The following is a 57,671-nucleotide window of genomic DNA, read 5'->3' on the forward strand; positions in this document are numbered from 1 at the left end:
CGTCACTGGCGCGTCGGTGTCGAAGGCGCTCGGCGCGCCAGGCTTGCGCACGGGTTGGCTCACGGTGGCGAACTCGGATCTGCGGGAGCGTCTGGCCGTCGCCAAAATGAACACCGTGATCTCGGGATCGGTTCTTGACGAGACGCTCGCCGCAGCGCTTCTGCGCAACAGGGAAGGCGTGCTCGCACCGCGGCGCCGCTTGCTCGCCGCGGCGCTTCAGGAACTGGCGCTTTGGTGCGAGAGCGAGCGCGAGCGCATCGAGTGGGTGCGTCCTGACGCCGGCGCGTTGTGCTGCCTGCGCCTGCGTGCCGACGCATTCGACGACATTGCTGTCGCGCGTTTCTGGGATCTGCTGCCGGGTCATGATTTGCAACTCGCATCCGGCGCGTGGTTTGGCGAAAGCAGCCGTGTATTCCGGCTGGGTTTTGGCTACCTGCCGCCCGCGCGTCTCGGACCCGCACTGTCGGCGCTTTCAACGGTCATGGACGCCGCTACGGCGTGACTTGTCGGCATAGGCTGGAGTGAATCGCCACGCCCAAGGGCGGGCGACCGGAATCTTAACTACTGGACTTGTGGAGCACAGCTATGAAAGTAAGAATCGCATATCTCGAGGAACCGCCGTTCTACTGGACGGGTGAAGATCATTCGGCGACGGGCGCCGACATCGAACTGGCCGAGGTGGTGCTTCGGGCGATCGGTGTGACCTCCATCGAACATCAGTTGACCTCGTTCGAAGAACTTCTGCCTGGTGTGCAGGAAGGCCGGTGGGACATGAACGTACCCATTTTTGTGACCGCTGAGCGCGCCGAGCGCGTTGCGTTCAGCGTGCCGGTCTGGGCGCTGGGCGACGGCTTCCTGCTTCGTCAGGGCAATCCGAAAGCGCTGACGAGCTATGCGGCCGTTGCAGCGCGCAACGACGCGCGGCTTGGAATCGTCGCCGGGACGGTTCAGCTCGACTCTGCAAAGTCGGTCGGCGTGAGGGATAGCCAGATAGTGGCGTTCAAGGGCCAAACCGAAGCGATCGACGCGCTGCTCGCGGGAAAGATCGACGCCTACGCGAGCACGGCGGTTGGCAGCCGTGTCCTAGCCAGCGCCAATCAGGAACTGGAAGTGGTGGCGCACGAAACGAGCAAGGATGGCAGAGCGCCTGTCGGCGCGTTCTCGTTCAGCAAGAACAATCCTGACCTTCTGCGGGCGGTGAATGAGCAACTTCGCAAGTACCTCGGTTCGGCTGATCACCGCGCCCGCATGGCGAAGTATGGTCTTACACAGACGGAGCTCGACAGCGTCAGCGCAACCTGAACGCAACGTCAGCGCAGCCTGTGCGGAATGATCCAGCCCCAGTCACTCAGGTATTTCGCCGAAGTCGCGCGCACGGGTTCGCTAAGACATGCTTCGGAGACGTTCTTCGTTGCACCCAGCGCGATCAGCAAACAGATTAGCAATCTGGAAAAGGAACTCGGCGCCGCGTTGTTCGACCGCTCACCGCGCGGCGCGACGCTAACCGCAGCCGGCCAGCTATTGCTCAACTACGTGAACGCCAACTCGCGCCACGTCGAGCAGTTGCACGCCGCAATGGACGACCTGAGCTCATTGCGCCATGGCGTGGTCCGGATCGCGCTGGTCGAAGCTGCCGTCCATAGCTTCATGCCCGACCTGATCACGGAATTCTCGCGTGACCACCCGGGTATCGCTGTCCATCTCGAGGTTTGCGGAACCGCTCAGATTGTCGACGCACTCGTCGATCATCGTGCCGAGATCGGCATGGCCTTCAATGTCCTCAATCGCGACGACATCAATCTTCATGGCCGCTCGATCCAGCCGCTGCAGATGATATGCCGGCCGGCGCATCCACTCGCCGGCCGGAAAACAGTGGCCATGTCCGAACTGGGTAACGTGAGGGTTGCGTTGCCGGCGCGGACATTCGGCATTCGCTATCTGATCGAAAAATCTGCCGAGCGGGCAAACGTCGCGCTTCAGGTTGCGATCGAAGCCAACTCACTGCAGGTTATCAAGAACCTCGTCAGGCAATCGGATCTTGTCAGCTTCATGCCACCGCTCACCCTTGAGCAGGAGACGGCTCACGGATGGTTACGGGCAGTACCGCTGGACGAGCGCGATTCCGGGTCGGCGACCATCGATGTGATCAGTTTTCGCGGGCGGCAACTGTCGGTCGCGGCACAGCGTTTCCTCGACCTTCTGATCCGGCGTCTCAGGACAAGCCACCAGTCTCCCTGACCAATCACCCCCGAGTGTTCTGTTTTTGTGACGATAGACGTCACTTCGAACGCCTTCCCCGGGAAATTTGTATCCCATCTAATGCATTCATCACGTGGGGCCGAGCCCGGGCACCACGAACCGAGTGAGGGACATGATGAATGTTGGATTGATAGGATGCGGCGCCATCGGTAGCCTGCTGTACGACTTGTTGAGCCGGTACGTGCCCGCCGTCCGTGTCGTGGCTATCTATGAACGGGACACAAATCGCGAGGGCGCGCGCAAGGCGCTCGACGCCGGCGCCCGGATTGTCGATAGCGTTGGCGACTTCCTTGAGAGTGATCTCGACCTCGTCGTCGAATGTGCAGGCCACGAAGCGCTGCGCAACCTGGGGCCGTCCGTCCTGGCGGCAGGGCACGACATGCTCGTCGCCTCGGTCGGTGCGTTGGCGGATCCGACGCTCGAGATGCTATTGATCGATAGCGCGACCGCTGCAGGGGCGCGTTTGCGCATTCCCTCCGGCGCACTGGGCGGCCTCGACGCGCTTGGCGCGGCGAAGTTCGCCGGCCTGCGCGAGGTGCGCTATGAATCGCACAAGGCGCCGGGCGCCTGGCGGGGCACGCACGCCGAAGCGCTGGTTGTGCTCGACGACATCGAGCGGCCGACCGCCTTCTATGAAGGCACGGCGCGAGATGCGGCGCGCCTCTTTCCACAGAACGCCAACGTGGCCGCTGCGGTCGCGCTGGCCGGCGTCGGCTTCGATCGCACCAGGGTGGTGCTGTATGTCGATCCGCTTGCCACCGGCAACACGCACCGGATCAAGGCCGAAGGCGATTTTGGCCACATCGACATTGCGGTCACGGGCAAGACCCTGCCGAGCAATCCCAAAACCTCGATGCTGGCGCCGTGCAGTCTCGTACGTGCGATCGCAGACCTCAACCAGACCCTGGTCGTCGCATAGCCGGCGAGAGCGCTTCTCGTCGGATCCCCACGCGGATTCGCAGTGAGCGGCCAAAAATAAGAACACCGATCCTAGATAAGGATGCCAAATGAAATATGACATTGAGACGCAAACCCAACCCACCGACGCCGTGCGCAGCCCCTATGACGGCGCTGTGGTCGGTTATATGCCGATTGCCGATGCGGACGCTGTCGAACGGTCGATCGAACGCGCACAAGCCGCGTTCGAGATCATGCGCCAACTGCCTCGATTCACCCGCGCGGATATTCTGCAACGCGCGGCGGACCTGATCGAATCACGGCGCGACGAGTTCGTGCGCACGATCGCGGCGGAGTCGGGCAAGCCCTTGTACGATGCGCGCGGCGAGGTTTCGCGTGGCATCTTCAACTTGCGTAACGCGGCTGCCGAAGCACGGCGCAGTCATGGTGAAGAAGTACCGCTCGATGTCGACGCGGGCGTTTTCGAATACCAGACCACCGATGCCAGCGGCAGCGCTACGGAATTGTCCCGTCTCGATCTCGACAAACTGGCGGACATGCGGCGTCGCGTGGGTATTGCAAGGCGTTTTCCGATTGGTCTCATCCTGGCGATCTCGCCGTTCAATTTTCCGCTCAATCTTGTCCTGCACAAAGTCGCGCCGGCGATTGCGGTAGGCAATGCCGTCGTGCTGAAGCCCGCGCCGCAAACACCCCTTACCAGCCTTCTGCTGCAGGAGGTCATGCGCGATGCGGGTCTGCCCGAGGGGGCGCTGGAGGTGTGTCACTGCAGTATTCCCCTTGCGGAGTCGATGGTCCGTGACGACCGCTTCGCCATGGTGACCTTCACCGGCAGTGCCAAGGTCGGCTGGCATATCAAATCGATCGCAGGCCACAAGAAAGTCGCGCTTGAGCTTGGTGGCAATGGCACGGTGATCGTGGCGGAAGACGCGGACCTTGATCTTGCAGCGGCGCGGTGTGTTCGCGGCGGCGTGGTGTTCGGTGGACAGTATTGCATTGGCGTACAGCGCATTCTCGTACACGAGAATGTACGCGCCCAGTTCGAGGCCAGGCTGCTCGACAAGGTGCGTGCGTGCAAGGTCGGCGATCCGATGGAAGAGGGCATCGACGTGGGTCCGGTGATCGACGAGAAGTCGGCTATCCGCATTCAGGGCTGGATAGACGCAGCGCTGACCGGCGGCGCGCGTCTGCTGGCCGGTGGCCCGCGTGTCGGCGCAGTCGTGCAGCCGACCGTGCTGGCGGATACCCAACGCGGAATGCTGGTCGAGGACGAGGAAATCTTCGGACCCGTACTCACGCTCAATAGCTATCGCACATTCGATGAAGCTGTAGAGCGTGCCAACGATTCACGCTATGGCTTGCAGGGCGGCCTGTTCACACGGGACCTGCAGCGCGCGTTCCGGGCGCTGGAGAAATGGGATGTGGGCGGCCTGATGATCAATGACGTGCCGATCTATCGCATTGACAACATGCCTTTCGGCGGCTGGAAGGAATCCGGCACCGGCCGCGAGGGCACACGTTACGCGATGGACGAGATGTCGGAAATCAAGCTGCTCGTGATCAACTATTCGTGAAGCCAGGTCGCGCGTTTCGCTGAACGCCGCGAAACGCGTCTTCCATGTCCTCTTCCAGGATCCAACATGTCGACGTCTCCCCTGAACATCCCCTCCTGTGACCTCGAAGATGACGCCCCGACCGGGCGCAGTCTCTATCGCAAGCTCACATGGCGGCTCGCCCCATTCCTGGGTCTATGCTTCTTTGCCGCGTTTCTGGACCGCGTGAATGTAGGCATTGCCAAGCTGCAGATGCTCGATTCACTTGGATTTAGCGAAACGGTGTACGGGCTCGGCGCCGGACTGTTTTTCGTCGGCTATATCCTGTTTGAAGTGCCCAGCAATCTGATACTCGAGAAAGTCGGCGCCCGCTTCTGGATCGCGCGCATCATGGTTACATGGGGCGTGCTTTCAGGGCTGACGATGTTCGTGAAGACGCCCGGGCAGTTCTATCTCGTGCGTTTCCTGCTGGGCGTGGCGGAAGCCGGGTTCCTGCCCGGCGCACTGCTTTACCTCACCTACTGGTTTCCCGACGCGCGGCGCGGCAGGATTGTCGCACTTTTCATGGTGGGCTTGCCGCTGTCGAGTCTGATCGGCGCGCCGCTCTCAGGCTGGATACTGTCAGTCTTTGACGGCGTGCATGGCTTGCGAGGCTGGCAGTGGCTGTTCGCGCTGGAAGCAATGCCTTCCGTGCTGCTTGGTGTGCTCGTTTATATCTTCCTGCCGAAAACGCACCAGGGTGCGCGTTTTCTCAGCGCTGCCGAACTCGTGAGGCTAAAGCGGGACATCGGAATCGATCGGGAGGAGAAGAAGGAGCATCGGCTGGCTCAGGCGTTTGCCAATCCGAAAGTATGGGTGGTGGGTTATCTCGACCTCTGCGTACTGCTCTGCTTCTATTCGATCAGTTTCTGGATGCCCACGATGCTGCGCGATGCCGGCGCAAGAAGTGCGATCGAGATTGGCGCGCTGATGGCAATCCCCAATGGCCTGGCGGTTGTCATGGTTCTGCTAACCGGGATCAGTTCCGACCGGTTCCGGGAACGTCGCTGGCATGTTGCCGTGCCCTTGCTGTGCTCAGCGTTTGGCCTGATCGCAAGCGCCTTTTTCCCGGGCAGCGTGCCGGCCATCGTCATCCTTCTTTCGGTGGCTAACGCAGGGGCCGCGGCGGCGATGCCGGTGATCTGGGCGCTTCCGTCAACGTTTCTTCGCGGCACGGCAGCAGCAGCCGGTATTGCATTCGCGTGTTCGATAGCCAATCTTGGAGGCTTCGCGAGTACCTATTTCCTTGGCTGGCTGAAAGACCGGACACATAGCGTGGGCACGGGTGTCATCACGTTCGGTATCTGCCTGCTGCTGGGTTGCGTGCTGGCGCTGGCAATGCCGAAGCGGGTCGTCAACCGGTGAGCGTTTGCCATTCTGGTCGGGCGAAATTGTAATGGTCGCATAGGCGAAAAACTGTGACTGTTACGGTTGGGCGGCACGCGCTACGATGCAGGTGTTGCACTTGCATCTAAAGAATGCCCAGATGTCCACTGGAGTCAGACGAGGCGAACATGAAACGATCTTACAAAGTGGTTGACGTCTTCACCGCGAGGCCGCTTCTGGGCAATCCGGTGGCCGTGGTATTGGACGCTGAGGGCCTGACCACTGACGCGATGCAAGCTGTCGCGCGCTGGACCAACCTGTCAGAAACGACTTTTGTCCTTCCGCCCACAACAGCCGGGGCCGACTATCTCTTGAGGATCTTCACGCCGCGTAGCGAGCTTCCCTTCGCAGGACATCCGACTCTGGGTAGTGCTCACGCAATCGTGGAAGCGGGGCGTGTCACACCGCGCGAAGGCGGTCGATTGATTCAACAATGCGGCATCGGCCTCGTTGAATTGACGCTCGAGGAGCGAGGCGAAGATCGCCTGCTCACGTTCAATCTGCCACCTGCGAAGCTGGACCCGGTGCATGCAGCGGATGTGGCGGAGCTGGAGCTGATCCTCGGGTGCAAAGTGGACCTCAAGACTGCGCCAGGCATCGTGAATGTCGGCGCCATCTGGATCGTGGCGCATCTGAACGATGCCGCTGCCGTACTTAATCTTCAGCCGGATTTCGCGAGGTTGGCGGAGCTCGAGCGCCGCTTAGGCGTCACGGGCCTGACCGTATTCGGCACGCGCGAGCATGGAGACGATGCGGCAATCGAAGTGCGTACCTTCGCGCCATCCTGTGGGGTGGAGGAGGATCCTGTCTGCGGAAGCGGCAACGGCAGCGTGGCGGCCTTCCAGTGGCAACGCGGCCTGTTGCCGCGAGGCGGAACAGACTACGTGGCTGCTCAGGGACGGTGTGTCGGTCGAGACGGGCGAATCAAGGTAAGCGTGGATGCGAACGGGAATGTGCGCGTGGGCGGTTCCTGCGTCACATCTGTGGAGGGCTCGCTTACGCTTTAGACAGGGACCGGACGCGAGACGCGCTGAAACAGCTTGCGCGTTGGCTTCTGAAATTTTCCGCATTCGCAAGAAAGGACGCAGGCGCTTCGAAATGAATTCCGCATTCCCCATTGACTCATCGCCCGGCTTCATCTCGGTCACCAATCCCTTCGACGGCGTCGAAGTCGGCACGGTTGTGAACATTCCGCCGGAAGGCGCGCAAGTGCTGATCCAGACCGCGAAGGAGGGCGCGCGCGTTTGCCGTAGCCTGTCCCGGCACGAACGCTCTCGCGTGCTCGAAACCTGCGCATCGCTCGTGGAACGTGATAGCGACGCCTTTGCGAATCTCATCGTCGCGGAAGCGGGTAAGACGATCAAGCAGGCCCGGAAAGAAGTGCTACGTTGCGTGAACACGCTCAAGCTATCCGCCGATGAGGCACGTCGAAACGCAGGTGAGGTCGTGCCGTTCGACGCGTACGGCGGATCGGAAAACCGCCAGGGGTGGTTCACTCGGGAACCGCTCGGCATTATCGTTGCGATCACGCCGTACAACGATCCACTCAACCTGGTTGCGCATAAGCTCGGGCCGGCAATCGCCGGCGGCAATGCCGTCGTTCTCAAGCCCTCCGAACTCACGCCGCTGTCGGCGATCAAGCTTGTTGGATATCTGGTGGCGGCCGGCATGCCGCCGAACGTCGTGTCGGTTGCGACAGGTGGCGCAGCGCTCGGCGAAGCGCTCGTCTCGTCCCGGGACGTCAGAATGATTTCGTTTACCGGTGGATTCGCAACCGGAGAGAGAATAGCCAGCTCCGCAGGCCTCAAAAAGCTTGCGATGGATCTGGGCGGTAATGCACCCGTCATCGTTCTGAACGACTGCGACCTTGAGGACGCTGCTACGTCGTGTGTGTCAGGAGCGTTCTGGGCCGCAGGCCAGAACTGTATTGGCACGCAACGCATTCTGATTCAGTCGTCCATCTATGACGCGTTCAGGACGCGTTTCGTTGCCGGCACCAAAGTGCTCAAGACGGGCAATCCCGCGTTGCCTGATACGGACGTCGGGCCGATGATCACGGCTCAGTCAGCGGCTCGCACGAGACGCGTGGTGGATGCCGCGCTCAGTCAGGGAGCCACACTGCTGTGCGGCAATACTCAGGACGGTTCGCTTTACTCGCCGACGGTACTTGAGGACGTCAGCTTCGAGTGCGACCTGTGGAAGCAGGAAATATTCAGCCCGGTTGTCGTTCTTCAGCGGATTGAGACACTGGATGAGGCGCTTTCGCTCGCCAACAGCTCCGAATACAGTCTGCATGCCGGCATCTTCACCAATGATCTGCATGCCGCGCTCAAGGCAGCCGACAGGCTGGAGGCCGGCGGCGTCATGATCAACGACTCGTCGGACTACCGATTCGACGCCATGCCGTTCGGGGGATTCAAGTACGGAAGCCTCGGCCGCGAAGGTGTCAGATTTGCGTACGAGGAAATGACTCAACCGAAGGTCGTGTGCATCAGGAAGGCGGTATATGACAACCATGAACAGTCAGCAACGGTCTGATAAGGACGAACCGGCAAGCCTTTCTTTCGCCAGTCAGGCCGTGCATGCCGGGAACGTCATTGACGCCACGACGGGCGCGATCCGTACGCCGATCGTCCCACGAAGGTGACGGATGTCCGGGCGCTTGCAAAGATCGCGCACGATGCCGGCGCCATGCTGTCGATCGACGCAACGTTCACGCCCCCGCCGATGTTTCGCGGCCTTGAACATGACGCGGATTTCGTGGTTCATGCGCTGACGAAGTACATCAACGGGCATGGCGATGCGATGGGCGGTGCCGTGATCGGGCGCGCGGAGCTGATTCGCCGTCTGAAGGCCGATGCGCTTGTCGATGTGGGCGCTTCAATCTCGCCTTTCAATGCGTGGCTGATCATGCGGGGTTCGGTGACCTTGCCACTGCGTTTGGCTCAGCACGTGGCTACGGCGCAGAGGGTCGCCGAATTCCTCGACAAGGATCCGCGTGTTGCCTTCGTAGCGTTTCCGGGATTGCCTTCCCATCCTCAACATAGACCCAGCCGATCTGATTGCGGATATCGAGGCGGCGCTCGACGAGACGTTCGCCTGACTGACAACGTGCTGCGTGCTTTCCAGTTGGAGGTGCGGATGAAATTCCGGGTCGCGCTGGCGGATCAACGAGCGCTGGCCGCGTGGGGGAAATTTCAAAGCGAAGTGGAATAGATCGCAATGACGAGCTGTTGTATGAGCAGCCCGGGTGAACCGGTCGCCCACACAACAACAGGTTCGGACATGCTCAACCCCCTTATTTCCCGGCGGCGTCTGATGGCCGCGGGGTCCATGGCCTCATTCAGCGTACTGTTTTCGAAGCTTGCCTACGGCGCGGTCACAGGCGACGCCGGGCCCGCCGCAAGCACGGCGACGAGCGTCGTTCCGGCATTTCTCGGCTCGTCGCCGCAAACACTGCCGCCGCTGCCATGGGCTGACAATGCGCTTGAGCCGACCATTTCGGCGCGCACCATCGGCATTCATTATGGCAAGCACCACCGGGCCTATTTCGACAATCTGCACAAGCTTCTTGCCGGCACGCCGCTCGAACAGGCATCGCTCGAACAGATCATCATGCAGTCGCATGACCAGCCCGCGCTCGCAGACGTTTTCAACAACGCCGCGCAGGCATGGAACCACAACTTCTACTGGAACTCGCTGAGCCCGGCGCCGAGCGCGCCGAGCGAGAAACTTCAGGCGGCGATCACCCGCAAGTTCGGTTCCGTCGATGCACTCGCGAAGGCGCTCGTCGCAACGTCGGCATCGCAGTTCGGCAGTGGCTGGGGATGGCTCGTGCTCGATCGCGGAGAACTCGCGGTCGTCAAGACGAGCGACGCGGAAACGCCGTTTACGCGTGGACTCGTACCGTTGCTAACCGTGGATGTATGGGAGCACGCGTACTACCTGGACTATCAGAACCGTCGACCGGACTATCTGGTCGCGACGGTCTCGCGTCACCTGAACTGGGCGTTCGCCTCAGCCAATCTTGACCGTGTCTGACAGGACGCGGGGCAGTTTCACGCTTTCATCGTATCGGGTCAAACGAGCATCGCCATGATTCGCTTGCCACGCAAAATGCGCCATTCAATCAGCGCCGTATGGTTGTTGGCAGTAGTCGGCACGCCGGCTGGCGCTGCGCCGATCGACCCGCCCGATGCGCGAGTGCTATTAAGCACCGCCGCATCCGGCGTCCAGATTTATTCCTGCGAATACGATGCGAACCACACGCTCGGCTGGGTGTTTCGCAGTCCGCGCGCCACGTTGTTCGATACGGCAGGGGCCGCGGTGATCGAGCATTCGGCGGGACCCTCCTGGGAAGCCCGCGACGGCAGCCGGATCGTAGGCCACGTCCTCGCGCAGACGCCGAGCGAAACGCCGAACGGCGTGCCGCAACTGCTGCTGGGGACGCGCTCGACAGGCGTGAAGGGCCTGCTGAGCGAGGTGCGCTACGTGCAACGCACGATGACCGCAGGCGGCGCTGCGCCGACAGCGCCTTGCACCGTCGAACACGCGACAGGCAGCTCGCCGTATATCGCCACCTATACTTTTTTCAAGTAGTAAGCGCCGGCGGACGGCACCCCATAAGACGCGTGACTAGTCGCTCATCTGCTTGCAGCATCCGTGACTGCACAGCGAGAGCGACGAGCTTGCCGTTGTCGTCCTGAATCTGCACGACACCTTGGCGCGGCGACAGAGTCAGATCTGTCGCCGCGCCAAGCCACGTGTGTTGCTCGAATGTTGACGATGCCGCTCAACGCCGGCCTCTTCAACACAACAGGGAAGGGGAAGAACGGCGTATCGAGGACAGCGCGCGAAAAGGGCGCGGGCTAAGTCCCGAAGAGCGGCGCGGTGCGGCGGGTGGAAATGCTGTTGCCCAGCGCATTCAGATCGGTACCGCGGGGCGGCCCGATCAGTGCGTAGCCGAGTTCGGACTGACGCCAGGTGACGACCGTCATCGACGCAACCTGCCGCGTTGCCGTGCCCGCGTCGGGCTTGGCTTCTTTCATCACGCACAAGGCGACGGGCGCGCCCTGTTTGGGCAGATAGACGATCTGAATGAGCGGTTTGTCGTTGAAACGCAGGCGCTGCACGCGCTTGAACGTGAGGCCGTAAGCGCTCAGGTCCGGAATGCGAATGGCGAGGCCATCGTCGTCGCGAATCTGCGCGGTGGTTTTCGCCACCAATGCAGGGTCGGCTTCGACGTTTGCGAGCGTGTCACGAGAATAGAGTTGTTGATAGCTGGCGGCGGCCATGACCCAAGGCGACACTCCGCTTCCAACTGACGCCACCGATGCGCCGGCCGTCGACGCAGGCCCGGTGCCGCTTCCGAGGCGCAGCACGAACCCACAGGTGAACGCCCCCGCGACGAACGCGACGGCGAGCCACGCTGGCGCGATGCGCAAGCGCGAGCGGATCGCCGCGGACGCCTCGGCGCCGGCAGGATGCGGCACGACGGCATCGTTGACGCTCGCATCGCGTCCGGCCGGCGCGACCGCGTCCTGCCGGCCCGGCGCTTCGTTCCGAGCGGCATCTTGCGCAGACTGTTTTGCCGCGCGTGCCATCCCGGCAATCCGCGCGCTCAGGCTTTCGGGCACCGGCGGCAGAGTCTGCCGCGCGAACGCTTCCGCGTAGGGCAGACGCGACGCCCTGAGCCTCTCGACGCGCAGCATGGCGTCGGCTGAGCCGTTCAGCGCGCGCTCCACGGCTTCGCGTGCGTGGGCGGGCAGTGTGTCGTCCACGTAGGCCATCAGTTCGATGTCGTCCGGATTCATAAGGCCTGTCTTTCACTCTTCGCGGAATGGGACGCCTTGCCCAAACCTGCATGACGCCTTAAGGGCTATTAACACAACACTCGTGGCTTGAGACTATTCCATCGGGCATGCCGTCACCCGGAGGTGGCGGCTGCGATCGGCGAGGCATCGCTGAAAAGCGGAGCCATGTCGAGGTTGGAGATGCGCTTGCCGAGCGCGCCGAGATCGACGTCGCCCGACTTCCCGATCAGCGCATAGCTCAACTCCGCTTGCCGCCACGTCGCGACGTCCATTGCATCGACCGTCTTCGTCGCGACCGGCTGGTCCGGTTTCGAGTCTTTCATCACGCACAGCGCAATGGGCGGGCCATTTTTTGGCAGATAGACGATCTGCACGAGTGGCTTGTTGTTGAAGCGCAGGCGTTGCACCGACTTGAAGGTCAGCCCGGCGCTTGTCAGGTCCGGAACGCGCAGGGCGAGCCGGTCGTCGCTGCGAATATCCCTGACGGCCTTTGCGGCGGCCTCCGGATCTTCCTGCGTGTACGCGACGGTATCGCGCGTGTACAGCTTCTGATAGCCGACCGCCGCCGCCACCCACGGAGACACGTCGGCGTTGGCGGTCAGCTGCGTGCCGCCGCTTGCAAGCGGGCCGAGTCGCACGAACAGGCCGCAGGCGAAAGCGCCGGCTACGCAAGCGGCGGCAAACCAGACCGGCATGACGCGCAGGCGCGAGCGCACGGGTTCGGAGGGCGCTTTTTCGCCGGGAGGCAGGACCGGGTCGTTCGATTCCCGGGCGCGATGCGCGCGGACCATCTCGTCGACCTTGAGCTTCAGTGAATCGGGCACCGGCGGGAGCTTCTGTTGCGCGAAGGCGTCCTCGAAATCGAGCCGCGAAGCGCGCAACAGCGCGACCTTTGCCCTTGCTTCGGCGGACTCGCGCAGTTGCGCTTCGACCGCGCTGCGATCCTCGGGCGACAGGCCGCCATCCACGTAAGCGAGCAGTTGAGCGTCGTCAGCCATCATGCGATTGAATCCTTTTGTATCTTCGCCGGCCGCACTTTCGGCGTCTCGCCGCCAAGCAGTGCGCCGACCGCCTGGCGGGCGCGCGACAGGCGGCTCATGACCGTGCCGATGGGTACCTCGAGCACGTCGGCGGCTTGCTGATAGCTCAGGCCTTCCACGGCGACGAGCAGCATCACGACGCGCTGCGCTTCCGGCAGGCGTTCGACGGCCTCGATGATCTGCCCGTGCATCAATTGCGTTTCAGGACCCCTGTCGACGGGGTCGGGAAGATTTTCGAGGAAGTCGTCGTCCCAATCGAAACTGGAGCGTTTGCGCACGCTGCGGGCGCGCAGCTCGTTGATCCAGGTCGAATGGACAATCGAGAACATCCAGCTCAACGGAGCCGTGTCGGGCTGCAATTGATGAGCGCGTTCGAGCCCGCGCAGGCAGGCGCGCTGCACGAGGTCTTCCGCATCATGCTGGTCCCCCGACAGGCGAAGCGCGAACGCCCACAAGCGCGGCAGCATTTCGGGAAGCATGTCTGGTAAATCTGCAGCGTTCATTGAACGAAAATCTCCCATGTTCCCCGAGACGTGTTCGAAAGCACTGCGAGCACGTCAACCTCGCACCAATATTTGGACTATCGTTCGCCGCCGTTTTTTCGCCACGAAGTTCGAACAGCCTAGTTTAACTTGAGACTGAACAACGCGTGAAAGTGGTCTTTACTGCATCGACAAAGTCCCGATGCCGTCTTTTCTAGCGGCGACGCGTGCCGGCCCCCACCTCTTCGCGCGTTCGCCGTTCGAACGAAACCGAGTAGGCCGCCGAGCGGGCGGCGAGCAGCGGATCGTCTGAGGGCGCGATGCCATCGGGGAGGATCAGCGGATCGAAATTGATGTCCCGGCAGGCGCCGTCGATCTGGCTCTCGGCGCGCTCGATCACGATCGTGCCGGCGTCCACCCGTTGCAATTCGCGCTCGGATGGCCATGCGCGCGTCGCGTCGTCGACCAGGTCGCCCGGGCCTGCCGGCGTCAGCATGAGGTGCCAGGAAACGGGGCCGGTTTGCAGGCGCAGGTCAAGATCGTGTGCGAGAAAGTCGGGGTCGCGCGCCGGGTTAGTCCGCTCGTTCGACGCCGCATAGGGCGTGTCTGGAACGACACTCCAGCGGACGAAACGCGTGTTGCCATTGGCATCGACGAAACGGAACGCGTCAATGCCGAAGTAGCTTGCGTTATAGAAAGCCGAGGAAGGTGGATGGGTATCGATCCACTCGCGAAAGGCCGTCGTTTCGGGATGCTGCGAAAAAAACGCGCTCAATTTCGCGGGATCGGGCTGGCCGGTCCGCGCATCCGGGCGCAGCGCCACCAGTTGCTCGTACAGTGCCTGTGGCGTGGCGACCTGGAAAACCGGCACGGAGTTCATTGCGGTGCGCCATTGTTCTCCGTTGCGCAGCGAGAAGAGCAGCGCAAAGCTGCGCACGGACGTGTTGGCGTCGTCCTGGGCGGGATTGCCGCCCGGTGCGGAGAGGCGGCCGATCACAGGGGTGCGGCCGCGCTCGAACACGCTCGCGCGAGAGAGCGCGGCGCCGTTTCCGTTGCTGTCGAAATAGCCCCTCACGCAGACTCCCTTGGCATGATTACGGCGAAAGCCGGCATGCCTGCCCATGCTGTCCTCGAAGGCGTCGATCATCCGGGCGGGCGTCAGTGCGGGCTCGCTGCCCGGCCATTGAATCCAGTCCGCGGCCCACGCGAACGCTCCCGCGATAGCCGCAATGACGATCACGATGAGGGCGTATCGGGGAACAAGCCACGATGGCTGGGGGCGGGACATGATGCAGCGTGAAAGCGAAACTCGCCGATCCAGAAAGCTGACGAGTATAGAGCAGGGTACGTTTCGCCGCCTGGCCGCCCAATGGAATCTATTCGCCGTGAGCCGTGGATCCTGTCACCTCGTCGCGGAATAAAACGGCTTCAATGAGAAGATCGCGGTTGAGGTCGGCGGTCAGAGCGTCCGCCGCCTCCGCCTGTTCGTTATTGGCTGACGTCGATCCGACCATAGACGCCAGTTGTCGGTGTCGGGCCGGCAGCGAAGAACAAGGTATTGAGCGGCTGATTGGCAGCGTTGTTGCCGAACGAGATGCCCCAGATACCCGGCTGTTTGAATGTCGATCCGTCCGTTTGTGTCAAGGCGCCGATGAACGAACCGGAATTCGGGTCGAACGCGTCGATGGTGCCATCGCCAAAATTCCCGACCAGCAGATCGTTGCTCAGTGCACCGAAATTAGCCGGCGCCACCGCAAGACCCCAGGGCGAATTCAACGAACCGCCCTGGGCAATGCGCTTCGTGAGATGCCCGGCCGTGTCGAACGCGTCGACGGCGCCGTTGCCCGGGCCGTTCATCTGCGTGTGTCCATCGGGACCGAGCTTCGCAAACGTCACATATACGGTTGTACCGACCACACGTATTCCGAAAGGGGACAAGCCGGCAGGCAGGCTGGGATCCTTGAATTGCCCATCGAGTTGGATCTTGTTGAACGACTTGTCGAACACATCGACCTTGCCGTTATGGAAGTCCGCCGCGTAGAGCAGGTTCTGACCGGCATTCGTGCCACTGGCGAGACCCTTGTAGACTGCGCCGCCAGTGCCGTCGTCGTGCGCGTTAACTGCTTGCGTCGGCAACACCTTCGGCGACCAGCCGGCGATCGTGCCCGCGTCGGTGGCCCAAAGGAAGAGCGCGTTGCTTGTGGCGCCGTTTGCGCTAATTGCAAAGTCGGTGCTGGTATTGAACACGATGCCCGTCGGACCGGCAGCCTGCCCACTTGCCGCGGGCGGGATCGTCACGACGAGCGACTGCACGACGCCATTGCCGTCATACAGTGTCGACTTTTTCGTATTGTTGTCGGATACCCACATGACGCCGGTTGGGTTGAAGGCGATGCCCCAGCCGTTCTTGAGATTGGCGTCTGTGTTCGGTGCGCTCACACTGCCGTCGGAAACCAGCACGGTGGCTTTGAAAGGCCCAGTGACCGGAGCCGGCGGCGTGGAATTGTCGCTGCTGCCACCGCATGCGGTGAGCGTTGCCGTGCAAGCGGCGAATGACCAGGCAATAAATGTCTTTTGACGCAGTTTCATTTTCGCGGATTCCTCTTGTATTCGGAGTGGCGCCCGCCGCAATCGTCTCTCTCCACCTGCGATGCACGCGAACGAACGATCCGGGAGCGCGCAATGGAATGGGCGTACAACCAGGGAATAGGAATTCCACAGATTGAATTGCCCGATCTCGTTGGCTCTGAATCGTCCCTCTCCGAACGTCTGGGCTTGCGTTTTTATTCCACGACGGAAAACAGTCTCAGGCGAGAAGAAACCTTGCGTTGTTCTGGAATACCTCATCGGTCAACGGTGTTGTGGAAAAGGCAGAACCGCCGCAACGCCCTTCATCACACGATTCGAGGACCCTATGCCTGACCACTTCAATCTGCTCGTCTACTACGACGGATCGCCGGAATCCAGATTGGCCTTACTGCGCGTGACCCGTTTGGGATGTGCGTTGACCGCCACTGTTCATGTCCTCTCTGTTGTGGATATTGGCTCGGCTGTCGGCTGCAGTGTCGGATACCTGTCGGACATGGCGTGTTCGCAAATGGAAGGCGCGGCGAAGCAGGTTCTGGAGGAAGCGCTGGACCATCTAAGAGAGAGCGGAACGGTTGCGCGCGGATATGTTGCAGCGGGTAACGTGGTCGATAGCATGGCCAGGTACGCAGGCTTGCTCAACGCGGACCTGCTTGTGCTGGGTCACCGCAATCCGCGCGGACTGGCAAGGTGGTGGAGCCAGCCATCCAACCACACGGAGCTTGTGAAACGCGCCGCAGGGCGTGCTGTTATTACAGTGCCGTTAGATTAGATGATGGCGCTACGGATAGATACGCTGTTGTGATTGGTGGGGGAATGGTGCGGGAAAGGTAATTGGCCGCAGCGCAACTGCCGGAATAATTTGCCAGCGTTACCTGTTGTCAGGATAGGCCTGTCGTCGACAGCCAATCGACCTTTAGAGAACGCGCCATGTCTTGTCCCGGAACACGCCCTAAATCAATAAGTACGCCGCAACTCGTTACGTTATACGAACTTCTGATCGAATCTGCCACAGCACGCCCTCACGCCATCGCGCTGACCGCTGGCGATGATGCATGGACCTACGATCGTCTGACGCGGTACGTCAGAAGACTTTCGCAAGGTCTGCTCATTCAGGGTGTGAAACCGGGCGATCGAGTCGCACTGCACCTGACGAACAGACCGGAAACCGTCGCCGCGTTTTACGCGTGCATGTTGACAGGCGTGATTGCTGTACCGCTGAACACCCGGCTCACACGCGCTGAACTCGAGCCGCAACTGCGACGGCTGCGGGTTTCGCTGTACCTGGGCCAGATTGAACTATACGGCGCGATCGCCGGCATGGATGCTTCGATTCTCGATGCGGACAAGTGCTTTCTCGTTGACGGCTCGTCGCTGGATACACGCGCCAGAGCATGGAGCGAGTTGATCGAACACCATGCAGACGAGGTGCCGCTCGCACCGGTGCGCGTGGATGAACCTGCGCTTCTGCTGTCAACGTCCGGCACGACGGGCGAACCGAAGTTCGTCACGCATACGCCGCGGACGATGTGCGCGATGACGCAAGCATGCCAGGACATCGCGCTAAAGCCGTACGAGGTCGCGTTGATTGCGACGCCCATGATGCATGGGGCGGGGCTGTTCACTACGCTGGCGACGCTTGCCACTAACGGCACCTGCGTCCTGATGGATCGATTCGAGCCTGCGGCCGCGCTTGACCTGATAGAACAGCAGCGCTGCACGATGCTGATGTGGCTGCCGTTCATGTATTCGGAAGCGATGGCCCAGCAGGTTGCGCGGCCACGCAACGTCGCGTCACTGGGCACCTGTCTCGTCGGCGGCGACACGACACCGCCGAATCTGCAGGAGGCGTTTTTGCGCGTGTTCGGTGTCAGGATGCGCAACTTCCTTGGGATGAGCGAAAGCGCGGGCACGTTCACCTATGGATTCGATACCGGGCCGGTGTGCCGCGCGGTCGATATGGATCGGGTTCGCCTCGTCGATGAAGAAGGCAACACCGTCAGACGCGGCGAAGCGGGCGAGTTGTTGCTGCGCGGTCCGAACGTGTTCATCGGCTATTGGCTCGGCCCGGGGCGCATCGACGATGCGCGCAAGGACGGCTGGTGGGCTACCGGCGATGTGATGCGCCAGGATGAGGCCGGCGATTTCTGGTACGTCGCCAGAAAGAAAAACCTGATCATTCGCGGCGGGTCGAACATCTCGCCGACCGAAATCGAACACGCCCTTACTGTCCATCGCGGCGTGAGCGAGGCAGCGATTATCGGCGTGCCGGATGCCGTCCTCGGTCAACGCGTGATCGGTTTCGTCAAACTGACCGAAGCCGCGACTCAGGTCGAGGACGTGTTGCACGATCTGTCCACCAGAGTGGCGCGCTACAAGATGCCGGAGCGGCTCATCGTAGTTGATCAGTTGCCGCGTAATTCGTTAGGCAAAGTGGATCGGGCGAGGCTAAGAGCAATCGGCGAGCGTCTGGACGATTCGCGCGCGGCCTAAGCGGATGTCGCCTGCTGACCATGCCGTGTCTCTGAGTAACGCAAGTGCTTTAACAACGCCGCCAACACAGGAGAAACCTGCTTGCGCGATGGGTAGTAGAGGAAGAATCCGGGGAAGGGAGGGCACCAGTCCTCCAACACCCGGACCAGACGTCCAGTCCTGATATCGACCGCTGCCTCATGCTCCAACACGTACGCTACGCCAAGACCATCTATCGCGGCCTCGAGCATCAGATCCGGCTCATTGAATGTCAGCGGTCCCGACAGCGTTACCTTCAATTTTCGGCCGCCGTTTTCAAACTCCCATGAATAGAGGCTGCCTGCCGTTTCCATCCGGTAATTGATGCATTGGTGATGCTGAAGATCGTCCGGCGTACTGGGAGCAGAGTGTCGCGACAAATATTCCGGTGAGGCGACCACAGCCATCCTGAGGGCCGGCCCGACCGGCAGAGCCACCATATCCTGTTCGAGTTTCTCGCCCAGCCGGATGCCGGCGTCGAAACGCCCGGCAACAAGATCCCTGAACGCATAGTCGATGATGACCTCGACGGTCGCTTCCGGATAGGTCGTGCAGAAGTCGGCTAGCACCGGACGGATGACGGCCTCATACCCTTGCCGAGTGGCGGTGATTCGGAGGGTGCCTGAAATGCGATCGCGGATTCGACTGAGGTCTCCCAAGGCGCCGTCGATCGCATCGAGAGCAGGTTTGAGCGTCAGCAGGAGCGTTTGCCCCTCGGCGGTGGGTGCAACGCTGCGGCTGGTTCGTCGAAGGAGTGGGTAGCCGAGGCGATCTTCAAGTCGCTTGATCGTATAGCTCAGCATCGAATTGGACACGTTCAGTTCGGCGGCCGCGCGGGAAAAACTGCGCAGCCGCGCGACGACGGCGAAGGCCGAGAGGTCATCCAGGACCCCATGCGAGATCGTTTTATCTGCTTGCATGACTCATGCGAATTATCCGTGATGATTGAATGAATCGTCGCATCTATCCTTTCTGGAGGTCAAGACATCGTGCGCCAGGCGGTGTCGATAGTCTGAAATGAAGCGGAGGAAGGATGATTGACGATAATTCCGTATGGCTGATTACCGGTAGCTCTTCCGGTCTGGGTCGGGCGCTGGCCGAAAAGGTGCTTGAACACGGCTATCGTGCCGTTGTTACAGCTCGTAGGCCCGCTTCCGTTCGCGACCTTGTCGAGCATTACGGCGACCGGGCGATGGCTGTCGGCCTCGACGTGACCCAGTCCGCACAGATCAGCGCTGCGGTGAAAGCGGCGCATGAGAGATTCGGTCGGATCGACGTACTCGTGAACAATGCGGGCTATGGCTATATCGGGGCCATCGAGGAGGGCGAGGATGCCGAGATTCGCGCGCAGTTCGATACCAATGTCCACGGCGTCATCGCCTTGATGCAGGCTGTGCTACCGGGGATGCGTCACCGTGGCAAAGGTCATATTGTCAACGTGAGCTCGATCGGTGGACTCACCACTTTTCCGAACGTCGGCTACTACCATGCGAGCAAGTACGCGCTTGAGGGCCTTTCGGACACCCTCGCGAAAGAGATGGCGCCGTTCGGCATCGGCGTGACGGTGGTCGAGCCCGGCGCGTTCAGGACTGATTTTCGCGGCCGTTCGATGCGGCAATCCAGAATTCGCATTCCCGAGTTTGCCGGGACACTGGGCAAGCAACGTGACGCGCTGCTCGACTCGCACGGAAAGCAACACAATGATCCGGCGAAAGGCGCGCTCGCAATCATTGAAGCATTAAAGGCGAAGCAGCCACCCCTGCATCTGCTGCTGGGCGCCGACGCGCTTGACCTTGCGCACAAACAGCTTGCTGCCCTGCGCAAGGATTTTGATGCGTGGGAGACGCTCTCACGAAGTACTGCGTTTGACGAGGCGGGGTAGGGTCCTATCACGACGAGCAAGCTGAAGCGTCTGGGCGAACTGCTCGTCGAGATTTCCACTACGCCCCATCGTTGCCAAACCGCAGCGGTGCGTTCTTCAGCACGAGCGCCATGAACTGGGGGCTGGCAGCCCCCTTTGAAGATGCGCTTACCTTATCGGGCCAACTCACAACGCGCTGGGCTGCTTCCAAAGATTCAGCGATTGGCCAACTCCCTGACGCACTGCATTCTTGTAAATTTCAAAACCCCAGCTGATGTCGAAAACAGCCATGCCGCAGGCAATGAAAATGACCCGCTCTTCCGCGTTTTCGCGCCCGGGCTTAATGCCATTCACGACGTCACCTAGCCCAGTCGAATCCGCCAATGCGGGCAGTTTGCCCGCATCGATCAACCGGTAGAACGGGCCGCCGATCACACCGCTGTAGTAGGCGTCCTTGTTCCCCGATGCGTCGGCATCCTCGACATACGCCTCTTGCAGAGGCGTGTGATCGAAGACGATCTTGCAATCGATCAGGAAAGATTCGTCTGTGTTGAACGGCCCCGACACCAGGATGGTCGCTCCCGCCTTGATCCACTCATCCTTGAAGTAGAGCGGCTTCAGGCGCGAGGCCGCGACCGTGATGACGTCCGCATCACGAAAGCCTTGTTCCGCCTCGTCGACGCCGATGGCGCTGATACGGTATTTTTCCTCGACCCAGCCGGCGAACTCGTTCGCTTTGGCGAGGAAGACGTCAAAGCAGATGACTTTCTCGACCGCGCCGAGTTGGGTCATGATTGCCGTGAAGCAGGCCTTGTTGATCGGGCCGCAGCCGATAACCGACACGGTCTTCGAATCCTTGTTGGCCAGATGCTTTGCTGCGACACCAGGCACAGCTCCAGTTCGCGCCGCACTCAGAAGGTTCGCCGACATAAGAGCCAGCGGTGCCCCGGTGTCCTTGTCATTGAGCATCATGGTCAGAATCGAGCGCGGCAGTTCCTTCTCCGCATTGGCATGGTTCGATCCGTACCATTTATTGCCGCAGACATCGAAACGTCCACCCAGATAACCGGGCATGGCGGCGAAGCGTCGGTCCGGTCCCGCCACCGGCATGTTGGGAAACTTCGTCTCTTTCGGGAAGACGATGTTCAGGCCGTGACTGTTGTGATTGGCGCCGCCCATGAGGTAATCGCCTTTACCAAGAAGACTGAAGGTCTCCTCGCAGACAGAAACACAACTCGCTGCATCCAGTACGCCGGCTGTGATCATGTCCGGCTCTGAAAGATAGAGGAAATCGATGTTCGGATACATTTGAGTTCACCTTTTCGAAGTGAGTGGGGTGGCATGTCGGCGGGTTCCTGTCATCAGAAGCACGCGTCAAAACCGAAGAAGTGGCGAGATATCAAAGAGGCGGCAACCGGGGCTGCGTGCATTGGCGCGCATCAGGAAGTTCAGCTTTTCAATGCGTTCTCCGGAACGCGGTGCGCCGTTCTTTTGAAACGGTACCTGGAGGCCGACTGAGAAATCCATCACAACGTCATCCACGACGCCACCGGAGCGGCCTGATGGCACCGCGATCATTCCGTGTTCTTCTGCAAATCGATAAGCGTCCAGCGCTTCGGTGATCGTGCCGACCTGATTGGGCTTGAGTACAAAACCACTCACGGCGCGGAGTTCATAAGCTTTTTTAAGCAAGGCCGGATTGGTTACGGTCAGGTCGTCGCCGAGAACGATCGTGCGGTCGAGTTCGCGAACCGCCTTGACGTAGCCGGTCCAATCGTTCTCGTCGAGCAGATCCTCGATAAAAACAAGGGGGAAAGTTTCCGTCAGGAACCTGGCATAGGCGATGAGTTCGTCCGATGACACCCATTTGCCTTTCAGCAGATAGGTGTTGGTCTCCCTGTTGTACATCTCGCTCGAGGCGCAATCGAGCGCGAAGGCGATCCTGCCTGTATAGCCGCACGCGTCGACCGCTTTCTGCATCAATGTCAGGATCGTCTCCGGGTCGTCCGACGGCGCGGCATATCCGTAGGAACTGGCAACCTGTGGCTTATGTCCCAGGTAGTCCGTGAGCACGTCCGCGAGTTTCTGGAAGACGGCGACCGCCATCTCGATCGACGAGTCGACGCGATCGGTGCCGTAGGGAACAATCAGAAACTCATTGAAAGCCTGCGTTAGTCCGTCGTATCGCCCGCCATTGATCGCGTTGAAGCAGGGCACCGGCACGGTTCGAATGTCGCCACCCGCGATGTGCTTGTAAAGCGGAGTCGAGAGCGCGGCTGCCGCGGCGCGGAAAGCTGCAACGGAGACCGAGTAGATCGTATTGCCCCCCAGGCGATGCTTGTCGGGCGTGCCATCCAGGGCGATCATTTTTTCGTCGATGGTTCGCTGGTCGAACACGTTCATGCCGATGAGCGCCGGACCAATGACGTTCACCGCATTGCTGACGGCTTGATGAACGCTGAGCCCTTTATAGGTCGACGGGTCGTTGTCTCGCAGCACAAACGATTCGTGCATGCCCACCGAAGTGCCGGTAGGCGCGGCGCCCAGACCGATTGCACCGCTCTCGGTGCGGATCTCGACTTCCACAGCGGGGCGGCATTTGCAGTCGATGATCTGCTGGGCCCGCACGGATGTGATCCTGTCTTCCATGTTATTCACCCGCCTTCGGCTCAGGAATGTAAAGGATGTTCAGGTCGCACAGGTTGGTGCCCGTGTTGCCGGTGAAAACCGTAGAGCGAATCGAATCGAGTGCCTCGAAGCAACTGTGCTCACGCAGTGCCTGATACAGACTGATTCCTTTGTCGGCCGCAGCCTTGAAACTGGTGGAATCGGTAATGCCACCGGCGACGTTCGCCGTTCCGTCCGTGCCTTCGCTATCAATCGATAACAGGCATGCGCCTTTTGTCCTCGCGGCTGTGATCGCAAAACTCACGGTCATTTCCTGGCCTGGCCCACCGTGGCCCCTGATTACGCTGTTGTCGTCGATCAGCGTCGTAACTTCGCCGGAGCTCAGAAGCACACAAGGAGGCTTGAGCGGGTTGCCATACGTCTGGATTTCGCGCGCTATCGAAGCGAAGAATGTGCCGGCGTCACGGCTTTCGCCCTCGAGGAAGGACGAAACGATCATGGCCGGAAGACCCATCTCCTCGCAGATTTCCTTGGCGTAGATGCAGGAATCCGGCAGCGTGTTGAGCAGGAAGTAGGTGTTGTCGGGAAACGCTTTGGGCGTTTCCGCTTCGGGGCCGGCGTTCATCAGATAATCGACGACGCTCGTAGGCAGACGATCGGCGACATTGCGATTGACGATCGTTGCGCGCGCATCGTCCAACGTCGTCATGTCGGGGCCGATCGGCGTGCTTTTGTAGGCCGCATAGGGTACGGCGATATCGCCCGTAGCAGGCGAGCCCACGGCGTCGCTGATACCGAAGCCGATCAGCTCGGCCCCTACGTTCTGAATGCGCTTCGCTAACATGCCGCCGTTCAGGGCCGAAATGTGACGGCGCACCGCGTTGATTTCGTAAATGCCCGCACCGGATTTCAGCAGCACATCGGAGGTGTTGATCTCATCCTGCAAGGTGATGCCATCGATCGGGCACGACATGAGCGCTGAACTGCCGCCGCTGATCACCGCAATGAACAGATCCTCGGGCCCAGCCTGATTGACTAGTTCGATAATTTTCCTGGAGGCGCGGTGACCTTCTTCGTTGGGGAGCGGGTGTCCACCCACGAAGACTTCGGTCCTGTTGAAGCGATCGGTTTCCTCAAGGATCTTTACTATGGCGATTCCCTGAGTGAGGAAGTCCCCCAACACGTGATCGACCGCCATGGCCATGTGATTGCAGGCCTTGCCGGCACCGATCAGGTACACGTTGCGCTTCAGCGATAGATCCCATGAGCGGGTTCCAACATGCAACACGCTGCCTTCCATGCGCATGATGTTTCTGATCCGCCGATAGCTGTCCAGGCGTTCGAGTGTGCGATCGGCAATCTCGAGCACGACTTGTCTTGATGACGAGTCGCCTTGCGAGAGGATCGCGTCTGCATTTCGTATCTTGTTCATGCTGAGGAAAGACGGTGAGAGTGATCGCCACAAAGAGAGTCGGGCGGGATGGCTATCAATTTAGGCAAATGACCTGTACAGATACATGTACACTTGGTGGGGGCGCGAGATAGCTGTAGAGGTCTCAGCACCTCTACACCTTGTTAGTCGTCCGTCTGATTTCTTCCCTGTGTGGCCACGATGAAACCCGTTTTGACACTGGATTCCCGATCGGATACGCCGCTTACCGTGCAGATCGTGGCCGGGGTGACGAATGAAGTTGCTGAGAAGCGCTGGAGATCTGGTGCGCGCGTGCCGAGCATCCGCGCATTCGCCACGGCGCACGGCGTGTCGACCTTCACGGTCGTCGAGGCCTACGATCGGCTGGTCGCGCAGGGCGTACTGGAAGCGCGGCGCGGATCGGGCTTTTACGTTGCTGAGCGGAGCCTCAACACGCCGCGGAAAGTCGCCGAAAAGCTTGATGAAAGCGTGACCAATGGCTGGCTATTGCGAAACTTTCTTGGCGCGGATGAAGGGGCGATTTACGCGGGAGCCGGCTGGCTTCCGGAGCCATGGTTCGATAGCGATGGCCTCGCGCGTGCGCTCAGACAACTCGCATTGCAACCGGAAAGCCTGCTGGGTTATGGGCACGCGCGGGGGTACGAGCCGTTGCGGGAACAGATAGCCCGACAGTTGTCGGACTATGAAATCGAGGTGGATGCCGGCGGGGTCATGACGACGCTGGGCGCAAATCAGTCGCTGGACCTTGTGATACGCCAGTTCACTCAACCGGGCGACACGGTCCTGGTCGATGAGCCGTGCTATAGCGACCTGCTGGTTGCCTTGCGCTTGCGCGAGGTCGAAAGCATCGGGATACCGATGACGCCCGTCGGACCGGACATTTCCGCCATCGAGACCGTTTTCGAAACGCGCCGTCCAAAGGTCTACTTCACGAATAGCCGACTTCATAACCCGACCGGAGCGAGTTACAGCTCCGCGACGGCCTTCAAACTACTGAAAGCCGCGGAACGCCACAACTGCCTGATCGTAGAAGACGATGTTTCCGCCGGCCTGGTGCAAGGCTCGCACGTGACGCTGGCTTCGATGGATCAACTGAAACACGTCATTTATATCGGCAGTTTCTCCAAAACAATCGGTGCGGGTTTGCGCGTCGGTTTCGTGGCCGCGGAGGCTGGAATACTCGAGGGTTTGCTTTATCAGAAGCTGGTGTCGGGTATGTCGACGCCGACCGTCACGGAACGGCTAGTGAGCGCGATCCTGGCAGAAGGGCATTTTCGCAAACAGACGGAACAGTTGAGAGAGCGTCTCGCAACGGCTCAGGAACGGGTCTGTCGCCGCCTCGAAGCAATCGGGTTTGAGATCTTTTGCGAGCCTCGCGCCGGCATGTTCGTATGGGCGAGGCCGGCAGGCGTCGAACTGGATTCGGCGGAACTGGCCGAGCGTGCTCTCGACAAACGCATTCTGCTTGCGCCGGGACATCTGTTTTACGGCGGGCGCGTAAAGACGAACTGGTTGCGATTCAACGTGGCACATAGCAACTTCGATCGGCTTTTTTCTTTCCTGGCGGAATCCGTTGGACGTTAGCGTTTCCGCTTCACAGTAGTGCCATCCGGAACGGTATTGGCGGTCAGCCAATGCCGTCTGCGAAGCCAGCCTTTTCCGTCTCTATCCCGTCGGCGTAATTCTGCTCCAGTCAAACACCCTGGCAACTGTGCAGGTCTTACTAACTGCACAGGTAGGGGTGCGTGTCGGCGAGTGTGCATGTCGCGTGGCAATTTGGACCAAAAGAATACGCAGACTTCCGGGAGCGCATGCGTTCCATGGAAGCGAATACGGATATCGGATCACGTGATGCGAGAGCCGGTTACCAATCGATCACTGCGAGGAGAAAGATTCATGGACGGTATTAAGACTTCGGCCTTGTTCGCTGCATTGCTATCCACCATCTGCATGACTGCGCAAGCGGAAGTCGTCAAGGTGGGCGTTGCAGGTCCGTTGACGGGAGGGCAGTCGAATTTTGGCAAGGACGATGAGAGGGGTGTCCGGCTCGCGGTAGAAGACCTGAACCGCAAGCCGATGGTCATCAACGGTGAGGCGGTCACGTTCGCCGTGGTGTCAGAGGACGACGCAGCGGATCCCAAGACGGGTGTATCCGTCGCCCAGAAGCTGGTTGATTCAGGAGTGAAAGCCGTTATAGGCCACTACAACTCCGGCGTGACGATTCCCGCATCGCGCATCTATAACGATGCGCACATTCCGATGATCACCGGTGCGGCATCGAACCCGGCTGTTACCCAGCAGAACTATCCGTATGTGTTTCGCCTCGCCGCCAGCGACAATGTGATGGGCGCACGCATGGCCGAATACGCCGCGAACGTGCTTCACGCGAAGCGGGCCGCGGTGATCGACGATCGCACCGCATACGGCTCGGGAGTCGCCGATGTATTCGTCGCCACGGCTAAGAAAAACGGTCTCGAGATTGTCGGGCGAGAGTATTCGAACGACAAGGCCACCGACTTCAACGCGATCTTGACTCACATGAAAGCCGAACGACCAGACGTCATCTTCTATGGCGGCTACTACGCGCAGGCTGCTTCGATCGGACGGCAGACCAAACAGTTAGGGCTCGAGATTCCGATTCTCGGCGGCGACGGCATCTGCTCCGTCGATATGCCGAAGCTCGCTGCGGGATCGCTGGATGGCCGGGGCTATTGCGCTCAAGGCGGCGCGCCGCTGGCCACATTGCATGGCGGTGCCGATTTTGCAACCCGATATGAACAGAAGTTTGGCGCGAAGAACGATATCTACTCGCCGGCGTTCTATTCGGCAACCATGGTAGTGGCACAAGCTATCAAAGCCGCGAATTCAACCGATCCTGAGAAGTTCGTGCCGCTGCTTAAACAGACGCAATTCTCGACTCTGGTCGGAAGAGTGGCTTTCGACAAGACAGGTGAGTGGATCGACGCGCCGGTGACGGTCTACAAGGTGTCGGGCGACGCTCTCAATCCGATCCGTTAACGCTCTGCAAAATCTGGAGAACGGCGAACGAGCGGCGCGAAGCCGCTCGTTCCGTATTCAGCGAAACGACTACCAGCCAAGCGTTGCGAAAAGCTGTGGTACTTCGTCCAGCGTCTTGAGCGTGGCGTCAGGTGTGTAATCCGGCAGTAGCTTCCGGCCCGTACCGCGATCGATCCATACACACCGGAAGCCGATGTCTCGTGCCGCGGCGTGGTCGAGATGCGGGCTGGCGCAGATATGCACGACATCGTCCTTCGATACACTGAGCAATTCGTGTGCGTACTCGAACAAACGCGGTGTGGGCTTGTATGCGCCGGCCTGCTGTGCGGTCACCACGCGGTCGATATGACCGCCGAGCTGGGCGACGTTGCCTGCAATGATGTCGTCGTCGGTATTCGATACGATGCAAAGACTAAACCCCATCGCCTTGAGCTTCTCGAGCGTGCTGACGACTTCGGGAAACGGTGGCATAGCCGAAATTCGCGATGTGAGCACCGTGGTGTCTTTTTCGCTGCCATCGAGACCGAACTCCTCCAGCGCAAGACGCAAGCCCTGGCCAGAGACCTCACGGAACGAACGATGCGGCGGCGTTTGTTCGAGTGCGTGTTCGTGCCGGTCGTACACCTCGATAAACCTGGACGCCTCGACTTCGGTCGCGCCGCGATGGCCGAGAATCTCTTGCACTGCAGCAAGCAGACCTTCGTCCCATTGAATGAGCGTGCCGTAGCAGTCAAAAGTCAGCCATGTCGGCCGCCGCGTACCCTTTAGTGACATCATTGACTCCGTCTGGTAGAGAAGATGTGTGCAGGATAGGCTGAATGCTCTATATTGGAAAATTAAATAAATTTCTGATCCTTAGTGAAAAGGTAAATGACGAATCATGTTTGACCTCGAACTGCTGAAGACACTGATTTGCGTCGTTGACGAAGGCAGTTTCACTCGCGCCGGTGAACGCGTCCATCGCACGCAATCGACAGTAAGCCAGCAGGTGCGCAAACTCGAGGAATCCGTTGGGCGACCGTTGCTTCTTCGAGACCGAACCGGTAGCCATGTGATTGCCACCGAGCATGGCGTATTGCTTACGCAGTACGCGCGCAGGTTGCTGGCTTTGTCGCAGGAGGCGCAGGAGGCGCTCCGGCGAGATGTGCAGCTTTCGCCGGTGCGCATAGGCGTTCCGGAAGACTTCGACGCGCGACGTATGTCAGCGATGCTCTCCGGTTTTCTGAAAATCCGTCCGGATGCGCGACTTGAAACGTTAGCGGGCATGAGCGCGGTTTTGCAGCAAAAGCTTTCCGGCGGCGAAATTGATATTGCTCTCGTCAAACGCGAGCCTGGCAGTGGCGACTGCTACGCATCGTGGCCTGAGGCACTTGTCTGGGTGCGGGGCCGGGACGTCGTTCTGCCGAAACGGGATTCGGAGGAGCCCGTTGCGCTTGCGCTGTTCCCCGACGGATGCATTTACCGGAAGCGTGCGATTCGCAGCCTCGACAAAGCAAAGCGTGCGTGGCGCGTAGCGTTCGGCAGTCAAAGTCTCACGGGGATTCAGGCGGCCGTTGCCGCAGGCCTGGCCATCTCGGTGTTACCCAGGTCGGCGGTTTTGCCCGAGCATCGAATTTGCACGGATATGCCGCCATTGCCGCCAACCGAACTGGCGCTGATCGGCGCAGGCGACGTGCTCGACACGGTGCAGCAGGATCTGATCGAATTTTTGACGCAGAAGGTTAGACGGGCCTGAGTTCGCGTAGGTGCTCGCTGCAGTTCGGCTGCGCCAGGTGACAGCCAGGGAAACTAGGGCGCGGATGCCGGCCCGGCGCTCCCAGCCTTTTGAGGCGCGCCTTTCTGGGGGGTGTCTTTGTGGTGAGATTTCTTGCCTGTGCCAAGCGCCTTTTGTTCGGCTTTCCGCTGCGTGTCCTGCATCTGCTTCGTCCCGGGGGCGCGTGTCTGCGCCACGACTTCCGGGGCAAATGCGATTGACATAGCAAAACTTGCGGCGACTGCCAGCGAGACCGTGTAGCGATTTTTCATGATTCTCTCCCAGGTCAGACGCCGGGGGCGTGACCAGGACATCAATCTACTCCATCGACGGCATGGCCGCGACCTGATGCGTTGTGCGCCGGCGTTCAGATTTTTGCGGGCAATGGCAAAGCGATATGCGCTGCGGCCCGCATCTCACCCAGCAATGCTTTGCCTGACCATGAAGGGCGCACGTCGGCCCGCTCGGCTTCCCGCACGAGTTCGCATAGCCGTGCGTTGGCCGGTGCCGCTTGCCCCAGGCGTTGGGCGAGGCGCACGACCTCGCCATTGATCCAGTCGACTTCCGTGGCGCGCCCGGCCGCCAGGTCGTCGGACATCGACGAGCGCGCGAGCGGATCGATCGTCAGCATCGCGCGGCCCAGCCGTTCGAACAACGCATCGGGTACGCTCAGAACACGTGGTATCCAGGTGCTTGGAAGCGGTGTCACTCTGGCTGGCCGTATGCCGGCCTGCTTCAGAAGCGCGAGCGCTTCTTTCTGCGCCATCGCGAGGCAAAGCCGGTAGGCGCGTTGCGAGAGCTCCTCCTTCAAAGGCCGGTTCGCCAGCGCATTGATGGCGTTGTTGAGGTTGAGCAACAGCTTCGCCCACTGCACCGGCAACATATCGGCGTGCTGGATCAGCGGCAGACCCGCTCTCCTGAACTCGTCGACGAACGGCTGCATGGCCGGCGCATGTCGGATCTCCAGCTCTCCCGCTGAACCTTGGTGAAACGCACCCGGACCGCGTTCGACGACATTGAATGGCACCATCCCTTCCAGAACCGTGTGCTGCGGCAGCGCGGCGCGCAGCACGTCCGCATTGCCAATGCCGTTCTGGAAGCTCACGACGATGGTGCCGGGCCGTAACACGTTCGCCAGTTCGGCCGCGGCGGCGGGCGTCGCTGCCGACTTGACGGTGACGAGCACGAGATCGGCTGCGGCGGCGCTGGCCGCATCCGTCGAAACGTCGATGCGTTCCGACGGGGCATGCCAGCGGCTATCGTCGTGCCGCGACAGCGTGATGCCTTGGTTGCGCAACTGGTCGGCCACGCGTGCACGTCCAATGAAACTGACGTCGCTCCCTCCGGCAAGAAGCCGCCCGCCGACATAGCAACCAATTGAGCCGGCACCGTAGATAAAAATCTTTGCCATACAGGTTCTCACGTGACTTACCAGATTACATCCGCGTTGCGTTGAATCGGCAAACGCGGCCTATGACGCTTAATACATGCTTGCGCTAATTGCCCGGCATGGGCCATCGTGTGCCGGGCATCTTGCGAACGGACCGCGTTAATCCGCATATCCGGGATTACTGCGGTCAAGCCGACGCAGCAGCCCAGGCCATACCAGCGCTCCGGGCGTAAGGCCCCGCGTGGCCATCCGGATCTGTTCCTTGATGCCGGCGAGAATCTGCTGCGGGATGGGCGTGAGCTTGCCGCCACCTGACTGGGCGCGCACCTGAATCATGCAGGCTGCTTCAAAGAAGTACATGGCGACGAAGGCGTCCGCCGGCGCCGCGCCAACCGTCAGCAGGCCGTGGTTGCGCAGCATCAGGTAAGTGTTGCTTCCGAGGTCTTGAACGAGACGGGGCTTCTCGGCTTCATTGAGCGCGATGCCTTCGTAGTCGTGGTAGCCGAGCGACGCCAGTACGCCAAGTGACTGTTGGGAGAGGGGCAGCAATCCCGCCTCCTGCGCCGACACGGCAACGCCGTTGACCGAGTGAGTGTGCATCACGCAATGGGCATCTTCGCGAGCCGCATGCACGGCGCTATGGATCGTGAAGCCGGCCGGGTTGACGTCATACGGCGATTCGACGACCTTGCGGCCGTCGAGGTCAATCTTGACCAGCGAAGAGGCAGTGATTTCGTCGAACATCATGCCGTACGGGTTGATCAGGAAATGGTGTTCGGGGCCGGGCACGCGCGCCGAGATATGGGTAAACACCAGATCGTCCCACCCGAACAGCGCCGTGAGACGGTACGCGGCCGCGAGATTGACTCGCGCATCCCATTCGGCAGGTGAAACGTCGTTCTTCAGACTGACAGCAGATGAGGCCACGTCGACACTCCTTATTCGATGGTTCAAGCAATGGAACAACCTGGAATAACCCGGAACAACACTGAATAGCGCCCTGCGAATTCGTTCATTTTGCGCCTGCGACGCAGCAGGTGCTGCAGATGCAGCAGAGACCAAAGTCATTGCGTCGTCAGATGCGAATCCACATGATGTTCGCGAACCCGCCTAAAATCTGTCGGATACCCGACAGGTCGACGCGCCCATGGAATCCAGCCTGCACCGCTACCGGTCACAACTCGAAACGACCCCATGGTTCCGGGGCCTGCCTGTCGAGTTGCGGGACTATCTGATCGGCCACGCCAGCCTGCTTACGCTGGAAAAGGGCCAATCCCTGTATCGGCGTGGCGAACAGTCTTATGGCCTGTACGCCGTGTTGGGCGGCGCGCTTGCTATCGGCACAGTCGGGATGGATGGGAAAGAGGCGTTGCTTGCGGTGCTAGGACCGACTGCATGGGTGGGGGAGATATCAATGTTCGACGGGCTGCCGCGGCCGAACGACGCCACAGCCGTCAGCAGGACGTTGTTGTTGCACGTGCCCGGAGCCGCGCTGCAGGACCTGCTCGAATCCACGCCCCGTTATTGGCGCGATTTTGCGTTGTTGATGGCGCAAAGGCTTCGGGTTTCGTTCGAGAACGCCGAAGCGATGACCCTGTTGCCCGCGGCGCAGCGCGTGGCGAACCGTTTGCTGATGATCGCCAGCGGTTATGGCGGTCTCAACGCCTCGCAGAGCAGGATCAGGGTCTCGCAAGACAGCCTGGCTTCGATGGTGTCGCTATCGCGGCAGACCATCAATCAGTTGCTCAGGAACCTCGAATGTCAACGCATAGTGAGCCTGAAATCGGGAGAAATCACGATTCTCGATTTCGAACGTTTGCGGGCAGCCAGTGTCGGCGATCTCAATCCGTAACTGTTACGCGGGTGCGGTGTGGGTGAGCGTGTTGCTGATGAATGCGCTTTTGTTGTGGATGGAGTGGGTCATGCAGGGGCTGCGTGTGCCTTTGACCAAGCGGGTGCAAGCGGATACCGGACGCGCCATCACCCGGCGCTGTTCGGAAACCCGACTGGCAACCCGTCGATGGCGCGGCTATCTCACGCGGCGAGCGCTGCGGTTTCTTTCTTCGCCGAGGCAATGGCCCCACTGCGTGTCTCTTCACCCATCGCCACGCCTTCTGCGCGAATGAAGGTGATATCCGTGATGCCGAGGAAGCCGAACGCCGCCTTCAGATAGGTTTCCTGATGATCGAAGAAAGCGGCGGGCGAGCCTTCGCTGTAAACACCACCGCGCGACGAGGCGATGACCAGCTTCTTGCCGCCGGCCAGTCCGACCGGGCCGTGCTCACCGTAGCTGAACGTCTTCCCAGCGACCGAGATGCGGTCAATCCAGGCCTTCAGTTGGGAGGGCACACCAAAGTTGTACATCGGCGAGCCGATGACCACGATGTCGGCGGCCAGGAACTCCTCGAGCGCGACCTGTCCCAGGGCGACGTCGGCCTTCAATGCCTCGTCGACCGGAGCGCCTTGCGCGGCCGCAAGGTGGGCTCCCGTCAGATGGCCAATCGGCGTGGCGGCGAGGTCAAGACGAGTGACGGTAAGGTCGGGACGGCTGGCCTGGAAGGTCGCAACAACCTCCGCAGACAGATCGCGGCTGACAGAGCCTTGTCCGAGGATGCTGGAATCTACGTGTAGCAGTTTCATGAAAGTGATCTCCGAAGTGGCAGACGAAGCGTCTGCCGGAAATCCGCACGATAGGCTCCGACCTGCAATCTGGATAGCCTATATTTTCAGATGAAACCCATCGCCTTAGTAGATGTATGCCTGGCGGCGTGACGGCAGATCAGTTGAGGGCGCGAACGACTCGCGGATGCGCGAGTCGTTGCCAGTGAGAGGGGTAACCCGGCAGTAGCGCGAGATACCTTAGCTACTCTTCACGCGCGTGGATGCGCGGGGCTGACTACCGGACTTGCCCGAACGTGGTTCGGCCTTGTCCGCACAGGGCGTCTCCGGCTGTTTGCTGAAGACGAGTGTCTCGACCATCTGCCAATACGCATCGACAACGGCTGGATCGGACGCCGAGACATTGCTGGTCGCAAGCATCTCCGGGCCGAATCCGGAGAGCGTGGATGTCAGGCTGATCATGAGGTAATGCAGGAGGATCGGTTCGACCTTGGGCAAGGTGTTTTCATCCTGCGCCGCGCGAATCTGTGGAATGAGCCAGTTGATCAACGGCTTGAGTACTGTGTCGGCGAGCCACTGCAAGCGCGGGCTGTACACAAGGAACTCTTGCAGCATGAAGCGGTGAAACTGGGGAAAATCCACCGTGAACCGGAACAGCGAGCGGTACACGAGTTTTACCCGGTCCGCCGCCATGGCAGGGGGCGTATCCGTCAGATTGATGTCCCATTCCTGGCGAATGCGTTCGAACACAAACTCCGCCACCGCCTGCCAGAGAACGTCTTTGGATCGGTAGTGGTAGGTGATAAGCGGATGTTGCAGGCCGATGCGATCCGCGATGCTACGAATACTCGCAGCCTCAAAGCCCTTCGTGGCGAATTCGGCAAGTGCCGCGTTCAGGATCGCGGAGCGGGTTTCCTGCGCCCGCTGCTGCTCCGCACGTTTGAGTTCGGTTGGTCTGCTCTTGTTACCAACGTTCTTGGAACCTGCGCTGTCCGCCATTTGGTTTCTCGATTGGGAAATTCGTTATTGCGTTGCTTCTGTGCTCCGGTGCCTTCCGCCTTCAGACAGACCAACGCCGGGTAGGCCTGGCAGGCCGCGACCGTCAACGAAGGCAGGCGCCACAACGGTATCACACACTCACCGCCGAAGCCTGGCTGCGCTGAACCCGCTGAGCACAGTCGATTTGGCCGGCACAGTAACACACTATCTAACGACCGCCGGCTTGATGCGCCGACAGCTTCGAGCGAAGCAAGGCATGCCGTTGGTTCGGCGAAAAATCACAAGACTAAAGCGGTTCCAAATCGTCAGACAAAAATTGCGTCGCGCATGCCGCGTGCTCAGTCGATCCGTTGCCCTCTGCCGTTCAATTTCCTTTTAAATTGACATATCGTAAAGTATAATGAAGATGACCTGGTTGGTCCAGGGGTTCAAATGCAATTCACGGATCAAGGACAGATGGAAAGCAAAATCACGCTGACATCAAGTGACGACATCGCCTTCGTTACGCTGGTGAACGAAGCACGCGCGAACTCGATCGACAAGACGTTCTGCGATGAACTGCTGGGCGTCCTCCGCGAGGTTGAGGGGGCGTCGAAGTATCGCGCGGTGATACTTCAAGCCAGGGGCAGGATATTTTCAGCGGGCGGAGAGCTTCGCCAGATCTTCGACGGCGTGCAGCGTTCCGATTCCTACCTCGAATCGCTAATTACCGCACTGCACGCCGCGATTGTGACGATGCGGCGCCTGCCGATCCCTGTGATCGCCAGCGTTCAAGGGGCGGCAGCAGGCGCGGGCTTTTCGCTGGCAATGGCGTGCGACCTGGTGGTCGCATCGAACACGGCGCGCTTTGTTGTCGGCTACGCCAAGCTGGGGACATCCAGCGACGGTGGTCTGTCGTTTCATCTCGCGCGTCGATTGGGAGCGGCGAGGGCACTAGAGATCCTGTTGACGCGTGACTCGTTGACTGCGGACGAGGCCAGGCAGTTAGGGCTCATCCAGACTATTGCCGAACCCGCTTCCTTGCAGGACGCCACGCTGGCGCTTGCGCGGAAAGTCATCGACGTACCCGTCGCAGCGGTCAGAGAAATGAAATCGCTTGTTGGGATGGTGGCCGAAGATAACCTCGAGCGCCATCTTGAACAGGAAAAACAAGCATTCCTGCGATGCGCGTCGACGAAGGAGTTTTCCGAGCGAGTCGCACAGTTCATCGCAAACTCTGAGTCGCCCCGAAGAAGCACATCGACCTGAAGATAAAAATCTCATCTCAAGGAAGGTCCAAAAAGTCCTGAACTGAGACGCTGTTATTTCGCACGGTCCACACATCCCCATCTTCTTTGCCAGTTGGCGTCTTCGTAAAGTCGCTACTGCGCGGCGTCCCCCATCGACTGCCTCGTTCAATCCCATTCACACCTCCGCGCGAATTCAGGGACCCGTTCCCTTCATTCGTCAGGTGAACATACCTGGGGATACTCCTATCCAAATTAAACTATACGAACGGAAAATTTAGACATATCCTTCTTTCCAGTAGCCCTGATGTGCCAGTTAGCAGTGCGTTAAAAACGACATAGGAGACTGGAGATGAAGAGATTGTCCTTGGCCGCGGCGCTGTGTTGTGCCACGCCCGCGGTGGTGTATGCGCAAAGTTCAGTGACGCTGTACGGTCTGCTGGATGAAGGCCTGACTTACACGAGCAATCAGAACGGACATTCAGCCTGGTTGGTTCAGAGCGGAGGTGGATCACTGTCCAGATGGGGGCTGCGTGGCGCTGAAGATCTGGGTGGCGGTTACAAAGCGGTCTTCACGTTGGAAAACGGCTTTGACGTGTCGAGCGGAAACCTGTCGAACAATGGACGTTTGTTCGGCCGTCAGGCGTACGTTGGAATCTCAAGCCCGTATGGAACGTTCACGGTTGGACGTCAATACGAAGAAGTAGCCGAAATGCTCTCTCCCATCGCGGCCGGTTTGAACTGGGCGGTCTACTTCGCTCACGCCGGCGACGTCGACAACGTTGGCGGAAGCATACGCATCAACAATTCGGTCAAGTACGCCAGCCCGAAAATTGCAGGCTTCACATTGGGTGCGCTCTATAGCTTTGGTGGGCAGCCCGGACAGTTCTCAACGAATAGCGTGACGTCGGTGGGACTGAGTTACAACGGAATCAGCTTCCCGCTGTATGTTGCAGCTGCCTATACGATCATCAAGAATCCGTATGCGGCCGCATTCGATAGCATCGCACCGCGAAACATCATTTATTCCCGGTACGTTCAGAGCGCGGAAAGCGAATCCATCGCAGGGGTAGGTGCATCGTACAAGCTCGGCAGCGCTTCCATTGCTTTCCAGTACACGTCGACGCAATTCAAGAAAGGTTTTCTTGCCAGTAACGTGCGCTTCGACAACTACGAGGCCAGCGTCGGCTACTTCATTACGCCGTTTCTGTTCGCCGGTGCGGCGTACATCTACACGCACGGCAAAGTGGATGCAACTTCCTCGACGCCCATCTATCGGGCAATTGATCTCTACACCAACTATTTCCTCTCGAAGCGGACGGACGTTTACTTTGCGGCCGAACTGCTGAAAGCGGCGGGTTCGGCGACTCAGGCGCAGATCACGTTGATTCCATCACCGTCGAGTGGACAAACTCAGGGCTTGTTGCGAGTCGGGATTCGTCACCGGTTTTAACGAACGTTTGATGTCGGTGGTGTCGAGAAACAGGTGAACCAGATTGACACCGGAATCAGGTGTTCGATCGTCAAGGACAATGCGATGAATAGCACAGGCTATGCCCAGCGGGACGTACGCGAGATTTTCAACGATATGCCGATGGGGCGTAAGCAGTGGACCGTGTTCCTCATCTGCTTCGCGGCAACAGCGATCGAAGGTTTCGACACCATTGTGATCAGTTTTATCGCGCCTGCGATAAGTCAGCATTGGCATCTATCGAGCGCTGCTCTTTCACCGCTGGTGGCTTTCGGACTCACCGGCTTACTGATTGGATCGATTGTTGGAGGAACGCTGGCTGATCGTGTTGGCCGTCGAACCGTGAGCATCGTGGCAATCGCATGGTTTGGAATCGCGGGTGTGATGTCGAGCGAAGCACAGTCGATATTTCAGCTTGTTGCCTTGCGCTTCATAACCGGCCTCGGCATCGGAGCGGCGATGCCCGCTACGTCGGCGATCGTCGCTGAATATAGCCCGGACCGTTCACGCTCAGCGATGCTTGCATCGACTTACTGTGGATTTCTTTTCGGTGCGGCAGCCGCTGGTTTGGTGACGTCTCTCGCTATCGGGACATTGGGGTGGCGAGGCATGCTGGTACTGAGTGGTCTTTTGCCGCTTGGGGTCGTTGCCTTGTTTGCGTGGCAAGTGCCCGAGTCGCCGCTCTACGTCGTGGCCAGTCGAAGGTCCAATGACGAGGCGCAGCGAATTCTCAGCAAAGTGTTTCCGTCTTTAGACTGCACCGGAATGCACCTATTCATCGCCGAAACGCGTGAATCGATAAGCGGAAGCAGGGCACTCCTGAGCGCGAAATACCGGCTCGGTACCGTGTTGACGTGGCTTGCGGAGTTTGCGGGTTATCTGGTGTTCTTTCTGATTGGAAGCTGGATGCCGACCCACCTCAAACAAGCGGGGCTATCGATGCACGACGCCTCGCAAGTATCGTCAATGTTCCAGTTCGGTGCGCTTGGCGGCGCGGTTCTTTTCGCCATCCTTGTTCGTCGCTTTAACGTGGCGTCAGTCGTTTCCGTGGCATTCGGCGCGGGCTCGCTGCTTGTCATCGCGTTGGGCATCTCCGAAACCACTCAGTGGCACGCGGGCGTGGTCTTCCTGTCCGGTATAGCCGTTGGCGGACCGCTTATCTGTGTCAACACCATTCCAGGCATCTTCTATCCAACTGCGCTGCGTGCGTCCGGCGGTGGCTGGAACGTTGCGATTGGACGGCTGGGGTCTATTGTCGGTTCGTCGTTGATTGGCCTGATCGTCATATCGGGTTTTCCGTACCTGCTCACATGTGCGTTGTTGTCGATACCGCTTCTGATGGCTTGCGTATGCATGACCGTCATGGCCCGAGTGCTCTCTGCACAACGGCGATTGCTGACCGAGCACGTGGCGGACATCAGTGCTGGATCGACAGATGATCCACCGTTGCCGAACAGCACCACGCAGTGACGGTATGGCATTAGCACCCGAGGTTATGGGTAGGTAGTCGCTCCAGGCTCGCAATTCATTTGGGATTCAAACTTTTATTTTTTGGCACGTCGTTCGTCTTGCATACTTTACGGACGTGAAGTATAGTGAATTACGGAATCTGCCTGGTCGTGCGGCTCTTGATGAGTGAACGCAAATGCGCATGTCGGTGGGTAAAGCAAATTTTCGGCTTTGAGACGGCCGTCTGTTGACGCCGAACAGGCCAACGAAGGAGGAGACATGATTGAAGAACGCGACATCGTCGTAACGATGCGGGACGGAACCCGTCTTGCGGTAGACGTCTATCGACCGGATGCGGATGGCAAGTATCCCGTGCTGTACGCTTCGGCGCTGCACAACAAGGATCTTCAGGGTCCGGATATTGCGGACGTCTTGCCCCCACAGCCCGCGCATGCGCCGCTCTGGTTCGGGCCGATAGAAGCCGGGGACACTCGCCGTTTCATCGCCAATGGTTATGTGCACGTCATTGCGCAACCGCGCGGCTCCGCCAAGTCGGAAGGCCACTACGGCGAGGAGAATACCGACCACTACGACATGATCGAATGGATCACGCAGCAACCGTGGTCCGACGGCAAGGTCGGCATGGTAGGGATCTCGGGTTTTGCCGGCGAACAATGGCGTGCGGCGGCGCAGGGCCACCCCGCGCTCAAGGCAATCTTTCCGTACGACGCCTGTAGCGCATACGGCGGGATGTTCGGGTTCCGGGACTTCAATCCCGGTGGCGTTATTCACACGTTTCCGTACCTGCTTGACGTTTTCAGCACGGTGCATGAGCCGCGCGGCGTGCCGGGTACGTTGCCTGAAGCACAAGAGGAACTCTGGCGCGCAGCCATGCGCAATCCCGACTACAAGATGTACATCAACCTGTACAACATCCTGACGCAGAAGGGGCAGCGCACAGGGGTGATGTATCACATCATGACGAACCCCTGGGAGCCGGAAGGGACGGTCGAGCGAGCCGAGGAGATTTTCAAGTCGATCAAGGTGCCGTTCTATACCGGCTCTGGCGCCTACGCTTACACGTACAAATTGCACTGGCTTGGCGCGCAGCATTACTTCAGCAACGTCAAACAGCCGCGCAAGCTGATCTTTACAGGCCCGGCGCATCTGGAGCGGCCATTCCATCAGTACCACGACGAAGTTATTCGCTGGTACGACTACTGGTTGAAGGGTATCGATACCGGCATCATGAACGAAGCGCCGGTTCGTTACTGGGTGATGGGCGCCAACGAATGGCGCACGGGGAGTGACTGGCCTTTACCTGAGACGCAATGGGCGAAGTACTACCTGTCAGGCTGGGAGCAGCTATCCACAGACGTCCCTCGTCCTCCGGCGGAAGTTGGTGACGCGCATCGGGAACCCGATGTCTTCACGCAAATGCCGCTCAAGAAGACCTCCAAAGTTGAGCGCCTGCGTTACATGACTGAGCCGCTTGCGCAGGACGTACTGGTGGCGGGTCCCATTTCACTGACGCTCTACGCTGAGATCGACCAGACCGACACGAACTGGATTGTCGTACTCAAGGACGTGGGCCCGGACGTATCGGTGGTTACTGCACGTGTCGGCGAACGGTCGGTTCCCGACACACTGCCTGAGCGCGAAATCACCCGTGGCTGGCTGAAAGCGTCATACCGCGCAACGGATCCTGCCCGATCCACGCCTGCGGAGCCGTTCCACAAGTTGACGAAAGAGTCGATCGCGCCGGTCACGCCGGGCGAGATCGTCAAGTATGAAATCCAGGTGCTCGCAACGGCAAACCAGTTCAAGGCCGGCCATCGCATCTGTATCGAGATCTGCAGCATGGATGCACCGACAGGAACGGGCGCGATGACCGACGTTGAATACATTCCGTATCACGTCACCAGCAGCAACACGGTTACTCACAAGATTTACCGTGACGCGGATCGTCCTTCACATCTGCTTCTTCCAATCATTCCGTTGAATCAAGAAAACTCCTGAATTGCGAAACATTCCCGAGCGTCACGGACGCTTGGTGAATCTGACTGAATAGTGAGGTTAGGCGATGAAAAGCATACGTTTTGAGCGCGACGGGAAGGTCGGGAATATCGTTCTGGCGAATCCGCCGTACAACCGTCTCGATGCACGGTTTGCAGAGTGTCTCCGGCAGGCGGTTCACGAAGCTAGCGAAAGCGACATCCGGGTACTGGTCGTCCGTGCGGAAGGGCCGAATTTCAGTCTCGGCGGCGAAGTGCGCGAATGGCCAGGAAAGGACCTGAACTGGTTTCGCACCTTCGTCGCAGAGGTCAACACTTCGTATCGCGCCATCGAAGCGCTGCGCGTCCCGACGGTGGCGGTGGTGCAGGGTCTGGCTTTTGGCGGCGGCTTTGAACTCGCGTTGAACTGCGACTTTATTGTGGCGTCGACCGACGCCGTGTTCCGGTGCGTCGAGGTCACGACGGCAATGCTCCCCATTGCGGGAGCGCTGCAGCGGCTGGCCGAGCGAGTGGGGCGTAGCAACGCGTCCCGTTTCGCGATGCTGGGTGAAGGGATTCCCGGCAGCGTGGCCCGGGACCTCGGGATTGCAACGCACGTGGCCGAACCCGATGCGCTCGAAGGTGTTGCTGCCGAGCTGGTTGCGCAGCTCTCCGACGGTCCGACGCTGTCGTACGCAGCGACGCGCACCTTGCTCAAGGTGTGGTCAAGCGGCGGTATCCCCGGCGCCGATGCCGCCATGCTGGATGTGTGCATGGACCTGTACAACACGGAGGACGCCGCGCGAGGTTTCGCCAACACAGCCGAGGCGTTCGATCGCGACGAAGAACCGGGTGAAATGGTTTTTCACGGGAAATAACGCGTTTTCGATGTCGGCCTTTCAGATGCGCCGGCGACATTGCAATCGCTACATAACGCCGTTCAGCGGAATTTTTGGCGGAAACGCGCAGTAACGATGGAGGATGGCTTCATGCACACTTTACCCGGTTCCCTTACGCTCGAAGCGCCTGCCGATGGCGTTGCCTACGTACGGGGTTCGACGGACGTTCCGTTGAGCGAGTCTACAGTCGGCCAGTTTCTGAGGGAAACCGCGCGCAGATTTCCTGATCAGCAAGCTGTGGTATTCCGGGAGCAAGGTGTACGGTGGACGTGGAGCGAATTTGATGATCACGTCGATCAGCTTGCCGCTGGGCTTCTGTCGTTGGGCATAGGAAAAGGGGATCGCGTCGGCATCTGGTCTCCCAACCGGTTCGAATGGTTGCTCACGCAGTTCGCGACAGCGCGCATCGGTGCTGTGCTGGTCAACATCAATCCCGCCTATCGTGTGTCGGAACTCGAGTACGCCCTGCGGAAAGTGAAATGCAAGGCGCTCGTCACCGCCGAGAGCTTCAAAACGTCGAACTACATTTCGATGTTGCTCGACATTGCGCCTGAGCTCGCGTCGCAGCAGCCGGACGAGTTGAAGGTCGAACGTCTGCCGGACCTTCGCACGGTGATCTCCGTGGGTGACTGGCGCGTATCCGGTGTCATGTCGTTTCACACGGTCCTGCAGCGTGGAGAGGGGATGCTTCGGGACGAAGGGCGTGAGGTAATCGAAGCCGTCGAGCAAACACTTTCTTGCCAGGACCCGATCAATATCCAGTTTACGAGCGGCACCACCGGCAGCCCCAAGGGTGCAACGCTGACGCATCGAAACATTGTCAACAACGCACGCTTTGTCGGCATGGCGATGAAGCTGTCTGAAGCCGACTCGCTTTGTATTCCTGTGCCGTTGTACCACTGTTTCGGCATGGTGCTTGGCGTACTGGCGTGCGTGTCGGTTGGCGCTCAGATGGTCTTCCCGGGGGAAGGATTCGACGCCGGCGCGACCCTCGCAGCCGTCTCGGAAGAGCGTTGTACCGCACTTCACGGCGTGCCGACCATGTTTATCGCTGAACTGGGGCACGCCGACTTTGCATCGTTTGATCTGAGCAGTCTGCGCACCGGCATCATGGCCGGATCGCCTTGTCCGGTCGAGACAATGAATCAGGTCGTGACAAAGATGAATATGCGAGAGGTCACCATTGCGTATGGCATGACGGAGACCAGCCCTGTGTCGTTTCAGAGCGGAACCACGGATCCGCTCGATAAGCGCACGACAACGGTCGGGCGGATTCAACCGCATCTCGAAGTGAAAATCGTTGATTTCGACGGTAAGACTGTATCTGTCGGCGAGACGGGAGAACTCTGCACGCGAGGGTACTCGGTGATGCAGGGATACTGGGAAGACGAGACAAAAACGCGCGAAAGCATCGTTGACGGATGGATGCATACAGGCGATCTCGCCACGATCGACGCCGACGGATATTGCAACATCGTCGGAAGGCTGAAGGACATGGTGATTCGAGGAGGAGAGAACATCTATCCCCGCGAAGTCGAGGAATACCTTTTCAGACATCCAAAAATCCAGAACGTGCAGGTGTTCGGCGTGCCGGATGAGAAGAACGGCGAGGAGTTGTGCGCCTGGATCGTGCTCCGAAAAGGCGAAGGTTCGACCGAGGAGGACATCAGAGACTTTTGCCGAGGGCAGATCGCGCACTATAAGGTGCCCAAATATATTCGCTTCGTGAGCGAACTGCCTATGACGGTTACGGGAAAAGTACAGAAGTTCGCGATGCGTGAGGAGATGATCCGCTATCTCAATCTGACCGAGCACAAGACAGCCTGACAGGTTAGCGAAAACCGGACAGGATCGTAAAAACAGAGGCTCGTTAACTCACCTTGAATTAGGTATCCGAAACAGATGGAGACGGTGAGGTGCGAAGGCATGACAATTGGAGGTGTCGAATGTATGAAATAACCACGGACGTACTCATCGTCGGAACGGGGCCTGCCGGCTCTGCCAGTGCCGCGCTGCTTTCGACGTACGGTATCAATAACATGGTCGTCAACCAGTATCGTTGGCTGGCCAACACGCCGCGAGCGCACATCACGAACCTGCGCACCATGGAGGTCCTGCGTGACCTCGGCCAGCAGGTGGAGCAGGAAGCCTACCTGCACGCGACGGATCAGGATCTGATGGGCGGAACGGTTTTCTGCGAAAGCCTGACCGGTGAGGAGATTGGCCGGGTGCCCAGTTGGGGACTGCATCCGCTCTCCAGAGCGGAGCGTCAATTGTCGAGTCCGACGAAGATGAACGATTTGCCGCAGACGTTCATGGAGCCGCTGCTTTTCAAAACGGCTTGCTCGCGAGGCACCGAAGCGCGGATGAGCACGGAATATCTGAGCCATACGCAAACTGACGAGGGTGTTCTCACGCGCTGCCGCGACCGATTGTCGGGCGAGGAGTTCACGGTCAAATCGAAGTACCTGATCGGCGCAGACGGCGGGAACTCCAAGGTCGCAAAAGATGCAGGTCTGCCTTTCGAAGGGCAGATGGGTGTGCGGGGATCGATGAACATCTGGTTCCGTGCGGACCTGTCTGAATTCGTCGCGCACCGCCCGGCAGTGTTGTACCCAATCATGCAACCGGGCGCGGAAGTGGGTGGTATCGGGATGGGCCTGATCCGGATGGTTCGACCCTGGCACGAGTGGTTGATCGTTTGGGGTTATGACATCAACGAGCCTACGCCGGTTGTGGACGAGGCAAAGGCCACCACGATCGCACGTCAACTCGTGGGCAAGCCGGATCTCGAGATCGAACTGTTGGGCGCGAATACGTGGACAGTGAATAACATGTACGCGACCCGCATGCAGGAGGGGCGAGTGTTCTGCATGGGCGACGCGACCCACCGGCACCCGCCATCCGGCGGCTTGGGCTCCAACACGTCGATTCAGGACGCGTTCAACCTCGCATGGAAGCTCGCGGAAGTCATCAAGGGGCGCGCGGGTGCAGCGCTTCTGGATACCTATTCGGTCGAGCGCGCACCGATCGCCAAGCAGGTCGTCACCCGCGCGAACCAGTCGATTGCCGAATTTGCTCCGCTCTATAGCGCGCTTGGCATCGACAAATCGAATGACGGGGAAGTCCTGCAAGCGAATATGCATGCTCGAAGCGGATCCACGGCGGCCGCCGAAAAACAGCGGGACGAAATTCGGGAAGCATTGGCGTTCAAGCGATATGAACTGGACGCCCAGGGCGTGGAGATGAATCAACGCTACCAATCGAGCGCTGCGGTGACCGATGGGCAAGCCGAACCGGAATTCACGCGTGACCGTGAGCTGTATTACCAGGCGACGACCTGGCCCGGCGCGCGTCTGCCGCATGCCTGGATTTTCGATGCGCGCGGACGGCAACACTCAACGCTTGACCTCGCAGGACATGGGCGGTTCGTACTGTTCACCGGTCTTGGCGGCGAAGCGTGGGTTGAGGCTGCGTCAAAGGTCGGTGAAGAGCTGGGGTTGAAGATCGACGTACACGTTATTGGTCCGCGTCAGGCCTATGCGGACCACACGGGCGACTGGGCTCGCGTGCGTGAGATCGGCGACAGTGGTTGCGTATTGACCCGCCCGGACCATCATGTTGCCTGGCGTAGCCTTGCGTTGCCTGGTGATCCGGTTGTCGAACTTCGCCGGGCACTGGGGCAAGTGCTCTCGAAGTAAATAGTGGAAACGAGGGTCTCGCCTGGAGAGGCGACCCTCGCCACGAAATGGAGTTTTCAATGAATCAGCAGGAACGTTGGAGAGAGGGCATGAATAGCGGCCTTCCAAAGCGCGTACACGTTGTCGAAGTCGGGCCTAGAGACGGTCTGCAGGCGGAAAGCACGTTCATCCCAACGGACACCAAGATTGAACTGGTCAATCGGCTCGTTGGCGCCGGCGTACAACGAATCGAAGCGGCGTCCTTCGTCTCGCCAAAATGGATTCCGCAAATGGCCGACGGTGCGGAAGTTTTGGCTGGGATCGATCGCGCAGCGGGGGTCTCGTATGCCGCGCTGACACCCAACATGAGAGGGCTCGAGGCCGCGATTGAGAGTAAGGTCGACGAGGTCGTCATTTTCGGTGCGGCGAGCGAAGCATTTTCCATTCGCAACATCAATTGTTCTGTCGCCGAGTCGCTCGAACGATTTGCGCCGGTTGCGCGTGCGGCGAAAGAAACGGGATTGCGATTGCGCGCCAGCATTTCATGCTCGTTCGGATGCCCGTACCAGGGGGCGGTGAGTGTCGATGCCGTCGTCGATATGGTCAGGCGTTTTCGCGATCTGGGGTGTGACGAAATCGACATTGCCGACACCATTGGGGTGGGTACGGCGCACCAGGTTCAGCGAGTGGTTGGGGCCGCTTCCAGGGAGTTTCCACTGGCGAGTCTCGCTGGTCACTTTCACGATACCTATGGGCAGGCGTTGGCCAATATCTTCGGCGCCCTTCAGGTTGGAATGACAACGTTCCACGCGTCTGTTGGTGGACTGGGCGGTTGCCCCTATGCCAAAGGCGCCACCGGCAATGTTGCGACCGAAGATCTGCTCTACCTTCTGGATGGCCTCGGCATCGAAACAGGCATTGATCTGGACGCCGTCGTTTCGATTGGCGATTGGGTGAGTCAGCAAATGGGCAGGGAGAATGGTGCGCGCGCGGGTAAGGCATTGACAGCGCGCAAGGCACTCAACTGATGTTGTTGTGTCAGCGGAGATCGACCGTTTAGGGCGGGCGTCGGCAAATACCGCGTTGCGGGATGCGGCGCCCTCTAGCGTGATGCAAACGCTCCGAACACGAGCTGCTCGACGGTGCGCCAATATTCTTCGGCCAGCGCCGGATCGGATGGTGATAGATCACTGGTCGCCGAAAATTCCGGACCGAAGCCCGAGAGGGTCGACGTCAGACTAATCAGCATGTAGTGGAAAACAATCGGCTCGACGTTGGGTAACGCGTGTTCCTCCTGGGCGGCGCGGATTTGCGGTAGCAACCAGCCGATTAACGGTTTCAGAAAAGCATCGGCGAGCCATTGCAGCCGCGAGCTGGACCCGAGCGATTCCTGAAGTATGAAACGGTGGAACTCGGGAAACGCTACCGTGAAGCGAAATAGCGCCCTATATGCCAGCTTGAGCCGATCGACCGCGCTAGCCGGACCGAAGCCGGACAGACTTGCATCGCGTTCTTGCCGGACGCGCTCGAATACATATTCGGCCACCGCCTGCCACAGAATTTCTTTGGAACGAAAGTGGTAGGTGACGAGCGGATGTTGCATCCCAATCCGGTCTGCAATGCTACGAATGCTCGCGGCCTCGAAACCCTTCGATGAAAATTCCGTAAGAGCCGCATTCAGGATGGCCGAACGCGTTTCCTGCGCGCGCAACTGTTCAGTACGCTTCAGTTCAACCGGGCGGCGTGCCCGGATATCTCTTGCCTCAGGAAGGGTAGGTGACGCCATGTGCGAATACCTTGCGACACGTTGAAAGGAAACTCGTTCTACAAGCCATCAATGGGTGCGCTACCGTCGAATGCCCGCTGCAGTAAAGCGCGAATTGCTTCGCGTTCTAGCGGACGGGGATTCCAGTAGGCGTTGTTGCAGGCAATGTCGGTGGCCTGGTCGAGTTGCTCTTCGCGCATGCCGATCTCCTTGAGTGCAACGGGTGCACCGTTTGCGCGCGCGAGTTCGTACAGACCTTGCGCCGCGCTGTCGTGCCCGAGCGCCCGTGCGATCCGTTTCATCGCATCCGGCACTGCGCCTGCGTTGTACGCCAGGGCGTGCGGCAGCACGATTGTATGGGTGGGCGCATGCGGCAGATTGAAACTGCCGCCGAGCGTATGACATAGCTTGTGGTGCAATGCCATGCCGACGCTTCCGAGCACGGCGCCGCAAAGCCAGGCGCCATAAAGCGCATCGGTGCGTGCGGATGGGTCGTTCGGCTGTGCGACGATTTTGGGTAAGCTGCGCGCGAGCGCTGCGATGCCTTCTTCGGCCATCAGGCTGGTAAGCGGATTGGCATCGCGTGAATACAGACCTTCTGCCGCGTGTGCGATTGCGTTGATGCCGCTGGTTACGGACATGCTGACCGGCAGCGTCAGGGTCAGGTCCGGATCGTAGACAACCGTCTTCGGTAATACGCGCAGATCGGTGCCGGTCCGTTTCAGGCCCGATTCGGTCAACCCGAAAATGGGCGTCATCTCACTGCCGGCGTAAGTGGTCGGCACGGCGAGAATGGGCAGACCTGTCTCGAGAGCAAGGCCCTTCGCGAGGCCGATTGCGGAGCCGCCGCCCACGGCGATGAGGCAGTCGGCATCCAGCGACGTGGCAACCGTGCGTACCTCCGTGACCAGTTCGACCGGTACGTGCATGGCAGCTCGATCAAAGACACCCGCTGCGAGTACACCCAACTGATCGGCAACCGATACACCCAATGTGCGTTGCTCGTGACTACACAGAACCAGAGCGCGGCCTACTTGCAGCGTGTGCAATTCGCGTTCGATGTGGCCGCGTGAGCCGCACCCGAAGACGACACGCGTGCCGCGCCCGTTATAGACGAATTCAGATGGTGACATGGCGGGTTCCGGCGAGAATATGCCCGTTCATGACCCGCGTGCCGCAGGGTTGAGAACGAAGTCGTAATCGAGCGTATAAAACGGGGTGTCCATCGCCGTGCCGTCCGGCGCGATGCCCGGCGAGTGCTCGACCCAGTCGACGATCAACGTTGAGCGCACGCCGAATACGGCGTCCGAGTCGAGATACTTGTCCCCGTTCCTGAACACGTGCGTAATCAACGGCTCGTACCCTGGCGCTGTGATCCAGAAGTGCAGATGGGCTGGGCGCCACGGATGGCGTCCGAGCGCATCGAGCATTCGGCCAACCGGGCCGTCGTGCGGAATGGGATAGGCCTCGGCGAGAATCGAGCGGAAATGAAAGAGCCCGTCTGGCAGCGTCTGCAAACGACCACGCGCTTGAAACTCCACGTTTGGATCCTGCGAGTCTCCGTACTGCACGTCGTAGTACCCGTCTTCATCGGATTGCCAGACTTCGATCGCTGCGCCGGCTACAGGTTCTCCGGAAAGACCCCGAACGCGGCCGGCAACAAAGCAGGGGAGACCCGCCGCACCGTTCGAGATATCGTCACCGTTCCTGTACTCGGGGGCGCCGGCAACAAAGAAGGGGCCAAGAACGGTTGCTTCCGTGCATTCGGCCGGCTTGCGGTTGTTCTGCGTCGTAACCAGCATCGACAAACCGAGCGTGTCGGACAGAAGGACGAACTCCTGGCGTTTTTCGTCCGTGATATGGCCGACCTCGGTGAGGAAGTTGATGGCATATGCCCATTCACTCTCGCTCAACTTCACGTCTCTTGCGAACGAATGCAAATGCTGGACAAGGCTGGTCATTACCGTGCGCAGCCTGTCGTTGTTACAGCCGGCCATTGCCATGAGCACCGCCTGGGTGATGGTCTCTTCGTTGATATTACGCATCGTCTTTCCTTGAACTCCGCGTTGGCAAACCCGTTAGCGCCCAAGCAACCGGGCAGCATTGTCTCCGTAGACCTTGTCCAACTCGATGCCGGGGATCTGGATATTATCGAGCACTTTCCCGAACTGCCGGATTGCGCTTGTCGGTGCGAACGGGAAATCGGTCCCGAAGAGAATGTGATCGGGGTCCGCCACTTGCGTCAGCGCACTGAGGGGCGCGTTGCCGGCGGAAAGCGCTGTGTCGAAGTAGAAAGATCTGACCGCCGCCAACGTGTCGCCCACGCGCTCGGCCACCGCGGGCATCATGGAAATGGAGAGGGCGATGCGAGGGACGAGAAACGGCAGGGTCCCGCCAGCATGCGAGAGAATAAACCGGATGTTCCTGAAGCGGCTCATCGCCCCTGACATGATCAGGCTGGTGGCTGTACGTGTCGTTTCGAAGGGATACTCAAGCACGGACGCCGGAGCGACCGGTGGTATTTCGTGAGGCGGCTGATTGGGGTGAATGAAAACCACGGTCCCGCGCCGGTTCAGTTCTTCCCACAGCGGCGTGAAATGCTCGTCCCCCAGATACAGCCCGTTGTAGTTCGTAAAGGCAATGAAACCGTCCACCTTCAGCACGTCAAGGCAATAGCTGACTTCCTTCAGAGCGGCGTCAACGTCGGGCAGCGGCAAGCTTGCAAATGAGCCGAACCGTCCGGGATGCCGGGCTCTGAGTTCCGCTGCGAGGTCGTTGCATTTTCTCAGCAGTGTGGCCGCATCCGGAAGCGTGGGGCCGGACGAGATGGACAGGATGCCTTCGTCGATTCCGTTTTCATCCATCATCGCGAGGGCTGCCTCGACGGACCAGGTTGGGGCCACGCCGCCCGGCATCGCCGCATTCAGCAAGTCCAGCCCAACCGCGTCCACGTAGAGCTTCGGCAGGAAATGTTGGTGCGTGTCAATTTTTCGCTTCGGCATGGCCGTTGTCTCCTATGAGGAATTCTTTAGCATCGGGCGGGGCGATTCCCTCCTCGGCTTGGATTCATCTTATACGTTATTTTTTACGTTTGCAAAGTTTAGTGAGCAATGCAATCGCGAGCATGTTCCCGGTTGGATTGATGTGATGTCACATGCGCCGGTGCGGCCTGAACGGGGTTTCAACGTTTCATCAAGCGCAATGATGCGTTGCAATTCAGGAGATGCACGCGTGAAGGTGCCGACCATACTATCGACTCACGAATCAGCCCATTGCGGGTTTCGTTAGGCCGATGTCGATCAGGAGGTCAAAATGATGAAGAGGGCGACGTGAAGAAGATCGGCTCCGCTGGCGCCACCTGTGCACTGCACAGTCACCGCTGCGTGCCGACCTTGATTGATGCCGTTGTTTCGTTTCCGGTATCACGCCAAAGACCGGCTGATCAGACAGCTGTGCTATCCCACCGCGGGGCAAGACCGGGCGGATCGACAATCCGGCTGTTTGCCGTCGCCAATGCGTGAATTGCGGCCATGTCCGCGTCATCTAACTCGAAGTCGAACACCGCCAGGTTTTGTGCCAATCGATCGATCCGCGTGGTTCTCGAAAGCGCCACAACGCCGCGCTGTTGAACAAGCCACCGCAAGACGATCTGGGCGATGGTTTTGTCATGACGAGCGGCGATCTCCTTGAGCGTTGGGTCCGAGAACACTCGGCCAACCGCCATGCCGCAATATCCTGTCACGGCAAGCCCGGTCTCGCGCGTGCTTTCGATAAGCAAGGACTGGTTCAGATACGGATGGTATTCGAACTGATTCGTGACCAATGGCGCTGCTGAGAGCCGGATCGCTTCCGCCATCTGTGCGCGGTTGAAGTTGCTGACGCCAATGTGCCGGACCTTGCCGGCACGCACGACCGCATTGAGCTCCCCGATCTGTTCGGCGAGAGGCACATCCGATCCTCCCGGCCAGTGCAGCAGGAGCAGGTCGATGTAGTCGGTCTTGAGCTTGCGTAGGCTTTCGTTGACGGACGCATCGAAGTGCCTTGCTGAGTAGTTGCTCACCCAGACCTTGGTCGTCAGAAATATGTCGCTTCTTGGGATGCCGGATGCGGCGACGCAGTCGCCGATTTCTGCCTCGTTACGGTAGATTTGCCCGGTGTCGATATGACGGAAGCCGGCACGAAGGGCTTCAGGAATCATTCGATAGATGTCGTCGCCAGTCATCCCGTAGGTGCCGAAGCCTATGGCCGGAATCGCCGCGTTACCGGCATGGACGTTCTGCATGCTATTCCTCATAGACTAGGTGCAAAGGCGGCGGTCTTGGACAAAACCGCCCCTCGGCGTGTGATCTCGTGAAAGGAAAGGTACGCGATTCCATGCCCTGAAAGAAGCCTATACATTTCGATGCAACCTATCGTTAGAGGCGATACACATACGGCAGTTGCACCGCTAGAAGTTGTGCTGAATACCAATCGAGACGCCGGTGGTGGACCGGCCGGATGCCACGCCTGCGGCCGCGAGCGAAGCGAAGCCATTGGCGCCTGACGCGTGTTGGTAAGTCACCTGCTGGTAGACGGTAGTTCGTTTCGACAGGAGGTAAGCATTCGAGACGGTAATGGTCTTCCAGTTTCCGCCGTCGAGATTTTCCACCCATCCGCCGACCGAGAGGACATCGTCGGGCACGATGGTCCAGTTCGCACCGGCATCGACGGTGTTGGCGTTACCGCGGCCAGTCGCCAATGTGATGCGCGACTGCGTAAACGTGGCGTGTAGCAGCACATTTTTCAACTGATACGATGCGCCGAGCCCCCAATTGACGAGCTTGTTGGCGACAACGCCTTCGGCCTGAGGCAGTGACGTTCCAAAGAGCGACGGCAGACCGATAAAACTGGAAAGCTCCAGAAAGCGGTTGTTCTCGTTCGCATACGTGGCGGCCAGACTCAGCGGCCCTGCCTTGTACTGGACAAAGAAAGAGTAGTCTCTGCTCTCGCTGAAATTGCCGGCCACATTGCCAAAGGCAAATTCCGCCCCCGAGGAGAACCCGCCAATGGTCGGACTCACATATTTCACTGCATTGTTGAACTGGAAGAAGTTGGCAATTTCATCCAGATTGCCTTGATGAAGCGTGAGAATGTTGCCGAGGAGGAAGGGCGTTTGATAGCTGGACAGAATGTCGTACATGAAGCTGGGTTGGTGACCGAGCGTCAACGTCCCATAGCTGTCCGATTGCAGTCCAACATACGACTTTCTGTTGAATAAGGTCCCAGGAACCAGTTCCCGGCCATTGTTTAGCAGGTACTCGTTCTGAAGATCGAAGATGGTGCGCAGCCCGCCGCCGAGATCTTCAACGCCCTTCAAGCCGAAAATGTCGGGTGCGTGCGTGTTTCCCTCCTGGACTAGCGCGTGTCCTCCGACGTTGCTGATGTACTGCACTGCCGTGTCCGCAATTCCATATAAGGTAACGCTGGATTGCGCGTTGGCGGCACTGATCACAGAAAGTGCGGCAATCGCACCTGCCATCGTACGTCCATAAATTGCCATGCCTTGTCTCCGAACCGGTTGTTGCTCTTCCGAAGAAGTTATTTGAATAAAGGGGAGCGTATGAAATCTGTACTACTGATGAAATGCGATGCTAAAGAGTCAAGCGTTTTGTTCCGACTGCTCGCTTGTCTCTGATCGTCCTAACTCGCTGGTGTTGCGTTCAACAATAATGAATGAGATAATCTATGTTGAACACTATAGGAGCCATGCCCCAGGCGTGTCAACATGACGGCCGTCCGTGGAAACCCGGGGCGGCGATTTTTTATCACTTCCATACGGTTGAAAAATGACCAATGTGACTGCGAGGCGCGGCATTCAGTCTGTCGAGATTGCGTTCCGAATCCTTTCGGCGTTGCAGACGAGTGAGCGAGCACTCCCGCTCAAGGAGATTGCTGCGTTGTCCGAACTGTCGCCAAGCGCGACGAGCAACTACATGATCAGTCTGGTGCGAACCGGGCTTGCGTCGCCGGACGAAAAACCGGGGTGCTACAAGCTCGGGCCGGCCTCGCTTGCTTTGGGCATGAGCGCGATCAATCAACTTGACGGATTCGATATCGTGCGTCGGGAGGTGGTCGCTCTGCGGGAAGCAACGCTGAGCGGCGCGGCTGTCACCGCATGGACCGAAGATGGACCGGTGAGTCTCTTCAAGCAGGAGGGACAGACGCGCAGCATTCTCGAGCTGAGAACAGGGCTGATTCCGCTCGTCACGACTGCTGCGGGAAAGCTGTTCATTGCCTGCCTTCAGGCTGCACGTACCGACGATCTCATCAGCCACGAACTGTCTGCGGGACAGGAATGGACTGCGGCTTCCTTGCGGGAAGAAGCGATCGCTGAATTGCGCAACTGTGGCTTCACGACGGTTCATCGCGGGGAAATGGGTTACGTGTCTGTCGCGGCCCCTATCTGGGACAGGGACGGCGATCTCCGATTTGCCATCAGTCTCATCGGATCGCCTGCAACGCTGAACACGGACGTTGACGGTAAAGAGATCAAGGCGCTACTCGATAGCGCGGTTCGCGCTACGGCTGCATTGGGGGGCAAGGTTCCCAAAAAAATCGGGTAGAAGCCCCTCAGTCTGTCCCGGCTTCCGCCGCTGCCAACACAATGGAATTGAACGCCTCCGGCGCTTCAATCTTCGGCATATGGCCAATCCCATCGAGCACGAGGAGTGTCGAACCATTGGCCGCCTCGTGAATCGGCCGCGCATGCTCGTCAGCCGGGGCGACGCGGTCCAGTCTGCCGACAATGACGGAGATCGGCACCTCGATCGAACGAACAATGGATGGTGTATGCGCAGAGAAGAGCATGTCTACGGCGTGTTCCCAGCCGGTAGGGGTCACCCCGTCTCTTAGCCGGGATACGACCGCGCGAACCAGGGGGCTTGCGTTCGGCGCGATCAGCGCATTGACCACGGCGGCGCGTGCCTCGGGCGATTGTGCCGCCGCGCTTCGCATCAGAACTTCTCGTGCCGCCTCGCGCTCCGCACCGGATAGATGTCCTCGCGCAACGTTGGGCGCGCTCAATACAAGGGCGTGCGTAGCCGACGGGTACCGTGCCGCAAACGTTGCGGCGATGACGCTACCCCACGAACTGCCTACGACGGTTGCACGCGCTATACCGAGCGCAGACAGCAAGGCCATGAGCGCATCCGCGTAATCCGTGGCGGCCGGCGTGCTGATCGCAAAGGGGCTGCTTTGTCCATAGCCAGGGGCGTCCCAGGCAATCACCCGATGGCTGCTGCTCAGTGCGGCAAGCTGAGCGCGATATCCCGCCGAGCTCGAACCAATACCATGCAGCAGCACGATGGCCGGCGCGCGCTCGTCACCAGCAGTGCGATACGTGATGACCCGCTTGTCGCCGAGTGTGGGGAGATTCACTCGTGCCTGTTCGACAGCGGGCAGCGAGGATTCGAGTAGGTGGCTATCTGTTTCAGTCATGGTTGAAGTCTGGCCTATATGTCAGTCGCTTTAACTTGGGCGAATGCCAACTCACGCTTCTCGCAATGCAGCGGAGATCTCATACGCGGCGGCTTTGAGGGCTTCTGCGCAATGGCCGTCGGCCGCGGCATCGAAATGCTCGGCTGGGCCTATCGCCGTCAGTGCCAGCACGGCCATGCCGCTCGGGGAAAGAATGGGCACGCTGATGGCGTTGGCGAGCATACGGTCGTCGTAGAACGGAGCGGGGCGCCTCGTCGCAACCTGCGAGACCCTGACGGATTCAAGTACGCTTACGAGCGATTCCGCAGTGGGGAGCACTTCGCCAGACGCTTGCCGTGCGTTGTCACGCAGTTCCGCTGTCACAAATCGATCGACGGCTTCGGGCGGAAGGAACGCCGCCAGCGCCAGGCCCGAAGCGGAAGAAGTCACCGGCAGCACAAGCCCAAGCGGCAGATCGGCGGCCACAGGCGTGGTTGCGGCTTGCCATGCGATCACCGTGGGACCGTGATTGCCCCATGCTGCGAGCGCAAGTGTCTTGTCGAGCGTATGCGCGAGCCGCAACATGGCGCGGCTCGCCAGCCGGACGGCATGCGGCTGCGATTTCATCGTACCCGCGGTTCCGAGCGGCGCGCGGCCGAGGTCGTGTGGGTCAGCAACCAGATACTGTCCACCGCCGAATACCAGCGGCCGACGCGTGCTCTGGCGTATGCATTCCACCGACCCGACAAAAATCACGTGGTCGCCGCCCGGAAAGCGCGAGACCACCTTGCACTCCAGCCATGCGCTGCAATCGCGCAGTAGCGGCAGTCCGTCGACCCCAAGGTCATAGTCGATGCCGGCGAATTTGTCCGGCGACCGGGTCGCAAAGTGATTGGCGAGCTCGTATTGATGTTCAGCGAGGATGTTGATAGTGAATCGCCCGGCATCCCTGAACGCGGTGTGGCTTCCCGCAGAGGTCGCCTGGCTCCACAGGACGAGAGGCGGATCCAGCGAGACCGAGGAAAACGAATTGGCGGTAAGGCCATGCATTTTCCCCTCGCCATCGAGCGTGGTGACCACGGTGACGCCGGTGACGAAGGACCCGAGCACGTCTCTCAACTGACGCTTTTCGAACGTCCTGACGGCAGGACGCTCCTCGTCTAACGAAATGCTTCCGCTCATGACAGAACCTTTTGCGACTCGCTGAACGCCGGCATGACGGACTCGTGAAACAGGCCGATCGATGTCTTCGCTTCGGAGACGGACATGTCTCCGAACGTGAATGTTCCGATGAGGTAGTTGAATGCCCCTTCGTGTGCCTGCTCCAGCAGCTTTTCGCGCACGGTCTCCGGTCGGCCCACAACGGCCAGACCCGATTCCACGAGCGGCTCGATCGTCGGCGGAAGCTTCTGGTTGACCGGTTCCGTCCCGTGCTTTTTCCAGAGCTTGAAAAAGTTCGGATGGAAAACCGACCATGCTCGCGAAGCGATTTTCATCGCCTCCTGGTCCGTTTCAGCGACCACGATGTAGCGATTCACACCGATGAGCGGCTCCGCGGCGGACGGGTGCCGCCTGGCGAATTCTTCGCGATATCGATCGGTGATGGCTCTGACTCGCTGAACCGGGCCGCCACACACGATGTTCATCTTCTCCTGGGCCGGCCATACCGTCGACTCCGGCGATGCCAGCGCGTACCAGGTCGGAGGGGGTGTCTGCAGTGGTTTGAGTTCGATCGGCATGTCGTTGAATTGCCAGAACGTTCCCTGATAGTCGAGCGTATCCGAACTCAAATACCGCTTGATGATTTCATACGACTCGACGTACCTCGCCTGGGCCGTGGCCGGATCGATACCGAGCGCCTCGATTTCGTGAGGCGAGGCGCCGCGGCCCACGCCATACTCCAGGCGGCCGCCGCTCAGATTGTCGAGCATGCAGATTTCTTCAGCGAGACGGACCGGGTGGTGGATCGGGAGAATGTAGACGAGCGGTGACAGGCGCAGTCTCTTGGTGCGCTGTGCGGCAGCGGCAAGAAACACGCTTTGCGACGGGCAAGCGCTTAGCGTGGTCGCGTGGTGTTCCGACATGTGATAGGCATGGAAGCCGAGCCTGTCGTAAAGCTCGATAATCTGCATCCTGTCTTCGTACTGCTTATGAATAGGCAGTCCATTGCGATCGTTCTGGTCGAATATACCGAATTTCATGATTTTTCCAGTAAGTGCGAAGTGTGTGATCTTCTGACTTAACGGGTCGAAGATTTGCTGAATACCTGAAAGATGTTCTCTTCCGGATCCTGGTAGGTGGTTACGATGCCGTGTGTGCCCATGTCGCGCTGCGCGAGTTGCCGGCCGCCTGCGGACAGGATCTTCTGCCGGACCTCGTCCTGTGCCTCACCGGCGACCTGGAAGACGGGGACGGCCCCAACGGCTCCCTCTGCCGCTTCCTCCGCCGAACTCAGTGCAAACGCGCTGCGCTGCAGACGAAATTGAGTCCACTTGTTCTCGTCGCGAAACTGGACAGGCATCCCCAGCGCCGACGCATAGAAATCTTCCAGCCTGACCATATCCTTCGCGACGAAGTAGATGGTTTGTACGTCAACTTCTGCCATGGCGGCACTCCGGTAAATGGTTGTAGCGGGATTGATGTGACCTCGTTGTCAAGGCGTATCACGCTGTGTGCTGTTCTTCCAGTCCGAGTTCTTCACTCATGATTTGCCGAATCACGTACTTCTGGATTTTTCCCGTCACGGTGGTCGGAAACGAGTCGACAAAGCGAATGTATTTGGGCACCTTGTAATGCGCTATCCGGCCCTTGCAAAATTCGCGGACTGCTTCGTCGTCGAGAACCGGCTCAGGCCTGACGACGATCCACGCGCAGAGTTCTTCGCCGAAGTGCTGGTCCGGTACGCCGACCACCTGCACATCAAGCACGCCCGGGCAGGAATACAGAAACTCTTCAATCTCGCGGGGATAAAGGTTTTCACCGCCGCGGATGACCATATCCTTGATGCGCCCGACGATGTTGACGTAGCCATCCGGATCCATCGTGGCGAGATCGCCCGAATGCATCCAGCCTTCGGCGTCGATTGCGTCGCGCGTCCGGTCGGGTTGGTTCCAGTAGCCGAGCATGACCGAGTAGCCGCGGGTGCAGAGTTCGCCGGTCTGGCCGCGCTCCACAGTCTGGCCGGTGAGCGGGTCGATAATCTTTACGTCGAGGTGAGGCAACACCTGGCCTACCGTGGATACCCGCCGCTCGACTGGCGTATCCGTCATGCTTTGGCAGCTCACAGGGCTCGTTTCCGTCATGCCGTATGCGATCGTGATCTCGGGCAAATGCATTTCGCCGACAACCCGCTTCATGATCTCGATAGGGCAAGGCGAACCAGCCATGATGCCGGTGCGTAGACTGCTCATATCGAACTCTGCAAAGCGCGGGTGATTGAGCGCCGCGA

The 57,671-nt window shown here is 59.6% G+C and carries 53 protein-coding genes (2 of these 53 only partly in view); 27 read left to right on the forward strand and 26 right to left on the reverse strand.

Features of this window, described 5'->3' with window-relative positions:
- The 11 genes from M0D68_RS07820 to M0D68_RS07870 all read left to right on the forward strand — a co-directional run.
- A protein-coding gene (locus M0D68_RS07820; protein WP_266224119.1) for a pyridoxal phosphate-dependent aminotransferase crosses the window boundary here: on the forward strand, nt 1-502 show its end. The gene continues 698 nt to the left of window position 1, outside the view; only the last 502 of its 1,200 coding nucleotides appear in the window; the start codon falls outside the window, past its left edge; it ends in the stop codon at nt 500-502.
- An 83-nt stretch (nt 503-585) separates the two neighbouring features.
- Nucleotides 586-1,302, forward strand: coding sequence for a transporter substrate-binding domain-containing protein (locus tag M0D68_RS07825; RefSeq protein ID WP_266224120.1), 717 nt, complete (start codon nt 586-588; stop codon nt 1,300-1,302).
- A gap of 27 nt (nt 1,303-1,329) precedes the next feature.
- On the forward strand, nt 1,330-2,238 hold the full coding sequence (locus M0D68_RS07830; protein WP_211705505.1) for a LysR family transcriptional regulator: 909 nt from the start codon (nt 1,330-1,332) through the stop codon (nt 2,236-2,238).
- A gap of 133 nt (nt 2,239-2,371) precedes the next feature.
- A complete protein-coding gene (locus M0D68_RS07835; protein ID WP_211705504.1) occupies nt 2,372-3,178 on the forward strand; it encodes an aspartate dehydrogenase in 807 nt (268 codons plus the stop codon).
- Between the two features lie 88 nt (nt 3,179-3,266).
- Nucleotides 3,267-4,748, forward strand: a complete 1,482-nt coding sequence (locus M0D68_RS07840; protein WP_266224121.1) for an aldehyde dehydrogenase family protein — start codon at nt 3,267-3,269, stop codon at nt 4,746-4,748.
- 66 nt (nt 4,749-4,814) lie between these two features.
- The gene (locus M0D68_RS07845) at nt 4,815-6,131 is read left to right on the forward strand and encodes an MFS transporter (RefSeq protein ID WP_200654773.1); all 1,317 of its coding nucleotides are present in this window, start codon (nt 4,815-4,817) and stop codon (nt 6,129-6,131) included.
- Between the two features lie 149 nt (nt 6,132-6,280).
- Complete coding sequence (locus M0D68_RS07850) at nt 6,281-7,159, forward strand: PhzF family phenazine biosynthesis protein (protein ID WP_211701236.1); 879 nt, start codon at nt 6,281-6,283, stop codon at nt 7,157-7,159.
- Between the two features lie 91 nt (nt 7,160-7,250).
- Nucleotides 7,251-8,690: an aldehyde dehydrogenase family protein gene (locus M0D68_RS07855; protein ID WP_266224122.1), complete on the forward strand. Its 1,440-nt coding sequence runs from the start codon at nt 7,251-7,253 to the stop codon at nt 8,688-8,690.
- Between the two features lie 153 nt (nt 8,691-8,843).
- A complete protein-coding gene (locus tag M0D68_RS07860) occupies nt 8,844-9,368 on the forward strand; it encodes a PLP-dependent transferase (protein ID WP_266224123.1) in 525 nt (174 codons plus the stop codon).
- A 240-nt stretch (nt 9,369-9,608) separates the two neighbouring features.
- Nucleotides 9,609-10,193, forward strand: a complete 585-nt coding sequence (locus tag M0D68_RS07865) for a superoxide dismutase (RefSeq protein ID WP_244869698.1) — start codon at nt 9,609-9,611, stop codon at nt 10,191-10,193.
- 54 nt (nt 10,194-10,247) lie between these two features.
- Nucleotides 10,248-10,751 (forward strand): DUF3455 domain-containing protein, encoded by a 504-nt coding sequence (locus M0D68_RS07870; protein WP_211705495.1) that lies wholly within the window; start codon nt 10,248-10,250, stop codon nt 10,749-10,751.
- A 269-nt stretch (nt 10,752-11,020) separates the two neighbouring features.
- Here the strand turns inward: M0D68_RS07870 and M0D68_RS07875 are convergent, their stop codons facing one another.
- From M0D68_RS07875 to M0D68_RS07895, 5 genes are all read right to left on the reverse strand, one after another.
- Nucleotides 11,021-11,965, reverse strand: a complete 945-nt coding sequence (locus M0D68_RS07875; RefSeq protein WP_211705494.1) for an anti-sigma factor — start codon at nt 11,963-11,965, stop codon at nt 11,021-11,023.
- A gap of 113 nt (nt 11,966-12,078) precedes the next feature.
- Nucleotides 12,079-12,966, reverse strand: a complete 888-nt coding sequence (locus M0D68_RS07880; RefSeq protein ID WP_266224124.1) for an anti-sigma factor — start codon at nt 12,964-12,966, stop codon at nt 12,079-12,081.
- Nucleotides 12,963-13,508, reverse strand: a complete 546-nt coding sequence (locus tag M0D68_RS07885) for an RNA polymerase sigma factor (RefSeq protein ID WP_093640102.1) — start codon at nt 13,506-13,508, stop codon at nt 12,963-12,965. The genes M0D68_RS07880 and M0D68_RS07885 overlap by 4 nt, the downstream gene beginning before the upstream one ends.
- Nucleotides 13,509-13,701: 193 nt before the next feature.
- Nucleotides 13,702-14,634, reverse strand: coding sequence for a catalase family peroxidase (locus M0D68_RS07890; protein WP_308187574.1), 933 nt, complete (start codon nt 14,632-14,634; stop codon nt 13,702-13,704).
- A 341-nt stretch (nt 14,635-14,975) separates the two neighbouring features.
- Nucleotides 14,976-16,076, reverse strand: coding sequence for a TIGR03118 family protein (locus M0D68_RS07895; protein ID WP_266224126.1), 1,101 nt, complete (start codon nt 16,074-16,076; stop codon nt 14,976-14,978).
- Between the two features lie 325 nt (nt 16,077-16,401).
- Here M0D68_RS07895 and M0D68_RS07900 point away from each other — a divergent pair, with 325 nt between their 5' ends.
- Nucleotides 16,402-16,845, forward strand: coding sequence for a universal stress protein (locus M0D68_RS07900; RefSeq protein ID WP_211705487.1), 444 nt, complete (start codon nt 16,402-16,404; stop codon nt 16,843-16,845).
- A gap of 158 nt (nt 16,846-17,003) precedes the next feature.
- Nucleotides 17,004-18,566, forward strand: coding sequence for a class I adenylate-forming enzyme family protein (locus tag M0D68_RS07905; RefSeq protein ID WP_266224127.1), 1,563 nt, complete (start codon nt 17,004-17,006; stop codon nt 18,564-18,566).
- Here the strand turns inward: M0D68_RS07905 and M0D68_RS07910 are convergent.
- Entirely contained in the window at nt 18,563-19,504 is a 942-nt protein-coding gene (locus M0D68_RS07910) for a LysR family transcriptional regulator (protein WP_266224128.1), read from the reverse strand. The genes M0D68_RS07905 and M0D68_RS07910 overlap by 4 nt on opposite strands.
- Nucleotides 19,505-19,617: 113 nt before the next feature.
- Here M0D68_RS07910 and M0D68_RS07915 point away from each other — a divergent pair, with 113 nt between their 5' ends.
- A complete protein-coding gene (locus tag M0D68_RS07915; RefSeq protein ID WP_266224129.1) occupies nt 19,618-20,466 on the forward strand; it encodes an oxidoreductase in 849 nt (282 codons plus the stop codon).
- A gap of 165 nt (nt 20,467-20,631) precedes the next feature.
- Here M0D68_RS07915 and M0D68_RS07920 read toward each other — a convergent pair whose 3' ends face one another.
- The 3 genes from M0D68_RS07920 to M0D68_RS07930 form a co-directional block, all read right to left on the reverse strand.
- A complete protein-coding gene (locus tag M0D68_RS07920) occupies nt 20,632-21,753 on the reverse strand; it encodes a tyramine oxidase subunit B (protein WP_211705481.1) in 1,122 nt (373 codons plus the stop codon).
- A 66-nt stretch (nt 21,754-21,819) separates the two neighbouring features.
- On the reverse strand, nt 21,820-23,094 hold the full coding sequence (locus M0D68_RS07925) for an enolase (RefSeq protein WP_266224130.1): 1,275 nt from the start codon (nt 23,092-23,094) through the stop codon (nt 21,820-21,822).
- A gap of 1 nt (nt 23,095) precedes the next feature.
- Entirely contained in the window at nt 23,096-24,505 is a 1,410-nt protein-coding gene (locus M0D68_RS07930) for a glycerate kinase (RefSeq protein WP_211705478.1), read from the reverse strand.
- Nucleotides 24,506-24,685: 180 nt separating this feature from the next.
- Between M0D68_RS07930 and M0D68_RS07935 the strand changes: the two genes are divergently transcribed.
- Nucleotides 24,686-26,089, forward strand: coding sequence for a PLP-dependent aminotransferase family protein (locus M0D68_RS07935; protein ID WP_266224131.1), 1,404 nt, complete (start codon nt 24,686-24,688; stop codon nt 26,087-26,089).
- A 312-nt stretch (nt 26,090-26,401) separates the two neighbouring features.
- Nucleotides 26,402-27,523 (forward strand): branched-chain amino acid ABC transporter substrate-binding protein, encoded by a 1,122-nt coding sequence (locus tag M0D68_RS07940; protein WP_211705475.1) that lies wholly within the window; start codon nt 26,402-26,404, stop codon nt 27,521-27,523.
- Between the two features lie 69 nt (nt 27,524-27,592).
- Here the strand turns inward: M0D68_RS07940 and M0D68_RS07945 are convergent, their stop codons facing one another.
- Entirely contained in the window at nt 27,593-28,297 is a 705-nt protein-coding gene (locus M0D68_RS07945) for a haloacid dehalogenase type II (RefSeq protein WP_211705640.1), read from the reverse strand.
- A gap of 106 nt (nt 28,298-28,403) precedes the next feature.
- Here M0D68_RS07945 and M0D68_RS07950 point away from each other — a divergent pair, with 106 nt between their 5' ends.
- The gene (locus M0D68_RS07950) at nt 28,404-29,258 is read left to right on the forward strand and encodes a LysR substrate-binding domain-containing protein (protein ID WP_211705474.1); all 855 of its coding nucleotides are present in this window, start codon (nt 28,404-28,406) and stop codon (nt 29,256-29,258) included.
- A gap of 53 nt (nt 29,259-29,311) precedes the next feature.
- On the opposite strand, the gene M0D68_RS07955 is transcribed toward M0D68_RS07950, so the two are convergent.
- The 3 genes from M0D68_RS07955 to M0D68_RS07965 all read right to left on the reverse strand — a co-directional run bounded on the left by M0D68_RS07955 (nt 29,312) and on the right by M0D68_RS07965 (nt 31,593).
- The gene (locus M0D68_RS07955) at nt 29,312-29,548 is read right to left on the reverse strand and encodes a hypothetical protein (RefSeq protein WP_211705472.1); all 237 of its coding nucleotides are present in this window, start codon (nt 29,546-29,548) and stop codon (nt 29,312-29,314) included.
- Between the two features lie 95 nt (nt 29,549-29,643).
- Nucleotides 29,644-30,687 (reverse strand): 2-dehydropantoate 2-reductase, encoded by a 1,044-nt coding sequence (locus tag M0D68_RS07960; RefSeq protein WP_211705471.1) that lies wholly within the window; start codon nt 30,685-30,687, stop codon nt 29,644-29,646.
- Between the two features lie 138 nt (nt 30,688-30,825).
- Nucleotides 30,826-31,593 (reverse strand): class II aldolase/adducin family protein, encoded by a 768-nt coding sequence (locus M0D68_RS07965; protein ID WP_266224132.1) that lies wholly within the window; start codon nt 31,591-31,593, stop codon nt 30,826-30,828.
- A 220-nt stretch (nt 31,594-31,813) separates the two neighbouring features.
- Between M0D68_RS07965 and M0D68_RS07970 the strand changes: the two genes are divergently transcribed.
- Nucleotides 31,814-32,518, forward strand: a complete 705-nt coding sequence (locus M0D68_RS07970) for a Crp/Fnr family transcriptional regulator (protein ID WP_266224133.1) — start codon at nt 31,814-31,816, stop codon at nt 32,516-32,518.
- Nucleotides 32,519-32,700: 182 nt separating this feature from the next.
- On the opposite strand, the gene M0D68_RS07975 is transcribed toward M0D68_RS07970, so the two are convergent.
- On the reverse strand, nt 32,701-33,306 hold the full coding sequence (locus tag M0D68_RS07975; RefSeq protein ID WP_256455138.1) for an FMN-dependent NADH-azoreductase: 606 nt from the start codon (nt 33,304-33,306) through the stop codon (nt 32,701-32,703).
- A 219-nt stretch (nt 33,307-33,525) separates the two neighbouring features.
- Nucleotides 33,526-34,284, reverse strand: coding sequence for a TetR/AcrR family transcriptional regulator (locus tag M0D68_RS07980; RefSeq protein ID WP_093640048.1), 759 nt, complete (start codon nt 34,282-34,284; stop codon nt 33,526-33,528).
- 456 nt (nt 34,285-34,740) lie between these two features.
- Here M0D68_RS07980 and M0D68_RS07985 point away from each other — a divergent pair, with 456 nt between their 5' ends.
- The 8 genes from M0D68_RS07985 (at nt 34,741) to M0D68_RS08020 (ending at nt 46,031) form a co-directional block, all read left to right on the forward strand.
- A complete protein-coding gene (locus M0D68_RS07985) occupies nt 34,741-35,532 on the forward strand; it encodes an enoyl-CoA hydratase/isomerase family protein (RefSeq protein ID WP_266224134.1) in 792 nt (263 codons plus the stop codon).
- Nucleotides 35,533-35,862: 330 nt separating this feature from the next.
- Nucleotides 35,863-36,963 (forward strand): porin, encoded by a 1,101-nt coding sequence (locus tag M0D68_RS07990; protein ID WP_200652295.1) that lies wholly within the window; start codon nt 35,863-35,865, stop codon nt 36,961-36,963.
- Nucleotides 36,964-36,996: 33 nt separating this feature from the next.
- On the forward strand, nt 36,997-38,451 hold the full coding sequence (locus M0D68_RS07995) for an MFS transporter (protein ID WP_266224135.1): 1,455 nt from the start codon (nt 36,997-36,999) through the stop codon (nt 38,449-38,451).
- Between the two features lie 258 nt (nt 38,452-38,709).
- Entirely contained in the window at nt 38,710-40,449 is a 1,740-nt protein-coding gene (locus tag M0D68_RS08000; protein WP_266224136.1) for a CocE/NonD family hydrolase, read from the forward strand.
- 64 nt (nt 40,450-40,513) lie between these two features.
- Nucleotides 40,514-41,302, forward strand: coding sequence for an enoyl-CoA hydratase/isomerase family protein (locus M0D68_RS08005; RefSeq protein WP_200652293.1), 789 nt, complete (start codon nt 40,514-40,516; stop codon nt 41,300-41,302).
- Between the two features lie 111 nt (nt 41,303-41,413).
- Complete coding sequence (locus tag M0D68_RS08010; protein ID WP_266224186.1) at nt 41,414-43,150, forward strand: AMP-binding protein; 1,737 nt, start codon at nt 41,414-41,416, stop codon at nt 43,148-43,150.
- Nucleotides 43,151-43,269: 119 nt separating this feature from the next.
- Complete coding sequence (locus M0D68_RS08015) at nt 43,270-45,024, forward strand: FAD-dependent monooxygenase (protein WP_200652292.1); 1,755 nt, start codon at nt 43,270-43,272, stop codon at nt 45,022-45,024.
- A 59-nt stretch (nt 45,025-45,083) separates the two neighbouring features.
- Nucleotides 45,084-46,031: a hydroxymethylglutaryl-CoA lyase gene (locus M0D68_RS08020; protein WP_266224137.1), complete on the forward strand. Its 948-nt coding sequence runs from the start codon at nt 45,084-45,086 to the stop codon at nt 46,029-46,031.
- 74 nt (nt 46,032-46,105) lie between these two features.
- Here the strand turns inward: M0D68_RS08020 and M0D68_RS08025 are convergent, their stop codons facing one another.
- The 6 genes from M0D68_RS08025 to M0D68_RS08050 all read right to left on the reverse strand — a co-directional run bounded on the left by M0D68_RS08025 (nt 46,106) and on the right by M0D68_RS08050 (nt 52,307).
- The gene (locus M0D68_RS08025; protein ID WP_167378459.1) at nt 46,106-46,714 is read right to left on the reverse strand and encodes a TetR/AcrR family transcriptional regulator; all 609 of its coding nucleotides are present in this window, start codon (nt 46,712-46,714) and stop codon (nt 46,106-46,108) included.
- 113 nt (nt 46,715-46,827) lie between these two features.
- Nucleotides 46,828-47,901: a maleylacetate reductase gene (locus tag M0D68_RS08030; RefSeq protein WP_266224138.1), complete on the reverse strand. Its 1,074-nt coding sequence runs from the start codon at nt 47,899-47,901 to the stop codon at nt 46,828-46,830.
- A 27-nt stretch (nt 47,902-47,928) separates the two neighbouring features.
- The gene (locus tag M0D68_RS08035; protein WP_266224139.1) at nt 47,929-48,813 is read right to left on the reverse strand and encodes an intradiol ring-cleavage dioxygenase; all 885 of its coding nucleotides are present in this window, start codon (nt 48,811-48,813) and stop codon (nt 47,929-47,931) included.
- A 33-nt stretch (nt 48,814-48,846) separates the two neighbouring features.
- The gene (locus M0D68_RS08040) at nt 48,847-49,770 is read right to left on the reverse strand and encodes an amidohydrolase family protein (protein ID WP_266224140.1); all 924 of its coding nucleotides are present in this window, start codon (nt 49,768-49,770) and stop codon (nt 48,847-48,849) included.
- A 440-nt stretch (nt 49,771-50,210) separates the two neighbouring features.
- Nucleotides 50,211-51,050 carry an aldo/keto reductase gene (locus tag M0D68_RS08045; protein ID WP_093640017.1) on the reverse strand — a complete coding sequence of 280 codons (840 nt, stop codon included), beginning with the start codon at nt 51,048-51,050 and terminating at the stop codon, nt 50,211-50,213.
- A 165-nt stretch (nt 51,051-51,215) separates the two neighbouring features.
- Nucleotides 51,216-52,307: a porin gene (locus tag M0D68_RS08050; RefSeq protein WP_266224141.1), complete on the reverse strand. Its 1,092-nt coding sequence runs from the start codon at nt 52,305-52,307 to the stop codon at nt 51,216-51,218.
- A gap of 286 nt (nt 52,308-52,593) precedes the next feature.
- On the opposite strand from M0D68_RS08050, the gene M0D68_RS08055 reads away from it, so the two are divergent.
- Nucleotides 52,594-53,370: an IclR family transcriptional regulator gene (locus tag M0D68_RS08055; RefSeq protein WP_093640011.1), complete on the forward strand. Its 777-nt coding sequence runs from the start codon at nt 52,594-52,596 to the stop codon at nt 53,368-53,370.
- 7 nt (nt 53,371-53,377) lie between these two features.
- On the opposite strand, the gene M0D68_RS08060 is transcribed toward M0D68_RS08055, so the two are convergent.
- The 5 genes in view from M0D68_RS08060 to M0D68_RS08080 are tightly spaced (at most 58 nt apart) and all read right to left on the reverse strand, a layout consistent with a single transcriptional unit that may run on beyond the window.
- Complete coding sequence (locus tag M0D68_RS08060) at nt 53,378-54,244, reverse strand: alpha/beta fold hydrolase (protein WP_266224142.1); 867 nt, start codon at nt 54,242-54,244, stop codon at nt 53,378-53,380.
- A 51-nt stretch (nt 54,245-54,295) separates the two neighbouring features.
- Nucleotides 54,296-55,405, reverse strand: coding sequence for a flavin reductase (locus M0D68_RS08065; protein ID WP_200619083.1), 1,110 nt, complete (start codon nt 55,403-55,405; stop codon nt 54,296-54,298).
- On the reverse strand, nt 55,402-56,424 hold the full coding sequence (locus tag M0D68_RS08070; protein WP_200619084.1) for an LLM class flavin-dependent oxidoreductase: 1,023 nt from the start codon (nt 56,422-56,424) through the stop codon (nt 55,402-55,404). Before M0D68_RS08070 ends, M0D68_RS08065 begins: the two co-directional genes overlap by 4 nt.
- Before the next feature lie 38 nt (nt 56,425-56,462).
- Nucleotides 56,463-56,828: a VOC family protein gene (locus M0D68_RS08075; protein ID WP_093639997.1), complete on the reverse strand. Its 366-nt coding sequence runs from the start codon at nt 56,826-56,828 to the stop codon at nt 56,463-56,465.
- 58 nt (nt 56,829-56,886) lie between these two features.
- A protein-coding gene (locus M0D68_RS08080; protein ID WP_266224187.1) for an AMP-binding protein crosses the window boundary here: on the reverse strand, nt 56,887-57,671 show its end. 877 nt of this gene lie beyond the right edge of the window; only the last 785 of its 1,662 coding nucleotides appear in the window; its start codon lies beyond the right edge, outside the window; the stop codon is at nt 56,887-56,889.

Source organism: Paraburkholderia sp. SEWSISQ10-3 4, from assembly GCF_030464785.1.
GTDB lineage: Bacteria > Pseudomonadota > Gammaproteobacteria > Burkholderiales > Burkholderiaceae > Paraburkholderia > Paraburkholderia aspalathi.

Coding starts and splice junctions, on each gene's coding strand:
- M0D68_RS07935 (WP_266224131.1), top strand. CDS start 24,686: ATGAAACCCGTTTTGACACTGGATTCCCGATCGGATACGCCGCTTACC.
- M0D68_RS07900 (WP_211705487.1), top strand. CDS start 16,402: ATGCCTGACCACTTCAATCTGCTCGTCTACTACGACGGATCGCCGGAA.
- M0D68_RS07830 (WP_211705505.1), top strand. CDS start 1,330: ATGATCCAGCCCCAGTCACTCAGGTATTTCGCCGAAGTCGCGCGCACG.
- M0D68_RS07825 (WP_266224120.1), top strand. CDS start 586: ATGAAAGTAAGAATCGCATATCTCGAGGAACCGCCGTTCTACTGGACG.
- M0D68_RS07915 (WP_266224129.1), top strand. CDS start 19,618: ATGATTGACGATAATTCCGTATGGCTGATTACCGGTAGCTCTTCCGGT.
- M0D68_RS08030 (WP_266224138.1), bottom strand. CDS start 47,901: ATGTCACCATCTGAATTCGTCTATAACGGGCGCGGCACGCGTGTCGTC.
- M0D68_RS07870 (WP_211705495.1), top strand. CDS start 10,248: ATGATTCGCTTGCCACGCAAAATGCGCCATTCAATCAGCGCCGTATGG.
- M0D68_RS08065 (WP_200619083.1), bottom strand. CDS start 55,405: ATGAGCGGAAGCATTTCGTTAGACGAGGAGCGTCCTGCCGTCAGGACG.
- M0D68_RS07840 (WP_266224121.1), top strand. CDS start 3,267: ATGAAATATGACATTGAGACGCAAACCCAACCCACCGACGCCGTGCGC.
- M0D68_RS08015 (WP_200652292.1), top strand. CDS start 43,270: ATGTATGAAATAACCACGGACGTACTCATCGTCGGAACGGGGCCTGCC.
- M0D68_RS07910 (WP_266224128.1), bottom strand. CDS start 19,504: ATGCAAGCAGATAAAACGATCTCGCATGGGGTCCTGGATGACCTCTCG.
- M0D68_RS07875 (WP_211705494.1), bottom strand. CDS start 11,965: ATGAATCCGGACGACATCGAACTGATGGCCTACGTGGACGACACACTG.
- M0D68_RS08060 (WP_266224142.1), bottom strand. CDS start 54,244: ATGACTGAAACAGATAGCCACCTACTCGAATCCTCGCTGCCCGCTGTC.
- M0D68_RS07835 (WP_211705504.1), top strand. CDS start 2,372: ATGATGAATGTTGGATTGATAGGATGCGGCGCCATCGGTAGCCTGCTG.
- M0D68_RS08040 (WP_266224140.1), bottom strand. CDS start 49,770: ATGCCGAAGCGAAAAATTGACACGCACCAACATTTCCTGCCGAAGCTC.
- M0D68_RS07890 (WP_308187574.1), bottom strand. CDS start 14,634: ATGATCGACGCCTTCGAGGACAGCATGGGCAGGCATGCCGGCTTTCGC.
- M0D68_RS08020 (WP_266224137.1), top strand. CDS start 45,084: ATGAATCAGCAGGAACGTTGGAGAGAGGGCATGAATAGCGGCCTTCCA.
- M0D68_RS07845 (WP_200654773.1), top strand. CDS start 4,815: ATGTCGACGTCTCCCCTGAACATCCCCTCCTGTGACCTCGAAGATGAC.
- M0D68_RS07895 (WP_266224126.1), bottom strand. CDS start 16,076: ATGAAACTGCGTCAAAAGACATTTATTGCCTGGTCATTCGCCGCTTGC.
- M0D68_RS08000 (WP_266224136.1), top strand. CDS start 38,710: ATGATTGAAGAACGCGACATCGTCGTAACGATGCGGGACGGAACCCGT.
- M0D68_RS07940 (WP_211705475.1), top strand. CDS start 26,402: ATGGACGGTATTAAGACTTCGGCCTTGTTCGCTGCATTGCTATCCACC.
- M0D68_RS07970 (WP_266224133.1), top strand. CDS start 31,814: ATGGAATCCAGCCTGCACCGCTACCGGTCACAACTCGAAACGACCCCA.
- M0D68_RS08045 (WP_093640017.1), bottom strand. CDS start 51,050: ATGCAGAACGTCCATGCCGGTAACGCGGCGATTCCGGCCATAGGCTTC.
- M0D68_RS08035 (WP_266224139.1), bottom strand. CDS start 48,813: ATGCGTAATATCAACGAAGAGACCATCACCCAGGCGGTGCTCATGGCA.
- M0D68_RS07975 (WP_256455138.1), bottom strand. CDS start 33,306: ATGAAACTGCTACACGTAGATTCCAGCATCCTCGGACAAGGCTCTGTC.
- M0D68_RS07985 (WP_266224134.1), top strand. CDS start 34,741: ATGGAAAGCAAAATCACGCTGACATCAAGTGACGACATCGCCTTCGTT.
- M0D68_RS07860 (WP_266224123.1), top strand. CDS start 8,844: ATGCTGTCGATCGACGCAACGTTCACGCCCCCGCCGATGTTTCGCGGC.
- M0D68_RS07955 (WP_211705472.1), bottom strand. CDS start 29,548: ATGAAAAATCGCTACACGGTCTCGCTGGCAGTCGCCGCAAGTTTTGCT.
- M0D68_RS07950 (WP_211705474.1), top strand. CDS start 28,404: ATGTTTGACCTCGAACTGCTGAAGACACTGATTTGCGTCGTTGACGAA.
- M0D68_RS08050 (WP_266224141.1), bottom strand. CDS start 52,307: ATGGCAATTTATGGACGTACGATGGCAGGTGCGATTGCCGCACTTTCT.
- M0D68_RS07930 (WP_211705478.1), bottom strand. CDS start 24,505: ATGAACAAGATACGAAATGCAGACGCGATCCTCTCGCAAGGCGACTCG.
- M0D68_RS07855 (WP_266224122.1), top strand. CDS start 7,251: ATGAATTCCGCATTCCCCATTGACTCATCGCCCGGCTTCATCTCGGTC.
- M0D68_RS08010 (WP_266224186.1), top strand. CDS start 41,414: ATGCACACTTTACCCGGTTCCCTTACGCTCGAAGCGCCTGCCGATGGC.
- M0D68_RS07945 (WP_211705640.1), bottom strand. CDS start 28,297: ATGTCACTAAAGGGTACGCGGCGGCCGACATGGCTGACTTTTGACTGC.
- M0D68_RS07905 (WP_266224127.1), top strand. CDS start 17,004: ATGTCTTGTCCCGGAACACGCCCTAAATCAATAAGTACGCCGCAACTC.
- M0D68_RS07920 (WP_211705481.1), bottom strand. CDS start 21,753: ATGTATCCGAACATCGATTTCCTCTATCTTTCAGAGCCGGACATGATC.
- M0D68_RS07880 (WP_266224124.1), bottom strand. CDS start 12,966: ATGATGGCTGACGACGCTCAACTGCTCGCTTACGTGGATGGCGGCCTG.
- M0D68_RS07925 (WP_266224130.1), bottom strand. CDS start 23,094: ATGGAAGACAGGATCACATCCGTGCGGGCCCAGCAGATCATCGACTGC.
- M0D68_RS08075 (WP_093639997.1), bottom strand. CDS start 56,828: ATGGCAGAAGTTGACGTACAAACCATCTACTTCGTCGCGAAGGATATG.
- M0D68_RS08070 (WP_200619084.1), bottom strand. CDS start 56,424: ATGAAATTCGGTATATTCGACCAGAACGATCGCAATGGACTGCCTATT.
- M0D68_RS07885 (WP_093640102.1), bottom strand. CDS start 13,508: ATGAACGCTGCAGATTTACCAGACATGCTTCCCGAAATGCTGCCGCGC.
- M0D68_RS07850 (WP_211701236.1), top strand. CDS start 6,281: ATGAAACGATCTTACAAAGTGGTTGACGTCTTCACCGCGAGGCCGCTT.
- M0D68_RS07990 (WP_200652295.1), top strand. CDS start 35,863: ATGAAGAGATTGTCCTTGGCCGCGGCGCTGTGTTGTGCCACGCCCGCG.
- M0D68_RS07980 (WP_093640048.1), bottom strand. CDS start 34,284: ATGGCGGACAGCGCAGGTTCCAAGAACGTTGGTAACAAGAGCAGACCA.
- M0D68_RS07960 (WP_211705471.1), bottom strand. CDS start 30,687: ATGGCAAAGATTTTTATCTACGGTGCCGGCTCAATTGGTTGCTATGTC.
- M0D68_RS08005 (WP_200652293.1), top strand. CDS start 40,514: ATGAAAAGCATACGTTTTGAGCGCGACGGGAAGGTCGGGAATATCGTT.
- M0D68_RS08055 (WP_093640011.1), top strand. CDS start 52,594: ATGACCAATGTGACTGCGAGGCGCGGCATTCAGTCTGTCGAGATTGCG.